Source organism: Streptomyces natalensis ATCC 27448, from assembly GCF_000935125.1.
GTDB lineage: Bacteria > Actinomycetota > Actinomycetes > Streptomycetales > Streptomycetaceae > Streptomyces > Streptomyces natalensis.
On record NZ_JRKI01000015.1, the window covers coordinates 1 to 56,128 of the forward strand.

The window sequence follows — 56,128 nt, forward strand, 5'->3', positions numbered from 1 at the left end:
AAGAGGCCGGTGGGGGCGGGCGTCGGGTGTCTCGTTCCCGTGACGCGCACTGGACAGCGCACGTTCGCCCCCACCGTCTTTTTCCCACCCCCTACGGGGAGGTGCCGGGCCGTAGCGGCGGAGCCGTGTAGGGCCGGTACCGCTGCCGGACAGCCCCGCGCCAGCGGCAACGCCCGCCGCAGGCGCTACGGAGGGAAAGCCAGAACGTCGGCTCAGGTAAAGCGCAGCGAACGGGCCCGCCGCAGGCGCAACGGCGAACAACACCCACGGCGGGAAAGCCGACAACGTGGGGCCCAGGCAAAGCGCAGCGGACAGGCGAAAATCACCTAATAGGGTGAACTGATCTCGCGTGGCTGCCCGTTCACCCTCCGTGCGTCCACGATGTGCGGGTCGAGGTCGTCGGCCCGCGCGATGTCCCCCATTGGCGCGGCCGGCGGCTCCATTTCTCTTGTGGGGGTTCCACTCACGTGTCCACCAGTTCCACCGGCTTCTTCGGCAGGCCCCGACGGCTCGCCGCGACCTTCGTCGCCGCCGCCCTCACGGCCGGCCCCGCCGTCCTCATGGGCGCCGTCCCGGCGCAGGCCACCGGCCGCACCCACGGCTCCTCCGGCGCCGTCGTGCTCCGCACCGACCTGAACGTCGGGCTGCTCGCCAGGGCGCTCCAGGTGCCGCTGCGCGCCACCCTCGACGAGGTGCACGCGCCCGGCTCCGCCGACAAGACGGCGCTCTCCGTCCGGCTCGACGGTATCGACCAGGGCCGGCCGTTCGGCGTGCTGCGCGCGGATGTCGCCACCGCGCGGGCCACCGCCGACCGCCACAAGGCCGAGGGCTACGCCAACCTCGTGCATGCCAAGGTGCACGTCCCCGGGCTCGGGCGGCTGTCCCTGATCGAGGTCCGGCAGGTGACGTCGCGGGCGGTGTGCGCGGCGGGCGAGCGGCCGCGTGCCACGTCGAATGTGCTGGGCAGCGTGCTGGTCCTGGGCAAGAAGGTCACGCTGAAGGCGGGCGGGACGACGGACGTCAAGGTGCCCGGCGTCGGTGACGTCCGGCTCGATCTGTCGAAGCGGAGCGTGACGGGCCGCAGCGCGGCGGCGACCGCGCTGCAACTGAACGTCGGTGTCAACCCGTTGAAGCTGAATGTGGCCGAGGTCCGGGGGCGGGTCACGCTCGCCGAGGCGACCTGCGAGACGCCGCACGGCGGCTCGGGCGGGACGACGGGCGGGCAGACGGGAGGCCAGTCCGGGGGCGCCTCGGGCGGCCAGACCGGGGGCCAGTCCGGCGGTCAGTCGGGCGGTCAGTCGGGCGGCGCCTCAGGAGGTCAGACGGGCGGTCAGTCGGGCGGCCAGTCGACCGGTGGCCACTCCGGCGGCTCGTCCTCCGGCGGTACCCACGTGAACACCCCGTCCGGCTCCCACCCCGCTACGGGCGACCTCGCCGAGACCGGCAGCAGTTCGGCCACCCCGTACCTCGCCGGGGGCTCCGCCCTGCTGCTCGCCGCGGGCGCCGGGACGTTCGGCCTCATCCGCCGGCGCCGCACCGCCGCGCCGGACGGCCGCGGCTGACAACCCCGTGCCCGTGCCGGTGCTGTGGGGGCGCCGGTGCGGGGACGGCCGGGGCACGCTCCGCACGGCGTGCCCCACCCCTCGCCGGGATCTCGTACGGGCGTGGTGCCTACGAGGTCCCGGCGAGACCCCCGGCGAGGACGGCGCGCCGGGCCCCGGCTGCGCGCGCCGGGCCCCGCTCAGGACGCCGCCGCGCCCAGCACCTCCGCCAGCGCCGTCACGAGGCGGTCGGTGGTCGCCCGGTCCCGGACGGCGAGCCGCAGCCAGTCCGGGCCCAGGCCGGGGAAGGTGTCCCCGCGCCGTACCGCGAAGCCGCGCGCCCGCAGCCCGGCCCGTACCGTCATGGCGTCCGGCAGCCGGATCAGCACGAACGGCGCCTCGGCCGGGCCGACCGCCCGCAGCGTCGGGAACTCGCCCAGCCGGGCCAGCAGATGGGCCCGGTCGGCGGCGATCTCCTCGGCCGCCGCGGCCGCCTCCGCCAGCGCCGCGGGCGTGGTGCAGGCCCGCGCCGCGGCCAGCGCGGGGCTGGAGACCGGCCACAGCGGCTGCGCCCCGGCCAGATCGGCGATCAGGTCGGGCGCGGCCAGGACGTAGCCGATCCGCAGGCCCGCGAGCCCCCAGGTCTTGGTGAGGCTGCGCAGCACGACCAGCCCCGGCAGATCCGTCCGCCCGGCCAGCGCGGCCCGTTCCCCGGGCACCGCGTCCATGAACGCCTCGTCCACCACCAGCGTCCGGCCGGGCCGGGCCAGAGAAGCCAGGGTTTCGGCGGGATGCAGGACGGAGGTGGGGTTGGTGGGGTTGCCGACGACGACCAGATCGGCATCCGACGGGATCGCGTCCGCATCCAGCCGGAACCCGTCCCGTTCGGTCAGCAGCACCCGCTCCACCGTGTGCCCGGCGTCCCGCAGCGCCGCCTCGGGCTCGGTGAACTGCGGATGCACCACGACCGGCCGCTTCGCCCGGACGGCGCGGGCGAGCAGCACGAACGCCTCCGCGGCGCCCGACGTCAGCAGCACCCGCTCCACCGGCAGAGCGTGCCGCGCGGCCACCGCCCGGCGCGCCGCCCGGCCGTCCGGATACGCGGCGAGACCGTCCAGCGAGGCGGCGATCTCGGCCTTGAGCCAGGCCGGGGGAGTACCGGCCCGGACGTTGACCGCCAGATCGGTCAGAGGGGTCGGATCGGTCGGGCCGGTCGGGCGGTTCGGATCGGCCGGGGCCGTCGGGTCCGACCCGTTTGCCCCCTCCGCCCCGTCCGCCGCCCGTACCTCGGCGTCGCCGTGGTGGCGCAGATCCGGTTCGTGGCCGGCCGCGGTCCCGGTCCCGGTGTCAGCGATTGCCCGCATGCGCATCCCGTTCCTGTGCGCCCCGGACGTCCCCGCCCCGCCCGTCCGCGTCGCCCGCCTCCGGCCCGTCCCCGTCGCCCGGCTCCTGCGCCGCACCGTCCGCGTCCCGGGCGTCCTCCGCCGCCGCCCGGTGCTCGTCCGGCACGCCGCCCGCCACCGTCTCGCGGTAGCGCTCCATGACCACCTCGGCCACCTCGGGCGGAGTGCCCAGCACTCCGGCGCCCAGCACCTCGGTGTGCGGGTGCACCGCCGCCCACCCCTCGGTCTGCATCCGCAGCCGCTCCAGCAGGCCGCCGGGGAAGAAGAAGTACGGCAGGACCACGATCCGGCCCGGACCGCCCGCCGCCGGGGCCGCGGCGGCCAGCGCCCGGCACCGGTCGAGACCGGCCGGCACATCGGGCGCCGCCTGCGTCAGGAACGCGGTCTCCACACCGGCGAAGCCGCGGCCCTCCCACAGCAGCCGCGCGGCCCGTACCACCTCGGCATTGGCATAGGGATCGCTCGCCCCGTGCCCCACCAGCAGCACCGTCGTCCGGGCCCGGTCCTCGGGCCGCCGCACCCCGCCGCCCAGCGCCTCGTCCAGCCGCCGCTCCAGCACCTCCAGCAGCCGGGGGTGCGGGCCCAGTTCGGCGCCGCAGGCGTGGTCGAGCCCGGGGTGGCGCCCGGCGGCCCGCGCCAGCGCGGCGTCCAGGGTCTCCCCGGCCCGACCGGTGGGGGCCAGCAGCAGCGGTACGGCGACGAGACGGGTGACGCCCCGTCCGGCCAGTTCGTCGACGGCGTCGCCCAGCGGCAGCGGTGAGTCGGCCGCGCCGAAGAACCCGCCGGCGACCGGCACGTCCGGATGGCGGGCGGCGAGCACCCGCACCAGCGTGCGCAGGGCCTCGGCCCCGCCTTCGTCACGGGTGCCGTGACCGGCGATGAGCAATGCGGGAGGGGTGGTCACTGGGTCTCCTTGGTACCGGGGTTTCACTGTCGGGTGCCTTGTCGCCGATGACCGTCGTCCGCCGATCCGGGTCACGGCGGAGCGGGTTGGGAGAGGTCATGACGATATCGGCAGCGGGGCAGGCGGTGGCGGGCACTCCCCTCCTACCAGCGGTAAGGACGGGGTTATCCGTTACTGCCCGGTACGGCGAGCGCGCAGGTGGCCCGCGCCGGGCGCCCCCGGGGCGCCGATTTCCGCTTGCCCGCGAGCAGTTGCCCGCCCGGCCCGGCGGCCAGCAGCGCGGCCGCCTCGGCGACGCTCGGCGTCCCGACGGCGGCCGCCACGGCCCCGGACGGCGCCGGAACCCCGACGGCGGCAAGCGCCCCGGCCGGATACGACCACAGCGGCACCCCCAGCCGCCGCGCCGCCCCGACCAGCCCCGGCTCGTCGGCCTTGGCCGCCACCGTCGCCAGCGCCGCCAGCGGGCGGTGCGCACATCCGGCCGCCGCGCGGGCGGCCGCGATCAGCTCCAGGACCTCGGACACCGGGACCCCGCGCCCGGCACCGACCCCGACGACCACCGGGGCGCCGCTCACCGGAAGCCGGCCGCCGCGCTCGCCACCAGCCGCCGCGCCAGCGCCGGCTCGGCCGCCCAGTGCACATGCAGATACGAGGCATGCACCCCGCCGCTGACGAAACCCTCCACCCGCCGCTCGGGATGCGTCATCCCCCACGCGGGGGCGGCGCCCGCGCCCGGCTCCAGGGCCGTGCGGTGGAACTCGTGGCCGCGCACCCGCGTCCCGGCCGCCGCCATGGCGTTGTCGCTCAGCGCCACCGCCTCCCGGTAGCCCAGCGTGAGCCGTTCGGTCATCCGGGCGTCGGCGGGCAGCACCCCGCACATCGGCCGGCCGTCTATCGAGCGGGACAGATACAGCAGCCCGGCGCACTCCGCGGACACCGGTGCCCCGCCCGCGGCCAGGGCGGCCACCGCCGCCCGCAGCGGCGCGTTCGCCGACAGCTCCGGTGCGTACACCTCGGGGAAGCCGCCGCCGATCACCAACCCCCGGGTGCCGGACGGGAGTTGCTCGTCGCGCAGCGGATCGAAGGGCACCACCTCGGCGCCCGCCGCGGTCAGCAGCTCGGCATGCTCGGCATACGAGAAGGTGAACGCGGCGCCGCCCGCGACGGCGATCCGCGGCCGGTCGCCGCCGGTCCTGGGACCGGCCTCCGCGGCCGGGTCCCAGGGCACGTCCGGCAGCGCCGGCACCCCGCGCGCCAGCGCCAGCAGCGCCTCCAGATCGCAGCCCTCGCGCACCCGCGCGGCCAGCTCCCGTACCGACTCCACCGCCTCGGCGCGGCGTTCGGCGACCGGCACCAGGCCCAGATGCCGCGAGGGCGTACGGGCCTGCCGGGTACGCCGCAGCGCGCCCAGCACCGGCACCCCCGACGAGTCCATCGCCTCGCGCAGCAGCGCCTCATGACGCTCCGAGCCGATCTTGTTGAGGATCACCCCGGCCAGCCGCACCTCCGGATCCCAGGACGCGAAGCCGTGCACCAGCGCGGCCACCGACCGGGACTGCGAGGAGGCGTCCACCACCAGCACCACCGGCGCCCGCAGCAGCTTCGCCACCTGCGCCGTCGACGACAGTTCGCCCCTACCGGACGCGCCGTCGAACAGCCCCATCACGCCCTCCACGACCGCCAGGTCCGCGCCCGCCGCGCCGTGCAGGAACAGCGGGGCGATCCGCTCCGGGCCGCACAGATACGCGTCCAGATTGCGGCCGGGGCGGCCGGTGGCCAGGGAGTGGTAGCCCGGGTCGATGTAGTCCGGCCCGACCTTGTGCGGCGAGACCGTCAGACCGGCCTCGGCGAAGGCCGCCATCAGGCCGGTGGCGACGGTCGTCTTGCCCGCGCCGGAGGAGGGCGCGGCGATGACGAGACGGGGGATCGCGGTCCCGGTCATGCCCAGCTCACCATTCGATACCCCGCTGGCCCTTCTGGCCGGCGTCCATGGGGTGCTTGACCTTCGTCATGTCCGTCACGAGATCGGCGAAGTCCAGCAGCGGCTCGGGGGCGCCCCGCCCGGTGATCACGACGTGCTGGGTGCCGGGGCGGTCGCGCAGCACCGACACCACCTCGTCGGTGTCGATCCAGCCCCACTTCAGCGGGTAGGCGAACTCGTCCAGGACGTACAGCTTGTAGGTCTCCGCGGCGAGGTCGCGCCTGACCTGCGCCCAGCCCTCGCGCGCCGCCTCCTCGTTGCTGAACTGGGAGTCGCGCTGCACCCACGACCAGCCCTCGCCCATCTTGTGCCAGGCGACCGTCCCGCCCTCGCCGGAGTCGCCGAGCACCTTCAGCGCCCGCTCCTCGCCGACCTTCCACTTCGCCGACTTCACGAACTGGAACACCCCGATCGGCCAGCCCTGGTTCCACGCCCGCAGCGCCAGACCGAAGGCCGCCGTGGACTTTCCCTTGCCGGTCCCGGTGTGCACGAACACCAGCGGCCGGTTGCGGCGCTGACGCGTGGTGAGCCCGTCGTCCGGTACGACGGTCGGTTGTCCCTGAGGCATTACGCGGCCCTCCGATGGTCTTGAACGGTCCGTACGAGCGCGGAGACGCTCTCCGCGCGCAGTTCGTCGAGGGTGACGGCGGTGCCGTGCAGCTCCCGGGCCAGCTCGGCCGCCAGGCCCAGCCGTACGGGGCCGGTCTCGCAGTCCACCACGACAGAGGCGGTGCCCTCGGCGGCCAGCAGCCGCCCCGCACGGGCGGCCCGCAGCCGCGGCTCCGGCCCGCCCGTCGCCCGCCCGTCCGTCACGACCACCAGCAGGGGCCGCCGCGAGGGATCCCGCAGCCGCTCCACCCGCAGCACCTCATGGGCCCGCAGCAGCCCCTCCGACAGCGGCGTACGGCCCCCCGTCGGCAGCTGCGCCAGCCGCGCCGCGCCCGCCTCGACCGAGGACGTCGGCGGCAGCGCCAGCTCGGCGCCCTTCCCCCGGAAAGTGATCATGCCGATCTTGTCGCGCCGCTGGTAGGCGTCGAGCAGCAGCGAGAGCACCGCGCCCTTGACCGCGCCCATCCGCTTGCGCGCCGCCATCGACCCGGACGCATCCACGACGAACAGGACCAGATTGCCCTCCCGCCCCTCGCGCACCGCCTCGCGCAGATCGTCCCGGCGCACCACCAGCCCCGGGCCGCGGCGGCCGCGCGCATGCTGATGCGGCGCGGCGGCCCGTACGGTCGCCGACAGGTGCAGCGCGCCGAGGGCACCCTTGGGCCGCCGGGCCCCGGTGGTACGGCCATGGGCGGTACGGGCCCGCGAGCGGCGGCCGTCGGCGCCCTCGCCCAGCCCCGGAACGTCCAGCCGCCGCGTACGGAACGGCTCGGCGGCACCCACGGCTGCCTGTTCGCCGCCCTGTGCGGACGGCGCGGGCTGCCCGGCCGGCTCCTCCGGCGGCGCCCCGGGGGCATCCGCGTCCGGCCCGGTGGGCGGGGTCTGCTGCGCGGGGCCCTCCTGGCCGTCGCCCTGCGGGGGCACGCCGCCGGGCCCGCCGCCGTCCGGGCCGCCGTCGGGACCGTCGTCCGGTCCGCCGTCCGGGCCCTCGGGCTCCGGATCCGGGTCGTCGTCCCCGTCCGCGCCGCCGAACTCCTCCAGCACCTCGTCCAGTTTGTCCTCGTCCAGGCCGGGCGCATCGAACGGATTGCGCCGCCTGCGGTGCGGCAGCGCCAGCAGCGCAGCCTGCCGGACGTCCTCCGAGCGGACCTCGGTCCGGCCCGCCCATGCGGCCAGCGCCGTCGCCGTCCGGGCCATCACGATGTCCGCGCGCATCCCGTCCACCTCGAACGCGGCGCAGGCCGCGGCGATCTGGTGCAGCGCCTTCTCGCCCAGGGCCACGTCCGGCAGCAGCGCCCGCGCCGCCGCGATCCGCTCCCGCAGCGCTGCCTCCTCGCCGGCCCAGCGCCCCGCGAAACCGGCCGGATCGTCCTCGTACGCCAGCCGCCGCCGGACGACCTCCACCCGCTGCGCCGGCTCCCGGGACGCCGCCACCTCGACGGTCAGCCCGAAGCGGTCCAGCAACTGCGGCCGCAGCTCGCCCTCTTCGGGGTTCATGGTCCCGACGAGCAGGAAACGGGAGGCATGGCGCACGGAGACGCCCTCGCGCTCCACATAGGAGGCGCCCATGGCGGCGGCGTCCAGCAGGAGGTCGATCAGGTGGTCGTGCAGCAGGTTGACCTCGTCGACGTACAGGATCCCGCGGTGCGCGTCGGCGAGCAGCCCCGGTTCGAACGCCTTCACCCCCTCGGACAGCGCCCGCTCGATGTCCAGCGCGCCGACCAGGCGGTCCTCGGAGGCACCGACCGGCAGTTCGACCATGCGCGTCAGACGGTCCTCGGACGCGTCCGCCTCGTGTGGGCCGTCGGGGCAACCGGGGTCGGGGTCGGCGGGGGCGCAGGCGAAGCGGCAGCCGGTGATGACCTCGACGCTCGGCATCAGCGCTGCGAGACCGCGCACCGTCGTCGACTTGGCGGTGCCCTTCTCCCCGCGGACGAGGACGCCGCCGATGGCCGGCGAAATGGCGTTCAACAGCAGGCCCAGGCGCATGTCGTCCATTCCGGCGACCGCAGTGAACGGGTAAGGCACCGATGCCATTACGGGGCACCCCTTTCGAGGGAATTGCTGTGGTCGGACGCATCATCGGTCTTGTGCTGTGCGACGGTTGCGTCATTCTCCCCGCAGCCGCGGGGGTGTGCCGGGCACGGCGAACAGCGCTGCGGTTCGCGCTCCGTCAGCTCCGCGTGAGCGGAGGTCGCAGGTGAGAGGCGGGGCGCCCCCGGCGGCACGAACGGCAGCCCCGTCGGCACCCCCTTCTCGATCAGCCGCAGCAGCGCGTCGGTGTCCGCGTGCTCCTCGATCAGATCGCCGAGCCGGTCCAGCTGCTCCTCGCGCAGCGCGCCGAAGCGGGTGTCGGGGGCCGGCACGAAGGCCCGGCCCGCGTCCGCCGCCACCCGCCGCAGGAACGCCCGGCGAAAACCGTCGCTCTCCAGGGAGCCGTGCCAGTGCGTGCCCCACACCGAGCCGGCCCGGCAGCCGTCCAGGCTGCGCCCTCGGTCATCGGAGAGGAACGCTTCACCCCCGGACACCTCGGCCACGCCATGGTGGATCTCGTACCCCTCCACCGGCTCGCCCAGCGCCGTGCCGACGGGGCGTGCGAGGGTTTTGTCCGGCGCGAAGCGTACGCGCACCGGCAGCAGCCCCAGCCCCGCGACCGTGCCCGCCTTCGACTCGACCTCGTCCTCGATGCGCTCGCCCAGCATCTGGAAGCCGCCGCAGATGCCCAGCACCGGGCGCCCCTCCGCGGCCCGCCGGGCGACGGCGTCCGCCAGCCCCCGCTCGCGCAGCCAGGCCAGCGCGCGGACCGTCCCGCGCGTCCCGGGCAGCACCACCAGATCCGCATCCGCCAGCTCCTCGGCGCGGTCCACGAAGCGCACCACCACGCCCGGTTCGGCAGCCAGCGCGTCCACATCGGTGAAGTTGGACATCAGCGGAACGGCACACACCGCGACCCGCAGCACATCCGCACCCACCGGCGGGGCCACCACGCTCTCGCGCACCGCTCCCCGCAGCGAGACCCTCAGTCCGTCCTCCTCGTCGATGCCCAGCCCGTGCGCGTACGGCAGCACGCCCAGCGTCGGCCGCCCGGTCAGCTGCTTGAGCATCTCCAGTCCGGGCTCCAGCAGCGTCACGTCACCGCGGAACTTGTTGACGAGGTATCCGGCGACCAGCGCCTGGTCCTCCCGCGACAGCAGCGCCGTGGTCCCGAAGAAGGAGGCGAAGACGCCACCGCGGTCGATGTCGCCGACCACCACCACCGGGAGGCGGGCCGCCCGCGCGATGCCCATGTTGACGATGTCGCTGCGCCGCAGGTTGATCTCGGCGGGGCTGCCGGCGCCCTCGCAGATCACCGCGTCGTGGGTACGGCGGAGTTCGGCGAGGCAGTCGGTGACCGTACCGAACAGCTCCTCCTGCCGCCCCGCGTGGTAGCCGCGGGCGCTCAGCTCACCCACCGGTTTGCCCAGCAGCACCACCTGGCTGCTGCGCTCGCCGCCCGGCTTGAGCAGGACCGGGTTCATCAGCGCGGTCGGCTCCACCCGCGCCGCGGCCGCCTGCATCGCCTGCGCCCGCCCGATCTCCGCCCCCTCGCGGGTGACGAAGGAGTTGAGGGACATGTTCTGCGCCTTGAACGGGGCCACCTTGACGCCCTGCCGGACCAGCCAGCGGCAGATGCCCGCCGTCACCACGCTCTTGCCCGCGTCCGACGTCGTACCGGCCACCAGCAGACCGCCGCCCGGATTCCCGGATTGCCCGAACCGCCCGTTCACCGGGTCCTCCTCCTGTGTCGTAGCGCGCCCGCCGCCAGCCGTCCCGCGACCGTTGCCGCCAGCGCCAGGACGCCGACCCGGCGCGAGAGCCGTACCGCCCGCTCGATATCGGGCACGGCGGGCGGCGGCGCCGCCCCGTTGAGCACCGGGCGGTGCTCGGTCCGCCCGCCGTACGCCAGGGTGCCGCCCAGCCGTACGCCGAGCGCGCCCGCGAACGACGCCTCCACCGGGCCCGCATTGGGGCTCGGATGCGCCCCGCCGTCGGCCCGCCACGCCCGCAGCGCACCGCGCCGGTCGGGGCCCGCGAGCACGGTCAGCGCGGCGGTCAGCCGGGAGCCGGGCCAGCCGGCCACATCGTCGAGGCGGGCCGCCGCCCAGCCGAACCGGCGGTACCTCGGCGATTTATGACCGACCATCGCATCCAGGGTGTTCACCGCCCGGAACGCCACCAGACCGGGCACACCGCCCAACGCGCCCCACACCAGGGCACCCACCACCGCGTCCGAGGTGTTCTCGGCGACCGACTCCACCACCGCGCGGGCCATCTGCGGCCCGTCCAGCGCCTGCGGATCGCGGCCGCACAGATGCGGCAGCCGCGCCCGCGCCGCCGTCAGATCGCCCGCCGTCAGCGCCTCGCCGACCGCCCGCGCCTCCCGGCCGAGCGAGGTGCCGCCGAGCACCGCCCAGACGGTGACCGCGGTCAGCGCGGCCCGCGCCGCCGGCGTGCGCACGGTGCGCTGCACCAGCGCCGCGGCGGCCGTCGCGCCGCCCGCGCACACCACGGTGTGCACCGCCCCGTATCCGCGATGGTCGCGCCACAGCCGGCGTTCGGCCGCGGCCGCGGCCCGGCCGAAGGCGGCCACCGGATGGCCGCGCCGGGGGTCCGCCGCGATCAGGTCGCCGAGAAAGCCCAGGGCCGCGCCGCACGCATATCCCGCGTGTTCGCCGCGCATCGGATCAGACCGCCGCCGGGCCTCGGCGAGGCAGTGCCTCAAAGGGGCGGGGGCGTCTGGAACTGCTGCGGCCGGGCATGGCGATGGTGTCCTCACTCAGGGTCCGCGCCCTGGCTCGACGTGACGGCGACAAGAGTCTCCTGGCTCCCGGATCGGCGTCGCCCCCGGCCTTCCCGCCCGTAAGGAACACGGGCCGTGGCCGTCGCTCGGAGGAACGCTCCCCGGTGACAGTGGCGGGACCGCGCCGGATTCGCACCGGACTTCCTCTGCTGTCGCCGATTGGCCCGGGCAGTCCACCACGCCCCGCGAATGCCCGTCAACTCACACTTGACCTGCGGCGCAGCCCTGTGTCAGGGGGTGTGGTGCGGACCACAGGGTGGTCGGTGGGTCACCGGGAGTTGCCCCTGGGACTGATCCCGCGTCACTATCTGGTGCGCGGTGGGCGATGCGGCCCGCCGGAAGGGGGTCGGGGGATGCCGAACAGCGCCGAGCGTCAGGAGATCCGGATCAGGATCTCGGGGACGCACAATCCCGAGCAGGACGCCGCGGATCTGCGCGCCTGGCTGGAGCGCGAGCCCTGGCTGACGCAGCGGCCGCACGAGTGGGCGCAGCGCCCGCGGCCGGCCGGTGAGGACGACGGCGCCGGGGCGGCGGGCCCGGCCGACATGGCCCTCGGCGTGGACGATGTGATCCTCGCCGTCATCGGTGCGGTCGCCGCGGAGGTCACCAAGAGCCTGACCATCGCCCTCCAGGAGTGGCTGCGCCGCCGCCGGGAGGAGCGCAGCCAGGGCGAGGAACCCGCCGTCGCGGTCGGTGAGGGCGACGGGCCGCTGCGCGAGCTCGGCGGCGCCGGGGGCGGCAGCACCGCCGGGGACTGAGCGGATGTCCGAATACGACGCACGGGGCAAGGTCAACCGGGCGCTGCTGATCTGTGTCAGCGACTACCGGCATCTGCGCCCGCTGCCCGCCGTGAAGGACAACGCCGAGGAGCTGGAACGGGTCCTGGTCGATCCGGCCACCGACCTGTTCACCAAGGGCGAGGTCCGTATCTGCCGTCCGCAGGAGCCCTGGGAGGTGGAGCAGGCGCTGGACGCGGTCACCGCCGAGGCGCGCGGACTGCTGCTGGTGCACTTCTCCGGGCACGGCCGGGTCGGCTCGGACGGCGGCGACCTCCAGCTGATGGTCGGGGCCTCCGAAGCGCGCCACAAGACCGTCTCCTGGCAGGACCTGGTGCTGCGCTATCTGGACAACGCACGCGCCGACCGGATCGTGATCATCCTGGAGTGCTGCTACTCCGGCAACGCCGGCGAGGCATTCCACTCCTCCCGCAAACCCCTGTCGCTGCTGATGGCCGCGCAGCCCAACCGCCGCATCTTCAGCGGCGACGAACCGGCCGGCGGCAGCGTCTTCACCCGCGCCGTGGTGCGCATCCTCGGCCGCGGCATCCCGGGCCGGTGCTGTGTCACCTTCGAGGACCTGGTCGGTGCGCTGCGCGCCGAGCTGGCCGACGAGCGCACCCCGATGGGCGAGGTGTGGGAGCCCCGCTCCGCGCAGCAGAACACCACCGACGACGTCGTCCTCTCCTTCGCGACCTCCGAGCCCAGGCCCCGGACCCCGCTGCGGATCCGCTTACGCCGCTGGCTCAACCCCTTCCTGCGGCACTGGGTCCGGCTGCTGCTCATCCTGGCGATCGTCTTCGTACCGGCCACCGGCGGCATCGTCCTGCTGAACCTCCCCGGCGAGCCCCCGGCCTGCCGCCCCGCCCTCGAACTGCGGCTGCTGACCGCCCCCGAGGACGAACCCGCCCTGCGCCAGGCGGCCTTCGCCTACGAGATGTCCGCCGCCAACACCCGCCCCCTCGCCGGCGAGGGCGACTACGCCGACGGCTGCCGGCGCGCCCAGATCACCGTCTACTCCGCCGCCAAGGACCAGATCGACCAGGGCTTCGCCGCCGCCGCCCGCTGGCAGGGCGAGGCCCAGGGCACCGGCGACGGCGATGCGGCCGACGACAAGGGCACCGACCCCCTCTACCGGCCCGGCCCGCAACCCGATCTGTGGATCCCCGAATCGAGCGCCGACTACGACCAGGCCCGCCGGGCCGTGCCCGCCACCGGATCCCCGGCGGCCCTGCACAACACCGGCCCCGTCGCCTACACCCCGCTGGTCGTCGGCATCCCGGCCAACAAGCGGCTGGACGACGTCGAACAGGGCGCCGCCACCTGGCGGGACCTGCTCACCGGCACCGACGCCGACCACCGCAACCTCAAACTGCTGCGCCCCAGCCCCGTCCTGTCCGGCACCGGCCTGCTGCACACCATCGGCCTCTACCTCGCCCACGACGGCGCCGCCCTCGGCTCCGCGGGCACCGCCCCCGACCCCGCCGTCGCCGACGACGCCGAGAGCCGGCTCTCGGCCCCCGGCAGCCAGTACGCCGGCAGCACCGAGCTGCTGTGCTCGCTGCGCCCCGACGCGGGCGCGGCCGCCGGCGCCACGGCCGGCTCCGGGGCCGCCGCGCGGTCCGCACCGCTGGTCTCCGAGAAATCCCTCGCCGACTTCAACCTCGGCCGCGCCACCGGGAGTTGCCCGGCCCGCTCCGGACCGCTCCCGCTGCGCGACCGCTACGCCGCCTACTACCCCAAGAACGTCCCCGCCCTCGACCACCCGCTGATCCGCGTCGCCTGGCGCGGCGCCGCCGACGCCACCGCCCGCCGGGCCGCCGTCGACCGCTTCGCCCAGTGGCTGCGCGATCCGGACGGCGGGCAGCGCATCCTCGTCGCGCAGGGCTACCGCGGGGTGCCCGGCAAGGACGGCGCCATGCCGCAGCCGGCGAAGGGCTCGCCGCTGCTCGACAGCCGCACCGAAACCGACCCGCAGGTCCCCGTCGTCCCCTTCACCGCGGACCCGGACCAGGTCGCCGAGGTGCTGGACGGCTACGACAAGGCCCAGAAGTCCAGCCAGTTGCTGATCCTGATGGACACCTCCACCTCCATGGCCGACGGCGGCAAACTGCCCGTCGCCGCCGCGGCGGCCGGCCGCGCGCTGGAGATGGTCGGTGCCCACCACACGTACGGGCTGTGGACCTTCCCCGACCGCGCCCGGCCCGACGACCCCGATGCGGTGCACAGGGCGGTCCGGCTCGGCACCGCCGATCCGGCCCCCGGCCGGGCCGCGCTGGCGCGGATCGCGGGCGGCGAACTGGTCGACCACGGCGCGGCGATGGAGGAGGCGCTGACCGCCGCCGTCCGCACGATGAAGCAGGCCAAGGGCACCAGCAACGCCATCGTGCTGATCCTCGACCAGGACGACGGCGGATCCCGGCGCGCCGCGGGCGTCGAGAAGGCGCTCGCCGGGCTGCTGAAGGACGGCCCCGACGTGCCGGTGCTGACGCTGTCGTTGGGCCGCTCCGGCTGCGACACCTTCGCGCTCCAATGGCTGGCCGGTGCCTCCAAGGGCCGCTGTGTGACGGGGAGTCCCGGGGCGCCCGATCAGCTCGCCGGTTTCATCGCCTCGATCGGCACCGCAGCAAAGGGGGACCGGTGACGCTCTCGCGCACCCTGACGCGTACCGCGCTGGCCTGCCTGATCCTGGCCGCGGCGAGCGGCTGTACGTCGGGCCCCGGGCCGCTCCCCGAGAAGGGCCCGATCGTGCTGGCCACCGGCAGCGACCTCAGCAGCTCCGGCGTCCGCCAGGACCTCATCCGCGCCTTCGAACGGCGCAGCGGCCGCACCGTACGCATCGTCACCCTCCCCGACACCGCCGACGGCCAGCGCAGCCAGCTGCTGGCGGCCGGTCAGTCCGGCAACGGCGGCTATGACGTCCTGAACATCGATGTCGCCTGGACCGCGGAGTTCGCCGAGGCGGGCGTGATCCAGCCCTGGGGCACGAGCCTGGACGGCGACTTCCTCGACTCGGTCGTCAAGACGGCCGAGTACGACGGCAAGGTCTGGGGCGTCCCCTTCAACACCGACGCCGGGCTGCTCTATTACCGCAAGGACATCCTCAAGAAGTACGGCCATGACGAACCGCCCGCCGACTGGGAGGACCTGACCACCATGGCCGAACAGGTCGCGGCGGACCGCAACCGCGACGCCGCCCGGACGCCGAAGGGGAAGAAGCAGCCGCCCCGGATGTACGGCATGGTCGCCCAGCTGCGGCCGTACGAAGGGCTGACCGTCAACACCCTGGAGGCCGCCTGGGACGCGGGCGGCGACCCGGACGCCACCAGCTTCACCAAGGGCGCGCAGGTCGGCTCGCTCCAGCAGGGCGTCGGCGACCTCAAGCTCCGGCTCGATGCGATCATGCCGCACGAGGCCACGACGATGGACGAGACCGAGAGCCGCCGCTGGTTCGCCGACGGCCGGGCGCTGTTCATGCGCAACTGGCCCGTCGAGTACGCCTCGGTTGCAGAGAAGCTCACCCCCGGCGTCCAGTTCGACGTCGCCCAGCTGCCGGCCCGCCCCTCCGACGGCAAACGGATGTCCGTCCTGGGCGGGCAGAACCTCGCCGTCTCCGCGCACACCACCCGGCCCGAGGGCGCCCGCGCGCTGATCGAGGCGCTCACCGGCCGGGGCAGCGAGCGCTGCCTGCTGGAACGGGGCTTCGCGGCGACCCGCGACTCGGCCTACCTGGAGGGGGCGGGTGCCCCTTCGTGCCCGCTGCCGCCCGGGGACGCCCAGCGCGGCGAGCGGGGCGCCGCCTCGCCGCCGGCGCCGCGGCCGGGGCAGGTGCCGTCGTACACCCGGACGCTGTACGCCGCGCTGCGGGCGGCCCAGCCGCGCCCGCGCAGCGCCCACTACCAGACGTTCAGCAAGGTCGTGCAGATCCGGGTCTCGGAATTCCTCGGCAGCCGGGGCCGCACGGCCATCGCCGACGAACTGGCCAAGGAAGCAGACGAGGCGCTCAGCGGCCGGGGGGATCCCCGCGGCCGCTGAGCGCCTCTGCGGTGCTCTGGTGCTCAGGCGCCGTCGCTCAGGCGGCGACGATCAGATAGATGCCGTATGCCACGGCCGCCGCGCACAGGGCGAAGGCGGCCACCGCAGTGGTCCGTGCACCCGTACCGGGGGCGGTGGCCGCGGCCGCATCGCCCTCGACGGCCGGCCGGCGCGACGTCCCGACGATGCCGACGGTGAACAGGCCCACGATCCCGACCGTCACCGCGAGGGTGACGCCGAAGACCTGGCCGAGAGCTGCCCAGTCGATGCTCATGTGTTCCGTGTTCCTTATGGGAGGAGGACCTGCGGGTCGGTCTGCGCGGCGGCTAGCGGGTGGTGGCCGTCGCGGCCTTCGTACGGGCGGCGGGGGCGGACGCTTCGGCGGCGTCCGCCGCGGTGGCCTGCGCGGTCACCGAACCCGCCGGGGGAGGGGAGACGGTCTTCAGCGCGGCGGTCACCACGCCCACCGGCTCCGCGGCCGGACCGTCATTGACATTGCTGTGGTCGATGGGCTTGCGCCGGGAGGCGGCCCAGATCGCACCGCACACCCCGAGGCCGAGGATGGCGACCGCCGCCACGCCCCAGGAGCCCTGCTTGGTCAGGAACGCGGCGCCCGCCGCGACCGCACCGGCCGCCGGCAGCGTCAGCCCCCAGGCCAGCACCATCCGCCCGGCCGTCGACCAGCGCACCACACCGCCCTTGCGGCCCAGGCCCGAGCCCATGACGGAGCCGGAGCAGACCTGGGTGGTGGAGAGCGCGAAGCCGAGGTGGGAGGAGGCCAGGATGGTGGCTGCGGCGCTGGTCTGGGCGGCGAAGCCCTGCGGCGGCTGGATGTCGGTGATGCCCTTGCCCATGGTGCGGATGATCCGCCAGCCGCCCAGGTACGTGCCCAGGGCGATGGCCAGACCGGCCGAGGCGATGACCCACAGCGGCGGGTCGGCGTGCGGGGCGACGACCCCGCCGGTGATCAGCGCGAGCGTGATCACACCCATCGTCTTCTGTGCGTCGTTGGTGCCGTGGGCGAGCGACACCAGGGCGGCCGAGGCGATCTGCCCGGCGCGGTAGCCCTTGGCGGTGTCCGCCTCGTCGCGGCCCCGGGTGAGCCGGTAGGTGAGCCGGGTCGCGGCCATCGCCGCCAGGCCGGCGACGAAGGGCGCGGCCACCGCGGGGATGAGGACCTTCATCACCACGGCGTCGCCGTGCACCCCGCCGGTGCCCACCGACACCACCGTGGCGCCGATCAGACCGCCGAAAAGGGCGTGGGACGAACTGGAGGGCAGGCCCGCCAGCCAGGTCACCAGGTTCCAGACGATCGCGCCGACCAGGCCGGCGAAGATCACTTCTGGTCTGATGCCTGCGCTCTCATCGATGATCCCGCCGGAGATGGTCTTGGCCACCTCCACGGACAGAAACGCACCTACGAGGTTGAGCACTGCCGACATCGCCACCGCGGTCTTGGGTCGCAATGCCCCGGTGGAGATGGTGGTGGCCATTGCATTGGCCGTGTCGTGGAAGCCGTTCGTAAAGTCGAACACCAAGGCCGTGACGATCACGATCCCGATGAGAAGCGTGATGTGTTCCATTCACCCAGGCAATCAGTTCGAAGGTCAGTGTCGCTCGGACCGTAGGGAGGGTGGGTGAACGGAAGGTGAACGAAGAGGGGCTCGCCAGTGACACCACCGCATGATTCACGCGAAAGTACCTCAGAAGTCACTTCCATCACACCCGTTGGCAAACTTTCTGCGCTGCACATCGAGCAGTTGGGGCCGCCCGGAGCTGCTCGGGTGCCGCATCCCTGCACGTCTGCCCGAAGGTAGCGGCCGCCCGACCCGGGACGGTCGATCCTCGGCCATTCGCCATGAAGCGCGCGGTAATCCTCATATGGGGGATACCGGACAACGTGCCCCTGTCGTACCGTGCCCCCGCCTGCCCGTACGGTGGCGCGCACCGCATCCGCCCGTCCGCACGCTGCCGCCACCGCACCGGAGGACACCATGCACGACCACCCCGACCGCATCGCCGAGTCCTGGGCCGAACTGGTCGACACCGCCCGCCGCACCGTCGCCGACGGCCTGGTCGTCGGCACCTCCGGCAATGTCTCCTGCCGGATCAAGGACCTGATCCTGGTCACCCCCACCGGCGTCCCCTACGACCGGCTCGGGTCCGGCGACATCACCGCCGTCGACCTCGAAGGCCGCCAGATCATCGGCTCCCTGCGCCCCACCAGCGAACTCCCGATGCATCTGGCGGTCTACCGCGACACCTCCGCCACCGCCGTCGTGCACACCCACGCCCCCTGCGCCACCGCCGTCTCCACCCTCGTCACCGAACTCCCGCCCGTCCACTACATGACCGGCGCCCTCGGCGGCCCGGTCCGCGTCGCCCGCTACGCCCTCTACGGCACCGACGAACTCGCGAGCCATATGCGCGAGGCGCTGCGCGACCGCACCGCCTGTCTGCTCCAGAACCACGGCACGATCGCCTACGGAGACGGCCTCGGCCAGGCCCTGGACCGCACCGCCCAGCTGGAGTGGATGTGCCGGGTATGGCTGGCCGCGAGCTCCCTGCCGGGGCACACCCCCAGCCTGCTGTCGCCCGCCCAGCTGGACGAGGCCCGCGCCAAACTCGACGGCTACGGCCGCCACGACTGACCCCGTCACCCGCCCGCGCCCGTCCCGCTGGCCGCCCCCGGCCCTCCTTTGCACACTGGAAGGGTGCGCCGGGGTACCGCGGCGGCCGTGGCCGCCACGACCGTGATCGGAGCCGGGGTGGCCGCCGTGGCGATCGGCCGGTACGCCGGCGATATTGCCCTGAAACCGCCCCCCAACCGCCCCCTGCCCGGCGACACCCGTCTCACCGTGCACTCCTTCACCGACGATCTGGTCACGCTGACCCGTGGTTTCGCGTCCTTGCGCCCCGGTGTCTACGGCCTGACCGGCGCCGGCTGCCACGCCGTGATCGGTCCCGTCGTCCACGGCTCCCCGCATGCCCCCGACACCGTCGTCCGCCGGCTGACCCGCGTTACCCACGGCACCCTGCGGCCCGGCGCCCGGATGCGGCTGACCCCGCAGGTGCACATCGGCAACCCCCGCGACGCCCTCGGCATCGAATGCGCCGATGTCGACGTCCCCGGAGAACTGGGACCGCTGCCCGCGTGGTTCCTCCCCGGCGTCCGCGACACCTGGGTGATCACCGCGCACGGTCTGGGCACCACCCGCGAGCACCCCATGGTCGTCATGCCCTTCCTGCGCCACCACCGCCTTCCGGTTCTCGACGTCGCCTACCGCAACGACCTGGGTGCCCCCGCCACCGCCGACGGCATCAACCACCTCGGCGACGCCGAATGGCGCGACCTGGACGCCGCCATCCGCTATGCGGTCCGCTACGGCGCCCGCGACGTCGTCCTCTACGGCTGGTCCACCGGCGCCACCATGGCGCTGCGCGCCGCCACCCACTCCGCGCTGCGCGACCGCATCAGCGGCCTGATCCTGGACTCCCCGGTCCTCGACCGGCACGCCACCGTCCGCGCGCTGGCCACCGCCCGGGGGGTCCCGCGCGCCCTGCTGCCCCTGGTGGTGCGCGCCGCCGAGGGCATCACCGGACTGCCCGTCCACCGCCCCGCCGACGCGGTCGACCCGGCCACCCTGACCGTCCCCACGCTCCTCATCCACGGCCCCGGCGACACCCTCGCCCCCTGGGACGTCTCCCGCTCCTTCGCCGCCCGCCGCCCGGACCTGATCACCCTTCAGAGCGTCCCGCGCGCTCCGCACGCGGCCATGTGGAACGCCGACCCCACCCGGTACGAAGAGGCCCTGCGCCGCTTCCTCACTCCCCTGATGTGAACCCGCCCCCAGCCCCGCCCCCAGCCCCGCTCCCGGCCCTGCTCCCGGCCCCGCCCCGGGCCCTGCCCCCAGCCCCGCTCCCGGCCCCGCCGCGCCGGTGACCGGCGGGCATACGGGGGGACAACTCCCCACATCAGGGATGGGTCGGCGGGATGACGCGGCCGGGGAAGACCCCACGCCTCGTTCCGATTGGGCTTTCGGGCCGTCAGCGGCAAGACTGCTCCTGTGACGTCCCGTACTCCGCGCGACTCCCGGCTCCGACTCGTCTCCGGTCAACCGATTGCGGCCGCCCGCCGGGCGGTGAGCACCCGGGCCGCCCGCCCGGCGCCCCGCCCGCCCGCGGGCACGCCCGCCCCGGCGGAACTGGCCCGCCAGGCCCGCGCCGCCCTGGCCGGCGCGGCCCGCCTCGCCCGCTGGGCCGACGGCCCGGGCGCCACCGGCGCGGGCCTGCGGGCCGGCCCCGACGGGGCGCTGCCCGACGACGCCGTGGAACGCGCCGCCGCGGACCTGGACCTGACACCGCACCAGGTCCGCACCGACTGGGACCGCGCCCGGCTCGCCGGCCTGATCGAATTGCACGGCGGCGTCGCCCGCCCCGGCTGGCGGCTGCGCGCCTGGGACCGCGACGACGCCGCCGCGCTGCGCGGCTGGGTCGCGCTGTTCGACGCCTGGTCGCTGGCCCGTCCCGCACCGGTCGGCGCCGGCCCCGCGATCGTCGCCGAAGTGGTCGAGGCCGTACCGCAGTTGCTGTCCCTGCTGCATCTGTCCGCCGGGCCCGTACGGCTGACCGCGCTGCTCGACATGCTCGAACAGCGCGTCGCCGAGCTGCGCACCGAACGCTGCGAGGTCCCCTACGGCCGGGATGCGGCCGACGCCGACGGCGCCGAGGGGAGCGCGAACGAGGCCGCGGGGGCCCCGCTCGCCGCACTGCTGGACTGGGCGCTGGGCGCGCTGACGACGGTGGGCGCGATGGTCCCGCCGCGCGGCCCGCACGCGGCGGCCCGCACCGGCGCCCACCAGCAGCCCCAGGGCCGCGACGGCTACGACGGCGGCTCCTACGACGGCGGTCCCTACAGCAGCGACGAGGCGCAGCTGACGCCGCTGGGCCACTGGTCGGTGTGGGTCAAGCTGGAGCGGATCTGTGTCGCCGCGCAGAGCCCGGCGGGTCATATCGAGCAGTCCGCGGAGGCGATGCTGCGCGGCTGCGCCCGGCTCACCCCGGGCCCGGCCCGCACCGAATACCGCGCCTGGCTCGCCGCCCGCGCGGCCGGCGCCGCCGTCGAGGAACTGCTGACCGTCGCCCGCGGCGAGGACGCCCTGCTGCGCGGGCTGGCCTTCGAGGCGCTGCGTGCCGTCGGCGCCCCTGCCGAACCCGCCGTCCGCACCGCGGCCGACGAGCCCGCGCTGCGCCCGTACGCCCTGCTGTGGCTGGCCGAGCACGAGGGCGGCGACCCGGAGACCGCGCCCGAGGTGCTCACGCGGGAGGAGGCGACCTGGCTGTGGGTGGACACCGCGGCGGCCGTCGCGGACCACGGTGAGACCCAACTCCTGATCCGCCACCTCGACTCGGCGGTCCAGGGCTCCGTGCCGCGCCTCCTGGAAGAGGTACGCGCCGTCGGGCACCCGCGCACCGTCCAGGTGCTCGTCGCCCTCGCCGCGGCGCATCCGGACCCGGCGCTCGCCAAGGCCGTCCGCCGCGCCGCGTTCCAGGTGCACACCGGCGGCGCATAAGGCGCACGAACGGGGCGGCCCGTGCGCCCCCGCCGCCCCGCTCGTCGTCCTCGCCGTCACCGTCGCCGTCACCGCTTCCATCCCCGTCCCCCTCCGGTCGTATCCGCCGCCCCGCAACCCCCGCCGCACCCCCGCGCCGCGGCCGTCGTGAGACCTGCATCACAGTCTGGCAGCGGGGTCTGACAATGCCTCGGAAGCCGGCCCTGACCTGCGGATACCGCGCAGGGGGAAAAGCGGTTGCCCAACCCCGTTAGACTGCCTGTATGGCAGTTCTCCTTTGGGTTCATTAGACGGCGCTGACCGCTCCGGATTGTCCGTCCAACCCGCCGTCTTCCTGCCCTGGAGTTTTTTCCGTGATCACCGCCTCCGGCCTTGAGCTGCGCGCCGGCGCCCGAATCCTCATCGAGTCCGCTTCCTTCCGTATCGCCAAGGGCGACCGCATCGGCCTGGTCGGCCGCAACGGCGCCGGCAAGACCACGCTCACCAAGGTGCTGGCAGGCGAGGGCATCCCCGCCGCCGGTACGGTCACCCGCTCCGGCGACGTCGGCTATCTGCCGCAGGACCCGCGCACCGGCGACCTGGACGTCCTCGCCCGCGACCGCATCCTCTCCGCCCGCGATCTGGACACCGTGCTGCGCAAGATGCGCGAGAACGAGGACCGGATGGCCAACGGCAAGGGCGCCACCCGCGAGAAGGCGATGAAGAAGTACGAGCGCCTGGAGACGGAGTTCCTGACCAAGGGCGGATACGCCGCCGAGGCGGAGGCCGCGACCATCGCCGCCAGCCTGGGCCTGCCCGACCGCATCCTCGGCCAGCCCCTCCACACCCTCTCCGGCGGTCAGCGCCGCCGCGTCGAGCTGGCCCGGATCCTCTTCTCGGACTCCGACACCCTGCTCCTGGACGAGCCCACCAACCACCTCGACGCCGACTCCATCGTCTGGCTGCGCGACTACCTCAAGACCTACCGCGGCGGCTTCATCGTCATCTCGCACGACGTCGACCTGGTGGAGACCGTCGTCAACAAGGTCTTCTATCTGGACGCCAACCGCTCCCAGATCGACGTCTACAACATGGGCTGGAAGCTCTACCAGCAGCAGCGCGAGGCCGACGAGAAGCGCCGCAAGCGCGAGCGCGCGAACGCCGAGAAGAAGGCCGCCGCGCTCAACTCCCAGGCCGACAAGATGCGGGCCAAGGCCACCAAGACCGTCGCCGCGCAGAACATGGCCAAGCGTGCCGACAAGCTGCTGGCCGGCCTGGAGGCGGTGCGCGCCTCCGACAAGGTCGCCAAGCTCCGCTTCCCGGACCCGGCGCCGTGCGGCAAGACCCCGCTCACCGCCGAGGGCCTGTCGAAGTCCTACGGCTCCCTGGAGATCTTCACCGACGTCGACCTGGCCATCGACAAGGGTTCCCGGGTCGTCATCCTGGGCCTCAACGGCGCGGGCAAGACCACCCTGCTGCGGCTGCTGGCGGGCGTCGAGACGCCGGACACCGGCGAGGTCGTCCCCGGTCACGGCCTGAAGCTGGGCTACTACGCCCAGGAGCACGAGACCCTGGACCCCGACCGTACGGTCCTGGAGAACATGCGCTCCGCCGCTCCGGACATGGACCTGGTCGCCGTCCGCAAGGTGCTGGGCTCCTTCCTCTTCTCCGGCGACGACGTCGACAAGCCCGCCGGCGTCCTCTCCGGCGGCGAGAAGACCCGTCTGGCCCTCGCGACCCTGGTGGTCTCGTCCGCCAACGTCCTGCTGCTCGACGAGCCCACCAACAACCTCGACCCCGCCAGCCGCGAGGAGATCCTCGGCGCGCTGCGCACCTTCACCGGCGCGGTGGTTCTGGTGACGCACGACGAGGGCGCGGTGGATGCGCTCCAGCCGGAGCGGATCATCCTGCTGCCCGACGGTGTCGAGGACCTGTGGGGCCAGGACTACGCGGATCTGGTCGCGCTGGCCTGACCGTCCGCAGAGGGCGGAACGGCCGTCTGGATCATGCTGTCTGGATCATTCGGCCTATGCGTGATCCGTCATCTGTGTGAGAACGGCTCATACACCGGCGAGTCTGCGGGAGAGGACCGGACCCCAACGGGCCCGGTCATCACCTTTTCGTCCGTATGGTCCTGGACACTCCCCTGACCTGGCGCTTCTCGGGCGATCCACGGGACGGGTCCCGTGCCCCACGGGCGGAAGTGATCATTCCGCGCGGGTCGGCGGGGCATCCCGTGGCAATTCCCGCCGTATATCCCTTGCGGAATGGGTGGCCAGGAAGCCGGAGAGGGGTGATCATGAGAGTCCAGAGCGCACTTCCCATGAGGAGGCACGGGTGGCCGAGACTCTGAAGAAGGGCAGCCGGGTAACCGGCGCTGCGCGCGAGAAGCTCGCGGCAGACCTGAAGAAGAAGTACGACGGCGGGGCAAGTATCCGGGCGCTGGCCGAGGAAACCGGCCGCTCCTATGGATTCGTGCACCGGATGCTCAGCGAATCCGGTGTGGTCCTGCGCGGTCGAGGAGGAGCCACCAGGGGTAAGAAGGCCGCTACGGCCTGAGCCCCGCGACTCCGGGCAGCAGGCGGTTCTCCCCCGGTCGATCGAGTAGTCGACCGGGAGGTTACCGTTCAGTCACTTACGCACGCAGGTGCGGTCGGCTGACTCGGAGGCGCTCGATGACTCTGCTCGACAAAGACGGTGTGCGGCTCACCGTGGACGACACGATTGCCACGGTGACCCTCGCCAACGCGGCCAAGCGCAATGCGCAGTCGCCGGCCATGTGGCGGGCGCTGGCCGAGGCGGGTTCGCTGCTGCCGGGAAACGTCCGGATCGTGGTACTGCGCGGTGAGGGCAAGTCCTTCTCCGCCGGGCTCGACCGGCAGGCGTTCACGCCCGAGGGGTTCGACGGCGAGCCGTCGTTCCTGGATCTGGCGCGCGGTGCGGACAGCGAACTGGACGCCACGATTGCCGAGTACCAGGAGGCGTTCACCTGGTGGCGGCGGACCGACCTGGTGTCGATCGCCGCCGTCCAGGGCCATGCGATCGGAGCGGGTTTCCAGCTCGCCCTCGCCTGCGATCTGCGGGTCGTGGCCGAGGACGTGCAGTTCGCCATGCGCGAGACCAGCCTGGGCCTGGTGCCGGACCTGACCGGCACCCACCCCTTGGTCGGCCTCGTGGGCTACGCCCGGGCGCTGGAGATCTGCGCCACCGGGCGCTTCGTGCACGCCGCGGAGGCCGAGCGGACCGGCCTGGCCAACCTCGTGGTGCCCGGCGGCGAACTCGACGGCGCGGTGGCCGATCTGGCGGCCGCGCTCCTGGCCGCGCCGCGCGACGCCGTCATCGAGACCAAGGCCCTGCTGGCCGGCGCCGCGGGCCGTACGTACGAGGAACAGCGCACCGCGGAGCGGGCCGCCCAGGCGCGTCGGCTGCGCGATCTGGCGGGTCTGGGGGAGTAGTCCCGGCGCCCGGCCGGCGGACTGTGCGCCCGTCCGCCGGCCGGGCGCTCAGCCGTACGGCCCGACGGCCGTGACGAGGACGGCGACCGTCTCCGGGGCGTACGGTGCGCCCGCCGCCGCGGCGCGGACGGCCCGGGCGACGTCCAGGGCGCGATGACCCGGCGCGGTCGCCAACTGGACGAGGGCATGGCCGCCGGTGAGCCGTACGGGGCGGGAGTGGCCGCCGAGGGCGGGGGCGAGGCGGGCCACGCCCGGGACGGCCCGGACGACGACGGCGAGCCCCGCCGGGCCCTCTTCGGTGGCTCCGGTGCGGCCGTTCGGCGCGGCGTCGCCCACGGGGGACGGGGGCGGTGCGGAGGGCGCCGGTGCCGGGGGCCCGCCCGCCGTCAGCAGCTCCGTGACCCGGAGGTCCACCGGGCCCACCACCAGGCCCAGCAGCCGGTCCGACGCCGTCAGGAGGGCCGCGCGCAGCGCATCGGCGAGGTCCGGCAGCGGCGGGCCGACGGGGGCGGCGAAGTCGGCGGTCAGCCGCAGCGGTCCCGGTGGCAGGGCGCTCGGTGGCGGGGGTACGGCCGGGGCGGGGGCGGCGCCGGGGTCCGCGACGGTGAGCCGCAGGGAGCCCAGGTGCAGTCCGGCCGGTGCGCCGACGGCGGCGCGCAGCGCCCCGGCGGCCGCGCGCTCGGTGATCCATGAGCCGTCCGCCGGTCCGCCCAGCGGCAGCACCCGGCCGATGCCGAGCTGCCGGCGCACGGCCGGCGCCAACGGGTTCGCGGTCACCAGCCTCACCCCTTCTCCGATGGTGCCTCCAGCCTGCCGCAGCCCGCCCCGTATGGCAGGGCGGTGCCGCGCGGGAGGCCGGATGGAGCACCCCCTTGCCGCATAACGGGGCATGCCGGGAATACCGGTCATAGGGTGGGAGGCGTCCCCCGATCCCCTCCGAAAGGGATGCACGGTGATGACGGAAAGTCAGCAGATGCCGGACAGCGGGAGGTCGCCGCTCAGGCGGGGCGGCGGCGAACCCGGGTCCCGTGGGCGTACCACCATCGCCGACGGCGTCGTGGAGAAGATCGCCGGACTGGCCGCCCGCGACGTCGTGGGGGTGCACGCCATGGGCAGCGGCCTGGCGCGGACCCTGGGGGCCGTACGGGAGCGGGTACCGGGCGGCGGCCGGGCGGCGGTGACGCGCGGGGTGAAGGCCGAGGTGGGGGAGGTGCAGACGGCACTGGACCTGGAGATCGTCGTGGACTACGGAGTCTCCATCGCCGAGGTGGCGCGGGCCGTCCGGGAGAACGTCATCGCCGCCGTGGAGCGGATGACGAGCCTGGAGGTCGTCGAGGTCAATATCGCGGTCAGCGACGTCAAGCTGCCCGACGAGGAGGACGAGGAGGAGCACGCGGAGCCGCGCATCCACTGACCGCCTTCCACGACCGCATCCAGCGGCCGCATTCCCTGACCGCTTTCAGAGACCGCATTCAGAGACCGCATTCAGAGACTGCATTCCGGGCCCCAGTGGCAGCGAAGGAGCGCACGATGAGCATGGCCGGGGTCGGCCTTCTGGCCGGCATGGCGCTGGGCATTGCCGGATACTTCGGCGGGTTCGGGGCGTTCGTCCTGGTGGCGGCCCTGGGTGCCATCGGGTTCGTGGCCGGCAGATTCCTGGACGGGGATCTGGAAGTCGGCGACTTCTTCCGTCCCCGGACCCGCGACCGCGACAGCCGGCGGCGGTGAGGCCGGGTGGCGACGGTGTCCCCCGCCGCCGCTGCCCCTGCCGTACCGGCGGGGGAGCGCGGCGCGACCACGATCGCGGACCGGGTGGTGGCCAAGATCGCCGCCCAGGCGGCGCGCGAGGCGCTGCGCGCGGCGGCCCCCGCCGGCCCCACCGACGCCCATGCGACGGTCACCGTCCGGCGGCGCGCGACCCGGCGCACCTTCGGCGAGGCCCGGGTACGGGTCGCCGTCGAGCTGGGCTACCCCTGTGACATCGGTGCGCACTGCGGCGCGGTGCGTCGCCAAGTCACCGAGCGGGTAGGGGCGTTGGCGGGCATGGAGGTGCCGGAGGTCGCGGTGGAGGTGGAGCGTCTGCACTCGCCGCTGCTGGAGGGCGCGAAGCCGGGGAGGGTGCAATGAGCGACGACGAGGCGCGGGCCGCCGACACCGCACGGCTCCCGACGCTCGAAAAGACGCCGGGCGGCGGGGACGGCCTGGAGCAGTCCGGCTCTGCGGCGGATTATGCGCCCACGGGCGACGACGACCACTCCGGGCGGCGCCCGTGGTCCGCGCGGCGGGTACCGGCCGCGCTGGTCGCCGTGGTGCTGCTCGGCGCGCTGGGGCTGCTGCTGTACGACGTGGCCGCGGTCCGCGCCGGACGCCCCGCGATGGCCTGGCGTACCTGGCTCGCCCACCAGCTGGCCACCCGCCACCTGGACAGCACCTGGGTCCTGGCCGCCGCCGCGTTCGCCGTGCTGCTCGGCGTCTGGCTGCTCGTGCTGGCCCTCACCCCGGGCCTGCGCGAGCTGCTGCCGATGCGCCGCACCGCCCCTGGGGTGCGGGCCCGTCTGGACCGGTCGGCCGCCGCCCTGGTGCTGCGCGACCGTGCCATGGAGGTCGCCGGGGTGCAGTCCGTACGGATGACCGTCGGCCGCCGCAAGGCCAGGGCGCGGGCGTTTGCGCACTTCCGCGAGCTGGACGAGGTCCGCGGCGACCTCGACCGGGCGCTCGGTGACGGCCTCGCCCAGCTGGGGCTGGCCCACGGGCTGCATCTGACCGTCGAAGTCCGGCGCCCGAAGAAGGGGTGAGCGCGCGATGCGCACGGTACGCAGAGGAACGAACCGGGTGCTGCTGGGCCTGATCGGCGCGGTGCTGCTGGGGACCGGGGGAGCGGTCCTGGTGGCCGGGCTGGACCTGCCCGCCCGTTGGCACTTCCGGCTGCCCGACGGCTGGCCGTGGACGCGCCCCGGCCAGGTGCTGCTGTCCGAACAGAACCGCACCCGGTGGACGGACCACGGCTGGTGGTGGCCCGCCGTCATCGCCGTCCTGGCCGTGCTGGTGCTGCTGGCGCTGTGGTGGCTGGTGACCCAGCTCCGCCGGCGCCGGCTCGGCGAGATCCTCGTCGACAGCGGAGACGGCGAGGGCGCCGTGCTGCGCGGCCGGGCGCTGGAAGCGGTGCTGACGGCCGAGACGGAGGCGCTGGACGGCGTGGACGCGGCCGGGGCGCGGCTGACCGGCCGCCGCCGCACCCAGCCGCGCGTCATCGCCGTCCTGGCGCTCGCCCCGCACGCCGATCCCGCCACGGTCGTGCGGCGCTTCGCGCACGAGGCGGTGACCCATGCCCGCGTCTCGGCGGGCCTGGACGACCTGCCGGCGGAGGTCCGGCTGCGGGGCGTACGGCACCGGGCGGAGCGGGTCGGCTGACCGGGGCTCAGAACCCCCGCCGCGCCCCGCCGTCCACCGGGACCATCACCCCGGTGACGTAGGACGCCGCCGGGGAGAGCAGGAACGCCGCGGTGCGGCCGAACTCCTGGGGGGTGCCGTAGCGGCCCAGGGGGATGGCGGCGGTGTTGCGGGCGCGGGTGCCCTCGGGGTCGCCGGAGAGGGCGTCGAGCTGGGTCATGCGGTCGGTGGCGATCCGGCCGGGCAGGATGCCCAGGACGCGGATGCCGCGCGGGCCCAGCTCGTTGGCCAGCGACTTGGCGAAACCGGCCAGCCCGGGGCGCAGTCCGTTGGAGAGGGTCAGCCCGCCGATGGGCTCGTAGACGGAGCCGGACAGGACGAAGCCGATGACGCCGCCCTCGTCGAGTGCGGCGGCGGCCGCGCGGGCCAGGCGTACCGCGCCGAGGAAGACCGCTTCGAAGGCGGCGAGCCACTGCTCGTCGGTGTTGTCGGCGGCGGTGCCGGGGGCCGGGCCGCCGACGCTGATCATGACGCCGTCCAGCCGGCCGAAGCGCTCGCGGGCGGCGGCCACCAGGCGCGCGGCGGCTTCGGGGTCGGCGTTGTCGGCCGCGACGCCGAGCGCCCGCTCGCCCAGGGTGGCGGCGGCCGCGAGCGCGCTGTCCTCGGTGCGGCCGCTGATGACCACCCGGGCGCCCTCGGCGACGAGCTCACGGGCGGTGGCCAGGCCGAGGCCGCGGGTGGCTCCGGTGACGATGTACGTCCGGTCGGTGAGTCCAAGGTCCATGGCCCTTAGTCTGCCCCGGCGCACCCGTGGAGCCCGAAGGCGGTCCCCACCAGGCCGAGATGGCTGAACGCCTGCGGGAAGTTGCCGAGCTGACGCCCGGCCACCGGGTCGTACTCCTCGGAGAGCAGGCCGACGTCGTTGCACAGTGCCAGCAGCCGCTCGAACAGGGCGCGTGCCTCCGCGCCGCGGCCGGTCAGCGCGAGCGCGTCGGCGAGCCAGAACGAGCAGACCAGGAAGGTGCCCTCGCCGCCGGGCAGCCCGTCGATGTTGGTGCCGTCGTCGGTGCTGTAACGCTGTACCAGACCGTCGTGCGAGAGCTCCCGGCGGACCGCGTCGACGGTGCCGATGACCCGGGGGTCGTCACCGGGCAGGAAGCCCACGCGGGGGATGAGCAGGGTGGCGGCGTCCAGCGCGGCCGAGCCGTAGTACTGGGTGAAGGTGCCGCGCTCGGCGTCGTAGCCCCGCTCGCACACCTCGCGGTGGACGTCGTCGCGCATCGCCCGCCAGCGGTCGAGGTCCCCGCCGAGCTTGGGATCGGCCTCCAGCGCCCGTACGGCGCGGTCCGCGGCGACCCAGGCCATGACCTTGGAGTGGACGAAGTGCCGGCGCGGTCCGCGGATCTCCCACAGTCCTTCGTCGGGGTCGCGCCAGGTGGACTCCAGGTAGTCCACCAGGGCGCGCTGGATGCTCCAGGCATGCGCCTCGGACTCTATTCCGGCCTGCCGCCCGATGTGGAAGCAGTCCAGGACCTCGCCGTAGACATCGAGCTGGCGCTGCTGGACGGCGGCATTGCCGATCCGCACGGGGACGGAGCCGGCATATCCGGTCAGCCACGGCAGCTCGGACTCCGGGAGCCGCCGTTCGCCCGCCAGGCCGTACATGATCTGGAGGTCCTCGGGGGCGCCGGCGACCGCCCGCAGCAGCCAATCCCGCCAGGAGCCGGCCTCGTCCAGATAGCCGGCCGAGATCAGGGAGTCCAGGGTCAGGCTGGCGTCGCGCAGCCAGCAGTAGCGGTAGTCCCAGTTGCGGACGCCGCCGAGCGCCTCGGGCAGCGAGGTGGTGGGGGCCGCGACGATACCTCCGGTGGGCCCGTAGGTGAGGGCCTTGAGGGTGATCAGCGAACGGATCACGGCGCCGCGGTGCGGGCCGTTGTAGCGGCAGCGCGCGGACCAGGCGTACCAGTCCTCCAGGGTGGTCTCCAGCGCCTCGAAGGGGTCGATCTGGAACGGGCGGGGCTCCTCGGAGGGATGCCAGGTCAGGACGAAGGCGGCGCGTTCGCCCGCGGCGACGGTGAAGTCCGAGCGGGTGCTGAAGTCCTTGCCGTAGGTGCGGGAGCGCTCCGGCGTGCGCAGCCACACCGAATCCGGTCCGGCGATCGCCACCCGGCTGCCCTCGGCGGCCCGCACCCACGGGATCACCCAGCCGTAGTCGAACCGCAGCCGCAGCACCCCGCGCATGGCGACGCTGCCGTGCAGGCCCTCGACGATGCGTACGACGTCGGGGGCGCGGTCGCGGTGCGGCATGAAGTCGGTGACCCGTACGGCGCCGTCGGGGGTGTGCCAGTCGGTGTCCAGGACGAGGGAGTCGCCGCGGTAGGAACGCTCGGCGCGGGCATCGGGAGAGGTGGGGGCCAGGCCCCAATGGCCGTTGTCCTTGCCGCCGAGGAGGGCGGCGAAGCAGGCGCCGGAGTCGAAGCGGGGCAGGCACAGCCAGTCGATGGAACCGTCGCGGCCGACGAGGGCGGCGGTCTGGAGATCGCCGATGAGCGCATAGTCCTCGATACGTGGGTGCACTCAGGGCGCCTTCCCGCCCGGTGCGGCCGTTAGTCGGCGGTGGCGGCTGTCCGGGCTACGGGCTCCCCGGCCTCCTGCGGCGCTCCGGCCGCCTCGGCCTCTCCGGGCGCTTCAGCCTCTTCAGCACCGTCAGCCTCTCCGGCTTCCTCGGGCGCTCCGGCCGCTCCGGCCGCCTCGGCCTCCTCGGCCGCCGCCTCCGCCCGGTCGCGGCGCTCACGGCGGGCGAGGATGACCCAGCCGACCGGGACCGCCGCCGCGAACAGCCACCACTGGACGGCGTAGGCCATATGCGGGCCGATGCTGTCGTGGTCCGGCTCGGGCACCAGCTCGGGCTTGCCGCCGGGCGGTTGCGGGCCGGTCTGCTCGATGTAGCCGCCGAGCACCGGCTGCGCCAGCCGCCCGGCCATCTGCTTGCTGTTGATCAGCATGACCTGGCGGGCCGGCAGGCCCTTGGTGTTCTTGATGCCGCTGGCCGCGGTGGTCTCGTCGGCCATGATCCGGCCGGTGACGGTCACCTCGCCCTTGGGGGCCGGGGGCACGTCGGGGAACTTCGTCAGATCGTTGCCCGCCGAGATCCAGCCGCGGTTGACCAGGACGTCCTTGCCGCCGGTGAGCCGGAGCGGGGTCAGGACGTAGTAGCCGATGCTCTGCTCGTCGGCCGCGGTGCGCTGGCGGACCACGACCTCGTGCGCGGTGTCGTAGGTGCCGGTGGCGGTGACCCGGCGCCACATGTCGTCGTGCGGGACGGTGTGCCCGGGGGCGGTGAGCTCGGTGACCGGGACGGGCCGGGCGGCCAGGTTGCCGGCGATCAGCGCGTTCTGCGCCACCTTGTGCTCATGGCGGTGCAGCTGCCAGAAGCCCAGCTTGATCATGGCGGGGATCAGCGCGAGGCCCACGAGGGTGAGGATCACCCACTGCCGGGACAACAGGAAGCGGTACACGGCATCGACCGTACCTGGCGTGCGAAGGCCCCCGGGCAGGGGGTCCTGCCGGGGGCCGGAAGCCGTCGGGTGGTGGTGGCGGCCGGGGTCACGGGGCGGTCTCAGACTCTGTCGACGATGCCCACCTTCCCCTCCGAGCGGGCGCAGTGCGCCCCGCAGAAGAACTTGCCGTCGACCTCGGCTCCCTGGCCGATGATCTGGCACCGGCAGTGCTCACAGATCGGCGCCATGCGGTGGATGGCGCAGGCGAAACAGTCGAAGACGTGCACCGCGCCCTGCGCGTGCACCTCGAACGCCATGCCGTATTCGTTTCCGCAGACCTCACAACGTTTTGGTTTCACGTCCATGCGCCACAGCGTGCGTGCGGGGCCGCCGCGGAACGCGCTGCGAACGGGTGTGTTGGCCGGGCTTCACCCGGACGCAGGCCCTGCATCCGAGGGAGCCGACGGGCCCGCTCCCGGCGCCGGCCGGACGTCCTGGAGCAGCTGCATGAAGGCCGCCTCGTCGACGACGACTGTGCCGAACTGGGCGGCCTTTGCGGTTTTCGACGTGCGGGAGTCGGGGTCGTTGGTGACCAGCAGGCTGGTCAGCCGGGACAGGCTGGTGGCGACGTGCAGCCCGGCCTCGGCCGCCCGGTCCTCCAGCAGCTCGCGGTCCACGGAGGTGTCCCCGGAGAAGGCGACCCGCATGCCCTGGACGAGCCGGCCGCCCGCCACATAGCGCCCCGGGTTGGGATACGGGCACGCGGGCCGCTTGCGGGCCGGCCGCCAGGAGGTGGGGCGGTACGCCGCGGGGGACTGCGGACGGGCGGCGGGGGAGTCCGACCACTCCGTCAGCGGCTGGCAGGTCAGCAGCGGCAGCCGCAGTTTCTCCCGGGCGGCCCGGCGCAGGCTGGGGCGGAATGCCTCGGCCAGCACCCGGGCGTCGTCCAGGGCGTGGTGGGCGCGTTCCTGGACGACGCCGTAATGGGCCGCCAGGGACTCCAGCTTGTGGTTGGGCAGCGGCAGCCGCAGCTCCTTGGACAGCGCGATGGTGCACAGCCGCTGGCGCACCGGGGCGGTCGCGCGGGCGCGGGCGTACTCGCGGGCGAGCATCGACCAGTCGAACATGGCGTTGTGCGCGACCAGCACCCGGTCCGCCAGGCGCCGCGAGAGCTCGGGGACGACGTCCGGGAAGAGCGGCGCCCCGGCCAGCACCTCGCTCGTCAGACCGTGGATCCACACCGGGCCCGGGTCCCGCTGCGGATTGACCAGGGTGTACCAGTGGTCCTGGACCTCGCCGCGGGCGTCGAGTTGATACACCGCGGCGGAGATGATCCGGTCGTCGCGGGCCAGGCCGGTGGTCTCCACGTCGACCACCGCATACCCCTGGGGATATCCCTCGGGCCAGGCATCCGGCGGCGTCTGCGGGCCCGGCTGCGGCCCGATCGCGGGCGTGATCGAGGGCGCTGCTGCCATGCGGTCTTCGAGCATGGTCACTGAGGATACGGGCCGCCACTGACAGCCACCGAACCGCCGTCGTCCGGATCCGGCCGCCATGGGGCTTTCGCCGCATCGTCGCCCGGTGCCAGCAGACACCCCACCAGCGCATCGAGCGAGACCTGAAAGAGCCGTTCGGTGTCTGCCGGAGCGGCCAGTGCGCGGGCCAGCGCCGGATCGTCCCCGGCGCCGGGCGCGTCCCACAGCTCGCCCTCGCTGGGGTGCTGCTGCGGTGACCGCTCCCGGTTGCGCTCGGTCAGGACGTAGCCGACCACCTGGAACTGCACCGCCCGTACCGCCTCGGCCGCGAGCTCGCCGCGCAGCCCCGCGGCGTGCGCCTCGTGGACCAGCGCCTGCTGCGCGGGCCAGAACATCCGCTCCGTCAGGCCGCGTTCGTGCACCATCGCGATCAGATGCGGCCGCTCGCGCAGCGCGGTGCGCAGGGCGCGGGCCACCGAGACGATCCGGGCGTGCGGCGTCGCGCCCACCGGGCGGATCGCGCCCATCTCCTGGACGGTGCGGGCCACCAGGGCGTCCAGCAGCGACTCGCGGTTGCCGACGTGCCAGTAGATGGAGGTGACGGCGGTGCCCAGCTCCGTGGCGAGCCGGCGCATGGTCAGCGCCCCGGGTCCGTGCGCCCGCACCAGCCGTGCGGCCGCCGTCAGCACCTCTTCGCCGGTCAGCGCGGTACGTGTCATGGTCTCCCTCTACCCCGGCAACTCCCTTGCGCACAAGGCCCTTTACCCTTCGCGCGCCTCGGTGTAACAGTGTTACAGAGCCTGGCACGACCCCCGCGAGTCCCCACGACGAAGGGCGGTACGACATGGCACGCATCCGCTACGCCGCGCGCACCGAGGCGGAGATCGCCGCCGCGCGCACCGCGAGCGCCAAGCTCCCCGACATCTGGTCCACCGGCGTGGTGGCCGTCTGGGAGACCGATCCGGACGCGGTCGCGGCCGTCCTGCCGCCGCCGCTCGAACCCACCGCCCGCCCCCTGGTCCGGGTGACCGTCTCCACCGTCGCCCTGCCCGGCTACCCGCTCGGCGCCGGCTCGTTCGCCGTCGCGGCCGCGCACCGGGGCACCGAGGGCTGGTATCCGCTGGTCATGCCGATGACCCACGAACGGGCCCTGACCGGCGGCCGGGAGGTCTTCGGCGAGCCCAAGAAGCTCGGCGAGGTCACCGTCGAACGCGACGGCCCCGCCGTCCGCGCCGCCCTCGCCCGCCACGGCATCGCCTTCGTCGAGATCCGCGGCGCGGTCGGCGACCCGCTGCCGCTCCCGGAGCCCGCGCAGAAGACCGACTTCTACTTCAAGTTCCTGCCCGCCGTGGACGGTTCGGGCTTCGACCTCGGCCCCGTCCTGGTGCACTGCACCCGCACCGAGCGGATCCGCAGGCTGGAACGGGTCACCGGGGAGGTCGTCCTGCGCGAGTCGAGGTACGACCCCGTCGCCGACCTCCCCGTCCGCTCCCTGATCGAGATCACCCTCGGCGAGAAGACCACCGACCAGAAGGGCCGGGTCGCCGAGCGCGTCAGCCCCCGGGACCTGCTGCCGTATCTCCACCAGCGCTACGACGACCCGCAGCAGGCCCTCGACGGGCCGCCCGAGGGGAGCGCGTGATGCGGCTGCGGGCGGGACAGGTCGCGGTGGTCACCGGCGCGGCCGGGGGCACCTCCCACGCCGTTCAGGCAGTGGGGGAGGTGTCGGCCTGGCCATGGCGCGCCGGTCCGCCGCCGACGGGCTCCGGGTCGTCCTCGGCGACGTGGAGGAGGAGCCGCTGCGCGCCGCCGCCGACGCGCTGCGGGCGGACGGGGCCGAGGTGCTGGCGCGCACCGTGGACGTCGGCGTACGCGAGGAGGTCGCCGCCTTCGCCGACGCCGCGTTCGTGGCCTTCGGCGCGGTGCATGTGCTGTGCGAGGTGGCGTTCACCCCCGTCGAGCAGGTCGCCGACTGCGTGGCCGAGGGCATCGCCGCCGGCCGTTTCTGGCTGCTGCCCGCAAGCGAGCACACCGACCGGCAGATCCGGGCCCGCGCGCAGTCGATGCTTGAGCGCGCGGACCCGGCCCACCTGGAGCGCTTCATCCTGGACACGGACGACTGAGGAGCCGTCATGACGGATCCGGACGACCGGGGCCCCGACGCCCCCTACCTGATCATCTCCTCCGACTGCCACGCCGGTCTGCCCACCGAGGAGTACCGGCCCTACCTCGACACCCGCTTCCACCGCGCCTTCGACGACTTCCTGGGCCGGCGCGACGCCCGCCGGGCGGAGGCCACCCGCCTCGGCGTCCGTAACGAGGACTTCGCCGCGAGGTGGTTCCAAGACCACGAGGAGGGCCTGCGCGGCGGCTGGGACCCCGCCCAGCGGATCAAGGAACTCGACGGGGACGGGGTGGCCGCCGAGGTCGTCTTCCCGGACGCCGACGCCGTCGACAGCACAACCGCCGCCCCCTTCGGCGTGGGCCTGGGCCTGTCCGGCGACCAGGACCCCGACCTGGGCATGGCGGGCGCCCGCGCGCACAACCGCTGGCTCGCCGACTTCGTCTCCGCCCACCCCGAACGGCACTGCGGCGTCGCCCTGCTGCCCGTCACGGCCGAACCCGGCAAGGTCGTCGCCGAGATCCACCGCGCCAAGGAGTCCGGCCTGGGCGCCCTGATGATCCCCTCCATGTGGGTCGACAAGGAGCCCTACCACGACCGCCGTTACGACCCCGTATGGGCGGCGGCCGCCGCCTGCGCGATGCCGGTCCTCACCCACTCCGGAGCGTCGCCCCGCCACGAATACGGCGACCATCTGGGCATCTTTGTCTCCGAGGTGACCTGGTGGCCGGCCCGCCCGCTGTGGTTCCTGCTGTGGTCCGGGGTCTTCGAACGCCACCCGGGCCTCAAGTTCGGGGTCGCGGAGTCCGGCTGCTGGTGGCTGCCGAATCTGCTGTGGTTCATGGACCGCCTCTACCTGGGCGCGCACGGCGGCAAGAAGCTCTCCCCGTTCGCCGGGCTCAAGCGGCCCCCGCACGAGTACCTCGACCGCCAGATCTTCGTCTGCGCCACCAACACCAAACGCCGCGAGCTCGCCCAGCGCTACGAGATCGGCGTCGACAACATCCTGTGGGGCAGCGACTTCCCGCACCCCGAGGGCACCTGGCCCGACACCCGCGCCTGGCTGAGGAAGACCTTCCACGACATCCCGGTGGCCGAGACCCGCCGGATGCTCGGCGAGTCGGCGGCCGGGGTCTTCGGCTTCGACACCGCAGCACTGGCCCCGCTGGCCCGCCGGATCGGCCCCACCCCCGCCGAACTCGGCCAGAGCGCCGACCAGTCGGCCGTCGAGGCCGCCTGGGCGCGCTCGCGCGAGGTGGGCCGGCACTGGCTGACCGACCACGACTTCCCGACGCTAGGGGTGACCTCATGACCGACCGCTACACCGTCATCTCCGCCGACTGCCACGCCGGCGCCGACCTCCTCGACTACAAGCCGTACCTGGAGTCCCGCCACCACGACGCCTTCGACGCCTGGGCCGCCACCTACGTCAATCCGCACGAGGACCTCCTCGCCGACACCGCCGACCGCAACTGGAACTCGCAGCGCCGGCTCGCCGAGCAGGAGGCCGACGGCATCGTCGCCGAGGTCGTCTTCCCCAACACCATCCCGCCGTTCTTCCCCAGCGCCTCCCTGATGGCCCCGGCCCCCGCCACCCGCGAGGAGTCCGAACGGCGCTGGGCGGGCCTGCGCGCCCACAACCGCTGGCTGGCCGACTTCTGCGGCCAGGCCCCGGGCCGCCGGGCGGGCGTCGCGCAGATCCTGCTCAACGACGTGGACGAGGCCGTACGGGAGGTGCGCCGCACGAAGGAAGCGGGCCTGACCGGCGGCATCCTGCTGCCCGGCACCCCGCCCGGCTCGGGCCTGCCCGAACTCCACAGCGAGGTCTACGACCCCCTCTGGGCGGTCTGCGCCGACCTGGACGTCCCGGTCAACCACCACGGCGGTTCGGCCTCCCCGCCGCTGGGCGAGGAACCCGCCGCCCGCGCCGTCTTCATGGTCGAGACGACCTGGTTCTCCCACCGCGCACTGTGGCATCTGGTCTTCGGCGGCGCCTTCCGCCGCCATCCCGGCCTCCGGCTCGTCCTCACCGAACAGGGCTCCGGCTGGATCCCGGGCGTTCTGGACATGCTGGACTACTACCACGACCGCCTGGTGGCGTCCGCGACCCGCGCGGCCACCGCCGAGGCCAGGTTCGGCGCCGGGCTGGCCGCGACCATGGGCGAGCGTCCGGCCGACATCTGGCGCGACCACTGCTACGTCGGCGCCAGCTTCATGCGTCCGCACGAGGTCCCGCTGCGCCACCGCATCGGCCTCGACAAGATCATGTGGGGCAGCGACTACCCCCACGACGAGGGCACCGCCCCCTACTCCCGCGAGGCGCTGCGGCTGGCCTACGCCGACCTGCCCGCCGAGGAGGTCGCCGCCCTGCTCGGCGGCAACGCGGCCCGCGTCTACGGCTTCGACCTCGACCGCCTGGCCCCGATCGCGGCCCGTGTCGGCCCGACGGCCGCCGAGATCGCCGAGCCGCTGGAGAAGATCCCCGCGGACGCGACGAGCCCGGCGTTCGCACCGGGCGGGTCGGTACGGGTGTGGTGAGCCCGGCCGACGGCTACCGACGGTAATCCCGTGGGGGACGGGCCCGCGCAGCTGACGGTCCGTCTTACATACTTCTCGGTAACAACCTCTAGCGGCGGCCCCGCCACCGGCTTTATGGTGCGGGGCATGCCGCACCTGCCCGATGTCGTGTTGTGGTCCGTACCGGCCTTCGTCCTGCTCACCGTCGTGGAGATGGTGAGCTGTCGCCTGCATCCCGACGAGGACGCGGAGGGCTACGAGGCCAGGGACGCGGCCACCAGCGTCGGTATGGGCCTGGGCAGCCTCGTCTTCGATGCGCTGTGGAAGATACCCATCGTCGCGATCTACGCCGCGGTCTACGAACTGACCCCGCTGCGCATCCCGGTGGTGTGGTGGACGCTGCCGCTGCTGCTGCTCGCCCAGGACTTCTTCTACTACTGGTCGCACCGCGGCCACCACGTCATCCGCATCCTGTGGGCCTGCCACGTGGTGCACCACTCCAGCAAGAAGTTCAACCTCACCACCGCGCTGCGCCAGCCCTGGACGACCTGGACCGTCTGGCCGTTCTACGTCCCCCTGGTCGCCGCCGGCGTGCATCCGGCCGCCATCGCCTTCACCTCCGGCGCCAACCTCGTCTACCAGTTCTGGGTGCACACCGAACGGATCGACAAACTGCCCCGCCCGATCGAGTTCGTGTTCAACACGCCCTCGCACCACCGGGTGCACCACGCCTCGCAGGGCGGCTATCTGGACCGTAACTTCGGCGGGATCCTGATCGTCTGGGACCGGCTCTTCGGCTCGTTCGTCGCGGAGACCGAGCGGCCCGTCTACGGCCTCACCAAGAACATCAACACCTTCAACCCGCTGCGGGTGGCCACCCACGAGTACGCCGCCATCGCCCGCGACATCCGGGCCGCGCACAGCTGGCGCGAGCGGGCCGGGCGGCTCTTCCGTGGGCCGGGCTGGCAGCCCGCCGACCGGACCGCGGCCCAGGAGACCGCCGCCGCCCCGGTGGGGGAGAGCGTCGCGTGACGGCCCGGTGGCCCCGGGCGGCGGGCCCGCTGCTCGGGGCCTTCGCCGCGCTCGCCGTCGTCCATCTCACCGCCCTGCTCACCGGCGCCGCCACCCTCGCCCAGCTCACCAAACCCGCGCTGATGCCGGTGCTCGCGGCCGCCGTCCTGGCCCGCGGGGGACCGCCGCTGCTCGCCGGTGCGCTGCTCTTCGGCTGCGGCGGCGACACCTTCCTCCAGATCGGCGGGGGCACCGTCTTCCTGGTCGGCATGGGTTCGTTCGCCGCGGGCCACCTGTGCTACCTGGTCCTGTGCGCCCGGCACGGGACCCCGCCGGGCGGACGGGCCCGTACGGGGGTGCTCGGCGGCGGCTACGCGGTGGTCCTGGCCGCCACCGTCGCCCTCCTGTGGCCGGACCTCCCGGCCGCCCTGCGTGTCCCGGTGGCCGGTTACAGCCTGCTGTTGACCGCGATGGCCTTCGGGGCGCTGCGGGCGGGGCCCTGGGCGGCGGCCGGCGGGCTGCTCTTCCTGCTCTCCGACACCCTGATCGCCGGCGGGATCGCCCACTGGCCGCAGCCGCCGCTCCCGCAGTTCTGGATCATGCTCACCTACGCGGCGGCGCAGGCCGCGCTGGCCGAGGGCGTACTCCGCGCGGCCGCGCGAGGCGGAAAGCCGCAGGGGACCGGGCGGCCAACCGACCGGCCCCCCACGGCAGTTACCGCCTGACCTGCTGCCGTTACCGGCCGGCCTACTTCTTCACGGCGGTCAGCGCATCGACGATGCCATAGCCGAAGTGGCTGTTGAGGTGCTTGGTGCCGGTGCAGGTGGCGTCACCCGCGGGGCAACCGGGGTTGTCCGCCTGCTCCTTGAGCAGCCACTGGATCTCCTGCGGGCTCGACGTGGGGTGCGTGCTCTTCAGCAGCGCCGCCACACCGGCGACATGCGGGGTGGCCATGGACGTACCCGCCAGATAGGCCCAGTCGCCGCCCGGCACGGTGGAGAGGATGTTGCCGTTCTTGGCGGGCAGTTCGGGCACCTGCTTCGCGTCGCCGCCGGGAGCCGCCACATCGATCTGGCCCAGGCCGTAGTTCGAGTAGTACGACTTGGCCTGGTGCACCCCGGTCGCCGCGACGGTCACCGTGCCCGGCAGCTGGGTGGGCACGTCCCAGCAGGTCTTGGGGCTGACGGTGCGGGTGACGGGGGTGGAGTCGTCGGGGCTGGTGGCGTCGGGGAGCTTGTCGGCCGCGAGGTCCAGGTTGGAGTTGCCCGCCGCGGCCACATTGAGGACGCCCTTGCCCTGGGCGTACTTCGCGGCCCGGCCGACCGCGTCAATGATCGCGGCCTGATCGGCGTCATCCTTGCAGTTGAACATCCACGGGTCGACGTAATAGCTGTTGTTGGTGACCGCGATGCCGTGGTCGGCCGCGAAGACGAAGGCGCACACCACGCTCTCGGCGTAGAACATGGCCGTCTTGGGCTCGCTGACCTTGATGGCGGAGATCTTCACGCCCGGCGCGACCCCGGCCACGCCCACGCCGTTGCGGGCCGCGGCGATCGTGCCCGCGACATGGGTGCCGTGGTAGTCCTCGTCCGGGTCCCAGGGGCGCCATGAGCCCGGGGACGTATCGGCCACGCCGCCCACGCAGTTGGCGGACTGCTTGGCGGAGAAGTTGGCCTTCAGATCCGGGTGGGTGTCGTCCACACCGGTGTCGATGATGCCGACGGTGACCTTGCGGCTGCCGGGGTTCACCTTCGCGGCCTGGTCCGCCTTGATGGCGGGCAGATCCCACTGGAGCGGTTCGAGCGGCTCCCGGCCGTTCGCCTTCGCCGCCGCCGTCACGGCCCTGAGCTGGGACTTCGACAGTCGTTCGATCTTCTGCGGCTTGCCGATGTCGGTGGTGCCGGTCGCCTTGAGCGGTGCGGTACGGGTCGCACCCGCCGAGTGGACGCCCGGCACGGTGCGCATCGTTTCGGCGAAGCGGGGGTTGGCCGAGTGGACGACGATCACGCCGATGCGCTCATGGGCGATGATCACCTTCCCGCCGGCCTTGGTTATCGCCTTCTCCACGCCGCCGAGCACGGCGTGGACCGGGGTGGCGTTCACGACGTACGACAGCAGCGGGCCGTCGGCCGGGGCCGCGGCGGCGGTGTCCTGCGGTGCGGCGGTGGCCGCGCCCGGAAGGAAGCCGAGGGACGCCGTCAGGGCGAGTCCGAGCGGCAGGGCCAGGAGCCGCGCGCGTCTGGAACGGGGATGAGCCATGGGTACTCCACATCATCCGTGAGACCGCCCGTGCACGGGGTTGCGCACGGGCGGAAGCAATGCGACGTGAAGTTATCGGCGATCAGCGACGTACAGCAATGGAAACCGGGAAAAACCCGTCAGGGACGGAAAATTGATGTCACGTCAGGGTCGTGCCGGGGTCGTTTCGGGGGTGCGTCGGGGGCGCGGTCGGGGCCGCGCACCACGGCGGCGTCAGAGGTCGCGCCGAAGGGCGTCGATGCTCAGCGGCGGCAGCGCGACGCGGGGGCCGTACCAGCGGCGCATCCGCAGCCCGCACGGCCGCTGCGCCACCGGGGCGGCGGCGAGAGGGGCGGGCAGCCGGACGCTGCCGTAGGGGTGCCGGCGGGGGTCGGACGGCTTCGGGGTCTGCGTGGGCGGCACGGTCACGCCCGGCCCAACGAAGCGCCGCCGCGCCGGTCGCGGCCCCGCCCGTATTCCTCCGATTTTCTTCGCGGATTCCCGTAACCGCCCCCTGTCGGATCGTGACCCGCGGCCCTACGATGCGTGATCCACGTCACTTATCCGGGCCTTATTCTCGGGCGTAACACCCACCCCCCTACGCGTCAGGAGACCCGTGAGCGCCGTACCCACCACCGACACCGGGACGCATGAACCGCCCGACTACCGCCAGGTGCAGTCGAGCGCGGAATTCACCGAACTGCGCCGCGCCCACCGCTCGTTCGCCTTCCCGATCACCCTCGGCTTCCTCCTCTGGTACCTGGTGTACGTCCTGCTGTCGAGCTACGCCGGCGGCTTCATGGCCACCCCGGTCCTCGGCCACCTCAACGTCGCCTTCGTCCTCGGCATCGCCCAGTTCGCCACCACCTTCCTGATCGCCTGGTGGTACTCCCGGCACGCCGCCGCCGCGCTCGACCCCAAGGCCGAGGCCCTCAAGTCCCGCCTGGAGGCCGGCGCATGACCCTCACCCAGCAGCTCGCGGCCGGCCCGGCGGGCGCGCACCGACCCCTGATCATCAGCCTCTTCGCGGTCTTCGTCGCCGCCACCCTCGCCATCACGGTCTGGGCGGGCCGCCAGACCCGTGGCGCGGAGGACTTCTACGCCGGCGGCCGCCGGTTCAGCGGCTTCCAGAACGGCCTGGCCATCTCCGGCGACTACATGTCCGCCGCGTCCTTCCTCGGCATCGCCGGCGCCATCGCCCTCTTCGGCTACGACGGCTTCCTCTACTCCATCGGCTTCCTCGTCGCCTGGCTCGTCGCTCTGCTCCTGGTGGCCGAACCCCTGCGCAACTCCGGCCGGTTCACCATGGGCGACGTCCTGGCCTACCGCATGCGCCGGCGTCCGGTCCGTACGGCCGCCGGCACCTCCACCATCGTCGTGTCGATCTTCTACCTGCTCGCCCAGATGGCCGGCGCCGGCGCCCTGGTCACCCTGCTCCTGGGCATCACCAGCGAGACGGGCAAGATCCTGGTCGTCGTCCTCGTCGGCATCGTGATGATCCTCTACGTCACCATCGGCGGGATGAAGGGCACCACCTGGGTCCAGATGGTCAAGGCGGTCCTGCTGATCGCCGGCACCCTGCTGATCACCTTCCTGGTGGCCCTCAAATTCGACTTCAACCTCTCCGCACTGCTGGGCAAGGCGGCCGAGAACAGCGGCAAGGGCGCCGCCTTCCTCCAGCCGGGCCTCAAATACGGCGCCACCGCCACCTCGAAGATCGACTTCATCTCGCTGGGCCTCGCCCTCGTCCTGGGCACCGCGGGCCTGCCGCACATCCTGATCCGCTTCTACACCGTCCCCACCGCCAAGGCCGCCCGGAAGTCGGTGAACTGGGCGATCGGCATCATCGGCGTCTTCTACCTGATGACCATCGCGCTCGGCTTCGGCGCCGCTGCCCTGATCAAGCCCGAGGCGCTCACCGCCGCCAACAAGGCGGGCAACACCGCGGCCCCGCAGCTGGCCGAGGTCATCGGCGGCGGCGCCGGCTCCACCGGGGGCGCGGTCCTGCTCGCCGTCATCTCCGCGGTCGCCTTCGCCACCATCCTCGCGGTGGTCGCCGGCCTCACCCTCGCCTCGTCCTCGTCCTTCGCCCACGACATCTACGTCAATGTGCTGCGCAAGGGCGAGGCGACGGAGAAGGAAGAGATCGCCGCGGCCCGCTGGGCGACCGTCGGCATCGGCGCCGTCGCCATCGTGCTCGGCGTCTTCGCCCGCGGCCTGAACGTCGCCGGCCTGGTGGCGCTCGCCTTCGCGGTCGCCGCCTCCGCCAACCTCCCCACCCTCCTCTACAGCCTGTTCTGGAAGCGCTTCACCACCCAGGGCGCCCTGTGGTCCATCTACGGCGGCCTCGCCTCGTCCGTCCTGCTGGTCCTCTTCTCCCCGGTCGTCTCCGGCAAGGAGACCTCGATGTTCCCCGCCGCCGGCTTCGACGTCTTCCCCCTGGAGAACCCCGGCCTGATCTCCATCCCGCTGGGCTTCCTCCTGGGCTGGCTGGGCTCCCTGCTCTCCAAGGAGGAGCCGGACGCCCGCAAGTACGCCGAGCTGGAGGTGCGCGCGCTGACCGGAACCGGTGCCCATTAGCCGGATGACCGCGAGGTGAGTCATCCCTACAGTGCGTGGGCGGGGCGGCATCGTAGAGAACTACGACGCCACCCCGCCCACCTCGTGCTTCCGCGCCCTGCTCACTGTCACACCCATCGCGTAGGCTCAAAGACGTACCGATCCACCGCCGCACGCAACTGATCAACCCCAGTCGGGGAGGGGGCCCTGTGCTCATCGACACTTACGGTCGCGTGGCCACCGACCTGCGCGTTTCACTCACGGACCGCTGCAATCTGCGGTGTACGTACTGCATGCCCGAAGAAGGGCTGCAATGGCTCGCCAAGCCGGATCTGCTCACCGATGACGAGATAGTCCGGCTGATCACCATCGCCGTCCGCGACCTCGGCATCGAAGAGGTCCGCTTCACCGGCGGCGAGCCCCTGCTGCGCCCCGGCCTGGTCGGCATTGTCGAGCGCGTCGCCCGGCTCACGCCCCGCCCCCAGATGTCCCTCACCACCAACGGCATCGGCCTGGAGCGCACCGCCGCCGCCCTGCGCGACGCCGGCCTCGACCGCGTCAACGTCTCCCTCGACACTCTGCGCCCCGATGTCTTCCAGGCCCTGACCCGCCGCAAGCGGCATGCGGACGTCCTGCGCGGCCTGGAGGCGGCCCGCGCCGCCCGCTTGACCCCGGTCAAGGTCAACACCGTCCTGATGCCGGGCCTCAACGACGACGAGGCCCCCGACCTCCTCGCCTGGGCCGTCGAGCACGACTACGAACTCCGCTTCATCGAGCAGATGCCGCTGGACGCCCAGCACGGCTGGAAGCGCGACGGCATGATCACCGCCGGCGACATCCTCGCCTCGCTGCGCACCCGCTTCACCCTCACCCCCGAGGGCCGGGACGAGCGCGGCTCCGCCCCCGCCGAACGCTGGATCGTCGACGGCGGCCCGCACCGCGTAGGCGTGATCGCCTCCGTCACCCGCCCGTTCTGCCGCGCCTGCGACCGTACGCGCCTGACGGCCGACGGACAGATCCGCACCTGTCTGTTCGCCACCGAGGAGACGGATCTGCGCGCCGCCCTGCGCTCCGATGCCCCCGACGCCGAGATCGCCCGGATATGGAAGCTGGCGATGTGGGGCAAGAAGGCGGGCTCCGGACTGGACGACCCGTCCTTCCTTCAGCCCGAGCGCCCGATGTCAGCCATCGGCGGCTGACGACCGCCGCTCCCACTCCGCCAGCGTCACCACATCCTTCAAGAACCCCCGCACGCCCAGGAACTGCGACAGATGCTCGCGGTGTTCCTCGCACGCCAGCCAGGTCTTGCGGCGGTCCGGGGTGTGCAGCTTCGGGTTGTTCCAGGCGAGCACCCACACCGCATCGGCGCGACAGCCCTTGGCTGAGCAGACGGTGACGTTCTCGGTGCTGCTGGGGGTGGTGTTCGGGGAGTTCACGGCCTCAACCCTACGTCCCGCCCCACCGGCGCCGGTTGGCGGCGGACATGGCGACGCCGGGCAGCCACGGGGGGAGCCGCCCGGCGTCGGTCCGTCGCTCCGACGGGGGATGCGGAGCGCGTACGCAGTATGTCACGGGGAATGGTGCGCAGTGCACCGGATCCGCATGATTGATCTGAGCTTTTCTTGAGCTTTGCAGACGCGTGCACTCAGTCCTGCTCGCGGCGAGCCCCCGGAACGTCATCCTCCGGCGACTCCGGAACGGATTCCGCCGACCCCTGTGCCGCGTCCTTGCCCTCGCTTCCGGGCCCCAGCATGGGCCGGGGCGGTACGGCGACGAACGTCCTCGGCAGCGAAGGGGCGTTCTCCCGGCCCGCGTTGGCGATGACCACCGCGACATACGGCAGCCCCATGCCCAGCACCAGCGTCGCAATGGCAAAAGGCCGCTCGATGTTCCACAGCACGACGGTGAGCACCACCGCCAGGCTCCGGACAACCATCGAGATCACATAGCGGCGCTGCCGCCCCTTGACGTCCTCGGACAGCCCTTGCCGCGCTCCCGTGATCCGGAAGGTCTGGGCTCCGCTCTGCTTCCGCATCACATTCCACCACCTGCTCGCCTGTGCCGGATTCTCCCCGCTTCCGGGCAGATTCCACGGTACGCCGCGGCTGCGACGGCTTCGAGACCGGGGCATGGCCTGCACAGACAGGGTCTGCCGGGCCCATCGACGTACCCCCCCGCTCCGGCATGCGGCGTAGCAGATGCGGAGCGACACTGGCGGGGCAACGGCTCCCGGCGCGGCGGCCCGCACCGTGCCGTGGCGCGAGCCGCGGAGGAGGCGACATGAATTGGTTGTGGGCCATCATCGTCGGCCTGATTCTGGGCCTGATCGCCAAGGCCGTCATCCCCGGCAAGCAGCAGATCCCGCTCTGGCTGACGGTGATCTTCGGCATGCTCGGCAGCGTCCTGGGCAACTGGGCGGCCACCGGACTCGGCATCAACGAGACCCGGGGCATCGACTGGACCCGGCATCTGCTCCAGCTGGTCGGCGCGATCCTCATCGTCGCCGTCGGCGACCGCCTGTGGGTCGCGGTCCGCGGCCGTAAGGGAGGGGAGACCTGATCTCCCGGCGACACGGCGAGGCGGCCGGTGCGCGAGACGCTCGCGCACCGGCCGCCCGTCCGCCCGCGGGGCTCAGCGGCCCTCGAGCTGCGCCAGCTTGCGCCCCGCCTTGAGGTACGCGGTGCCCGGCGCACCGGCCACCTTCTCGGCCAGCACCTCGGCCAGCGGCCGCACCGACTCGGCCTCGGCCAGGACCACGGTCTGCTGGCCGTCCTCGCCCTCGACCACCAGCCGCAGCGCGTTCTGCTTCGCCAGCCGCCGCGCCGCCGAGGCGCTCGGCGTGAACTGGAGCACCTTGGTCAGCACCGCCGCGACGGTCTCGCCGCCGTGCTCGGCGACATCGACGACCGGCAGCGACTCCACATCGGCGAAGGACTTCTTGGAGAACTGTGCGATGAACCCGGCCCGCGCCGCCATCGCCGCCTCCAGCCCGTACAGCGCCGCCACGACCTCACCCGCCAGGACCTTCTTCAGATCCATCGGGTGCAGCGACCGGTCCGCAACCCGGCCCAGCGCCAGCGCGACCTCGTCGTCCGTCCACTCCGTCCAGGCCTTCAGGTACGGCTCCATCAGCCGGTCCGGCACCGACATGATCTTGCCGAAGACATCGTCGGCGGGCGCGCTCAGCCCGACGTAATTGCCCTTGGACTTGGACATCTTGGCGCCGGTGCCGTCCGTGCCCTCGATCAGCGGCATGGTCACCACCAGCTGCGGCGTCTGCCCGCGCAGCTCCATCAGCTTGCGCGCCATCTGGAGATTCAGCAGCTGGTCCGAGCCGCCCAGCTCCACATCGCAGTTCAGCGCCACCGAGTCCAGACCCTGCGCGATCGGGTACAGCAGCTCGGTCATGGTCAGACCCGAGCCGGCCGCCAGCCGGTTGCGGAAGTCCTCGCGCTGGAGCAGCTGCGAGGCCGGGACATGGGCGAGCAGCCCGAGCAGCTCGGGGAAGGTGTACGGCGCCAGCCACTCGCTGTTCTGCCGGAAGCTGACCTTCTCGAAGTCGAAGAACGGGCGCACCTGTTCGCGGTAGGTGGCCAGGTTGTTCGCGATGTCCTCGTCGGTCAGCGGCGGACGCTCGGCCGTACGGCCGGACGGGTCACCGATCTTGGCCGTGAAGTCGCCGATGATCAGCGTGACGTCATGGCCCAGCCGCTGGAACCGGCTCAGGATGATCAGCGGGACCGCATGCCCCAGGTGCACATCGGTCGCCGTCGGGTCGATGCCCAGCTTGATGTGCAGACCCCGGCCGGCCGCCCGGCGCTCCTCGATCCGCTCGGCCAGCTTGTCCACGCCCGGCAGGACCTCGACCGTCCGGGACGCGATCAGCTCGGCCTGCTCCTTCGCGGACAGGTCCGACAGATCCAGATAGCGCCGGGCGCCCGTCTCCTTGAGCAGCTCCTGGACGGTGCCGTCCGAGGAGAGGTCGGCGGAGAGCAGTGTGCTGGCGCGGGCGACGGATTCGCCGAGGCGTGTCATGGCGTCCCTGATCGATCGTGGTTCCCCATGGGAGGACCCCAAGGGGGAGGCAAGGGGCCAGTCTATTCGGTGCGGGCACCCCGGCCCCCGCCTCCCCGGCCCGCTCACACCCCGCGGCTGACCGAGCTCATGTGGAAGTCCGGGATCCGCAGGGCGGGCATCGCCGCCCGGGTGAAGTCATCGCTCCACTCACGCGGCAGCGTCCGCTCCGTACGGCCCGCCTCCACCGCCCGCGCCAGCAGGCCCACCGGCGACTCGTTGAACCGGAAGTTGTTGACCTCGCCGACGACCTCGCCGTTCTCGACCAGATACACCCCGTCCCTGGTCAGCCCGGTCAGCAGCAGCGTCGCCGGATCCACCTCGCGGATGTACCACAGACACGTCAGCAGCAGCACCGGACCGTCGTGCCCGGAGGCCGCCACCATCTCCTCCAGGGAGCGCGAACCGCCGCCCTCCAGAAGGAGGTTGTCGATCCCCGGCGCCACCGGCAGCCCGGTCAGCCCGGCGCTGTGGCGGGTGGACACCAGCCGGTTGAGCACCCCCTCGCGCACCCACTCCGTCGGCGCCAGCGGCAGCCCGTTGTCGAAGACCGACGCCTCGTCCCCGGAGGAGTGCGCCAGCACGAACGGCGCGCACTGGAGCCCCTCCGCCGACGGGTCGCTGCGCAGCGTCAGCGGCAGCTCGGACAGCCGCTCGCCCAGCCGGGTGCGCGCCGCCCCGCCCTCGCCGGCGGCCGCCCGGGAGAAGACCGTACGGCCCTCCACGGCGTCCCGGGCCGAGGACGACCACAGCTGGTAGATCAGCAGATCGGCCACCGCGGTCGGCGGCAGCAGCGTCTCGTAGCGCCCGGCCGGCAGCTCGATGCGGCGCCCGGCCCACCCCAGCCGCCGCGCCAGCTCAGCGTCCATCTCGCGCGGATCGACATCGGCGAAGTCACGGGTCGCCCGCCCCGCCCAGGCCGACCGCGTACGGTCCGGCGACTTGGCGTTCAGCTCCAGCGTCCCGGTGGGCTGGTCGTGGCGCAGCCGCAGCCCGGCCGAGGTGCCCAGATAGGACGAGACCACCCCGTGGTGGGCGAACCCGTACAGCTCCCGGCCGCCGGAGCGGGCCTGCCGGAAGGATTCGCCGAGGGCCGGCGCGAAGTCCGCGAACACCTCCGAGGTGGTCTCGTCCGGCGCCTCGGTGAAGTCCGCCGACGCCTTCTGCCCGGCCACCAGCGGCTGCGCGTCCTCCGCCGGCCCCGCCGCCCGCGCGGCCGCCTCCGCGGCCCGCACCAGCTCCTCCAGCTCCGCCCCGGTGACCGCCGACCGCGACACCACCCCGGACGCGGTGCCCTGCCCGCCGTCGACCGTGGCGACGACGGTCAGCGTCCGCCCGCGGGTGACCCCGTTGGTGGTGAGCGCATTGCCCGCCCAGCGCAGATTGGCGCTGGAGTGCTCGTCGGCGATGACCACACAGCCGTCCGCACGGGAGAGCTCCAGGGCGCGTTCGACGATCTCGTGGGGGTTGCTGCTGCGGCTCGTGCGGCCGGTGCGGTTCGTGTGGTTCGTACGGGGACTCATCGACCCGCCTCCTGCGTCGTGTCAAGACTGTGCTCGCCGGGGGAGCAACCCCCGGCCCCCCGGCCGATTCCGTGGTGCGCGCTCATCGACCCGCCTCCTGCGTCGTGTTAAGGATGTTCACGCCCTCGAACAGCGCCGACGGGCAGCCGTGCGACACCGCCGCGATCTGCCCCGGCTGCGCCTTGCCGCAGTTGAAGGCGCCGCCCAGCACATACGTCTGCGGGCCGCCCACCGCGGTCATCGAGCCCCAGAAGTCGGTGGTGCTCGCCTGATACGCGACATCGCGCAGCTGCCCGGCCAGCCGCCCGTTCCGGATCGCGTATGCCCTCTGCTCTGTGAACTGGAAGTTCACCGGGGGAGCGGAGGGCATCCCCCTATTTTGGGCGTCTGTGCAGGTCAGGCTGCTTTTCACGGTCTGCGCTCAATCCCTGTTCATACCGGTTCAAACCGGACTGTGCGGGGTCTGGTGATGACTTGGTGTCGACCTGGGAGCAGAGCCTATCGAGAGGCATCTGTGCTGAATGGAGGCTTATAACGACCCTCCCGCACGTACCGTAGCGAAGTTAATGCAAACCGTTTCCGCCTGACTGGTGGGGGCTTCTCTCCTCCGTGTGACCGACCGAACTGGGGCCGATCGATCCAGGGTGGTCGTGCCTGCTTCTCGGCGGCCCCTGGATGCGACGGAGCCCCCGCCACGGGGCAGGGGCTTTCGTGTGTTCTGCGGGCCGTCACGTGGGGCGTAGCGCTTCGACTGCCCCGACGTCCCGCGTGGGCGGGGGCCGCACAGGGCCGCCAGAGCGTGAGCTTGCTGCGGGGCCTTGGTCGGGGGCGGATCAGATGGCGCCGAACTCGCCGGCCTTGGCGGCTGACACGAACGAAGACCAGGCGGACGGCTCGAAGGTAAGCGCCGGGCCGTTTGGGTCCTTGCTGTCACGGACGGGGACGACGCCAGGGATATTGGATGCAACCTCGATGCACTGGCCGCCGTTGCCACTGTAGGAACTCTTGAACCAGCGGGGGGACTGCGTCTTCACGAGATGCCCTTTCGTACTTGCTCGATCATGGCCACAGATGCCGCCTGTGACAGCGCTTCGGCCTGTAGCTGATGGTAGGCCGTCAGTATGGGCAGGACGAATGTACTTTCACGTTCGAGATGGCCCCGGTGGGCAGACTCGGCGTAGGACATCAGCGAGCGGTCCGGCATCGTTAGCACGGTGACGGGCAGGCTAAACGGCCTGCGTGCTCCCATGGAGAACGGTGCGACTTGCAACACGGTGTTCGGCCGCTCTGCGAACTCAAGCAAGCGCGCGAGCTGAGCGTCCATGACACTGCGGTTCCCCATCGGCCGACGGATGCACCCTTCATCAAGTACCGCGAGGATCAGTGGCGACGGCGACCGGACGAGGGTGGTTTGCCGATTCGCCACCAGCTCAACACGTTCGTCGGCTTGCTCGGGGGTGATCGCTTCCCGCCGTACTGCGTCCGCTTCTAGCGTCGCTGCGTACTCCGGCGTCTGGAGTAGGCCAGGGATAACACCTACTTCGTACAGCCTGATCTCTGCGGCTCGCGCTTCATGTGCGACGTACTCCGGGAATCCTTCAATGAGCGCTGTGTGACGCGCAGCTCGGCTCTGACGTGCGAGTCTGTCACCAGTACCGAACACTCGATCAGCGCTCGCCGCAAAATGAGGAGTTGGGGAGCGGCGGCCAGTTTCGACGGCAGAAATATGCGTTCCGGAGCACCCCATGCGCTCGGCTAGCTCGTCCTGTGTCCAGCCGCGCTCATCCCGCAGCGTGCGTAGGCGCTGACCAAACCGCGCACTGGGCGACTTTTCGGGGTCCAATTCCTTGCGGTTCACCATCCGGGTAACCAACTCTCCATTCAAATGGCACAAGTTGAGGACATGCCGACTGTAGGCCACGCTGAAGCCCCCCGGTAGTGGAAGCACTACGGAGAGGAGTAGTCGTGACACGCCTGACCCCACGCGCACAGCTCGGCATCCCCAACTCTCAGCCGGCTGCGGCCGAGTGCGACATCTGTAAAGCCTTGGTGCACCAGCGGCAGACCGCGGAGGCGCGGGGCGACTGGTCGAAAGTCGCCGACATCAACATCGAACTCCGCAACCACCCGCACAAGGGGCGCCAATGACAGCCAAAGCGCGTTCAGGTGTGCAGGTCCTTCAGGAACTTCAACTCGCCCTCAGTGACGCCCAGGTGCGGTTGCCTGAGTTGCTGATCACCGACACGGACACCGGAGAACTTCGGATCAACCTTGGCCGAGTCGGTATCGGCACAGCGGCGAAGCTTGCGGGCGCTCTTCGGAAGGGAAAATGACCATGCGATGCCCCGTCATGTCCATGCACGACATGAAGCGGCTCTCCAAGTGGACATATTCCTGCGCGTTGCACGGCGTAACGGTGGTCTTCCACGCTCCCGGACCGCCCAGCGACCCACCGCCCCGTTCCCGGTCAGTCGAACGAGGTTCCCCTCGTCGTGAGGTGGGCCCCGATGGCCCGGTCTACGTCGCCAAAGGCAGCTATCACGCTGCGCCAAGCTGCTCCACCCTCGGCAAGTGCCCCGTGCCGGTCATCACCGTCACATCCCGCACCCAAGCAACGCGCGACGGGCTCTCCCCGTGCGGCCACTGCATCAAGAAGGTGGCGTGATGACTGCGCGGAGGAAAGGGCAGCGCGTACGGATCACCCCTGATGGCTGGTTCATCGGCGGCATCCTCGCCCTGACCGTCTGGGGCACGGTCGTGCTCTTCGTCGTCCTGTCCGCTACGGGCAAGCTCTCATGAACTCCCGCTCCCTGGGACTGAGGGGCCAGGGAGCGGGTTACAACCCCCGGCTTGTGCTGGCCGGGGGTGTTCCTCACGAAGCGGCTTCCCTGTGCCGAGCGGGCGGGGCGGCTGCCATAAGCCCCCGACTCCCAACGCCTGCCCGAGGGAGGGGGTCGGGTCACTCACCACCACCACCTCTACAACGACAGGAAGCATGGCTGTGACTGCACTGCAAGAACTCCGCCTACAAGATCCGACGAATGCACGAGATCTCCTCAGCGAGGACGCCTTCCGCGCCATTACCGCAACCGTGCAAAGGGACAACCCGGAGATGGGCCATGACAGTGCGTCCCGCATCGTTGCGGAGGCACTGAAATTCGTAGCCACAGCTGCCAAGTTCCCCGACTGTGACATGCGCCCTTCGAAGCTCGTAGACAAGGGGTGGCATGCACTCATCCTGAATACGCGCGTGTACGAAACGCTGTGCTCCGATCTCGGGGGGTTCATTCACCACACGCCAGATGAGCCGGCATCGACTCCTGCCCGCACCGTCGCGTTGGACATGACACAGGACCTGATGGCTGAGGCTGGCTATGGGCCTGATCTGACGCTGTGGCTTCATCCGTCAGGAGCTGCCGAATGTGAGGGCGGTCCGGCCATGTGCTGCAAGGGCTGCGGCCCAAAGAACGCAGGCGACTAGCTCTAGAGCCCCCGTCTCGACGGAAGCTTCCACCGATCAACAGTTCGGTGGGTGTCTATCTCGACGCAGGAGAGGAGGAGTTGGGAGGCTCGGAAGACGAGTGAAGGGGAGACCCGTGATTCCAACGATGGCAGAGCACGGATGTTCGTCTGAGTACCACACAACCAACATCAAGACGGACGGGACCCACGTCCAAAAATGCATCTCGTGCGGCTACAAGATCACGCACGAGCGGCCGGGAGGAGACAAAAATGCCTTGCCTAGCGCCACCCCGGTTAGACAGCAACCAGATAGCACCTACTCAGGTCGACCCGCTCTCTGAGGTTGACCCGCTCCTGACCCCAACGGCTGGCGGCACGTGTCCGGTGTGCGGGTCAAGTAACACCCACAACGAAGAGGATGCGAACGGGTGGTGGGTGGTCTGCCACGACTGCCACTCCCGGTCCCAATGACGCGGAGTAGCTGCTGAGCATCCCGTAGGTGCCCCGTTCGCCTGCTTCCCCCGAGGTATGCGAACGGGGCATTCATGGTTGGTGGGCTCAGCCAGCGGGGCTCACCAGCAAGAGTGCCCCGCCGCTGCATCCGTGGGGAACTTATTAAGATAAGTGGTTGCCTCTCGTTTGCGCATCCTTCATGCTTGTTACTTGTTCGGATGAGTGCCCAGCTGGGACCTCGTGGCGCTCGTCAATCAGCGTGCAAGGAGTTCACATGAAGGTATCTACGCGTGTGCGGTCGCTCATGGTTGTCGGTGCGGTGACGGTGGCGGGTCTGGGTGCGGGTGCGGCCAGCGCTTCAGCGGCGACTGCCCCTGAGTCGGCCGCGTCGCAGTCGGCATCTGGTGTGCAGGCAGGGGAGATGTCCACCGTGGCAGTGGACGGGTTACGTCTGCGGTCGGCCCCGAGTTTCGGGGGCACGACCGAGGGTCTGCTGTATAGCGGGGACCGAGTGTTTGTCCGTATCACATTCGATCCGTCGTATAACTCCGATTGGGTGGGGGTGATGCTGACGGGTCGGAGTGCTGGCGGTTTGCCGTATCAGACGCGCGGATACGTCTGGAAGCAGTATCTCCAGTAGGAGTTAGCCGGTGATGCGCGTTGGCCCCTTCTCGTCTGACGGGAGGGGGCCGTCTTCGTCTTCCGAAAATCCTTCTGGCAGGAACGTTTTTTCCGTTGGGCGGGGTCTTCGGTCGCGTCGCTTGCATGCACCTGACACGGGCTGCTTGTCTGGTCTGTTCGTCGGGCGATATGCCAGCGGCAACTAGTAGTTGAGCTAGTAGCGGGGGTGCTGTGAAGTGGGTTCGGAACCGTGGGCCGATGATGACGATGAAGGTCTTTGGGTCCGGGGGGCGGATTACCTGGCGGGTTGGCATGATGCGGAGGAAGCGGCGCGTGACTTCAACGCGGCTGTACTCACGGCGGGTTGCAATGCCGAGTTGCTTAGGGCTTCGCCGCACACGGGGCCGTTGGGTGAGGGGGTGGTCTGGCTGACTCCGACTGCGGTACGGGTGATGGCTCGGCTTCTCGCCAATGCGCAATGCGTGTGCAAGTGGTCCGCATAGGAGAGGGGTTGGTGGCGAATTCCGTGCCCGCTGGTGACTGCCTTCACCACATGCGGCCTCGTTGGCGGACGGCGCGCCCTCGACTGCCCGCGCTGAGCGGAGCGCCCCCACGGCGCCCGGCCACATCGCGGCAGCAGGAAGCTCCCCCTTAGCCCGTGACGGGGTGCAAGGTCCGCTTACGCGCCTGCGGTGCTGACGGTGGCGGTACGGCGGCCGGCCCATCACCGGTGCAGCGGACGGCGACCGGGCCCCCACGACCCCACTTCCCTCCCGTAGCCAGCGGTCTTGGCGGGACAACAGAGTCGCTGGAGTCGGCAGCGTCTGTGTCCGTAAGCCAGGAGATGCCGCGAACGCAACGGCCAACATGACGAAGGCTCCCAAGGGGGCCGTGATTGGGGAATCAGATGGGATTAGGACGAACTCTCAAGACCCAGTCAGGCAGTGAGGTACACATCGAGGAAGACGGCCGGGGCGTGAAATGGGTGGTTTGCGCGGGCTGCCGCAAGCGGACGATGGTCCGCGGGTTCGGCGTTCCTCGACTCAGCGCCGAGCGTCACGCACGCACTTGCCGCCGCTGAACTGAGGGGCTGCGCCCTGCGCTGGCCCGGTCGTCTACCCGGTCACCGTTGACAGCAAGACAAGGCCCCCGCTGGTTGCTGACCGGCGGGGGTTTCGCACGCCTGGGAGCGCTTCGGCGAATGGGGCGGCTGGCGGCCGGGCGGGACCGGCCGAAGGCCGCACGCCCGGCCGGACCGTCCGGCCGCCCGGCGCGCCCTGGCGCGCCCTTGAGTAAGTGAAGAAACTTTACGCAGGTTCGCTCTGGGCCTTGCGGGGGCGCTTGGCTGGCGCCTTCTCGGGGGTGACCCGAAAGACAAGCCGGGACTTGGCGGCGGCGGTGTGCAGCTCCTCGCAGAGAAGCGGACGGTGATCGGTGCCGTAGGTGACGCGATAGGTGATGAGAATCGGGCTGGCGTCGGACAATCCAAGGGCCTGTCGCTCGTCGGGCAGGGGCGTCCGCGCGTCGACGTACTCCAGCCAGTACAAGTCGTGGCCGGCTGCGACTAGATGTGCGTACAGATCGGTTACCGGGGCGTCGGGAGTCTCCCCCAACGCCGGGGCTTCGGCTGCTACGTCAAGAGGAATGATCAAACGCTGTGTACTGCGAGCGCCGGTCGCTGGATCGGTCAGCAGGCGATCGACACTGAAGGCATCGGTGGCGTCCTCTTCCCGGCGACCCAGAAGTTCAGCGAGTGTGCCGATGATGTGAGTGCGAGTGATGCTCGGCTCTTCCGCCTCATGCATCTCTGGCACAGAGAAGCGCTTGCCCGATTTCGTGATCGTCCGCGGGATGGCAGACGTAGGGCTGACCATGCGGACGAAGGAACCTTGCCCTTGCCGACTTTCAACTAGACCCATGGTCCGCAGTTCGGCGACTGCGAGTCGCACGGTCATGCGGCTGAGTTTGTACCGCTCAATGAGTTCGGTCTCGCTTGGTAGCTTGCTCCCAGGTTCGTACTCGCCTGACTTGATCGCCTGTGCCAGGTTGTCGGCGACTTGCCTGTACATGGGGGTAGGACGGGTGAT

General features: G+C 72.4%; 54 protein-coding genes, 2 pseudogenes and 1 riboswitch (1 of these 57 cut by a window edge). Of the genes and pseudogenes, 29 read left to right on the forward strand and 27 right to left on the reverse strand.

Going from position 1 to position 56,128, the window contains the following annotated elements; all coding sequences use genetic code 11:
* Positions 1-467: 467 nt before the first annotated feature.
* A complete protein-coding gene (locus SNA_RS10560) occupies positions 468-1,562 on the forward strand; it encodes an SCO1860 family LAETG-anchored protein (RefSeq protein ID WP_044364493.1) in 1,095 nt (364 codons plus the stop codon).
* Between the two features lie 179 nt (positions 1,563-1,741).
* On the opposite strand, the gene cobC is transcribed toward SNA_RS10560, so the two are convergent.
* The 8 genes from cobC to SNA_RS10600 all read right to left on the reverse strand — a co-directional run bounded on the left by cobC (position 1,742) and on the right by SNA_RS10600 (position 11,158).
* The gene (cobC, locus tag SNA_RS10565) at positions 1,742-2,905 is read right to left on the reverse strand and encodes an Rv2231c family histidinol phosphate aminotransferase CobC (RefSeq protein ID WP_104531953.1); all 1,164 of its coding nucleotides are present in this window, start codon (positions 2,903-2,905) and stop codon (positions 1,742-1,744) included.
* Positions 2,889-3,848: a sirohydrochlorin chelatase gene (locus tag SNA_RS10570; RefSeq protein WP_078969818.1), complete on the reverse strand. Its 960-nt coding sequence runs from the start codon at positions 3,846-3,848 to the stop codon at positions 2,889-2,891. Before SNA_RS10570 ends, cobC begins: the two co-directional genes overlap by 17 nt.
* A 164-nt stretch (positions 3,849-4,012) precedes the next feature.
* Positions 4,013-4,372, reverse strand: a complete 360-nt coding sequence (locus SNA_RS10575) for a cobalamin biosynthesis protein (protein ID WP_420823467.1) — start codon at positions 4,370-4,372, stop codon at positions 4,013-4,015.
* A 47-nt stretch (positions 4,373-4,419) separates the two neighbouring features.
* Complete coding sequence (locus tag SNA_RS10580) at positions 4,420-5,790, reverse strand: cobyrinic acid a,c-diamide synthase CobB (RefSeq protein ID WP_044364496.1); 1,371 nt, start codon at positions 5,788-5,790, stop codon at positions 4,420-4,422.
* A 7-nt stretch (positions 5,791-5,797) separates the two neighbouring features.
* Entirely contained in the window at positions 5,798-6,397 is a 600-nt protein-coding gene (gene cobO, locus SNA_RS10585; RefSeq protein ID WP_030068481.1) for a cob(I)yrinic acid a,c-diamide adenosyltransferase, read from the reverse strand.
* Complete coding sequence (locus SNA_RS10590) at positions 6,397-8,475, reverse strand: putative cobaltochelatase (RefSeq protein ID WP_044364499.1); 2,079 nt, start codon at positions 8,473-8,475, stop codon at positions 6,397-6,399. Before SNA_RS10590 ends, cobO begins: the two co-directional genes overlap by 1 nt.
* Positions 8,475-10,205 (reverse strand): cobyric acid synthase, encoded by a 1,731-nt coding sequence (locus SNA_RS10595; RefSeq protein WP_241779600.1) that lies wholly within the window; start codon positions 10,203-10,205, stop codon positions 8,475-8,477. The genes SNA_RS10590 and SNA_RS10595 overlap by 1 nt, the downstream gene beginning before the upstream one ends.
* Positions 10,202-11,158, reverse strand: a complete 957-nt coding sequence (locus SNA_RS10600; protein WP_044364501.1) for a cobalamin biosynthesis protein — start codon at positions 11,156-11,158, stop codon at positions 10,202-10,204. The genes SNA_RS10595 and SNA_RS10600 overlap by 4 nt, the downstream gene beginning before the upstream one ends.
* A 134-nt stretch (positions 11,159-11,292) precedes the next feature.
* Positions 11,293-11,424, reverse strand: a riboswitch (cobalamin riboswitch).
* Positions 11,425-11,631: 207 nt separating this feature from the next.
* Between SNA_RS10600 and SNA_RS10605 the strand changes: the two genes are divergently transcribed.
* From SNA_RS10605 to SNA_RS10615, 3 genes are read left to right on the forward strand one after another with little or no spacing between them, the layout of a single operon-like run.
* Positions 11,632-12,036 carry a hypothetical protein gene (locus SNA_RS10605; RefSeq protein ID WP_044364504.1) on the forward strand — a complete coding sequence of 135 codons (405 nt, stop codon included), beginning with the start codon at positions 11,632-11,634 and terminating at the stop codon, positions 12,034-12,036.
* Positions 12,037-12,040: 4 nt separating this feature from the next.
* Positions 12,041-14,698 carry a caspase family protein gene (locus SNA_RS10610; RefSeq protein WP_044364507.1) on the forward strand — a complete coding sequence of 886 codons (2,658 nt, stop codon included), beginning with the start codon at positions 12,041-12,043 and terminating at the stop codon, positions 14,696-14,698.
* Positions 14,695-16,089, forward strand: coding sequence for an extracellular solute-binding protein (locus tag SNA_RS10615; protein WP_030068490.1), 1,395 nt, complete (start codon positions 14,695-14,697; stop codon positions 16,087-16,089). The genes SNA_RS10610 and SNA_RS10615 overlap by 4 nt, the downstream gene beginning before the upstream one ends.
* Before the next feature lie 37 nt (positions 16,090-16,126).
* Here the strand turns inward: SNA_RS10615 and SNA_RS10620 are convergent, their stop codons facing one another.
* Both SNA_RS10620 and SNA_RS10625 read right to left on the reverse strand, forming a co-directional pair.
* Complete coding sequence (locus tag SNA_RS10620) at positions 16,127-16,363, reverse strand: hypothetical protein (protein ID WP_030068491.1); 237 nt, start codon at positions 16,361-16,363, stop codon at positions 16,127-16,129.
* 52 nt (positions 16,364-16,415) lie between these two features.
* Positions 16,416-17,672, reverse strand: coding sequence for an inorganic phosphate transporter (locus SNA_RS10625; RefSeq protein ID WP_044364509.1), 1,257 nt, complete (start codon positions 17,670-17,672; stop codon positions 16,416-16,418).
* A gap of 411 nt (positions 17,673-18,083) precedes the next feature.
* Here SNA_RS10625 and SNA_RS10630 point away from each other — a divergent pair, with 411 nt between their 5' ends.
* The 6 genes from SNA_RS10630 to SNA_RS10655 all read left to right on the forward strand — a co-directional run bounded on the left by SNA_RS10630 (position 18,084) and on the right by SNA_RS10655 (position 25,096).
* A complete protein-coding gene (locus tag SNA_RS10630; protein WP_030068493.1) occupies positions 18,084-18,740 on the forward strand; it encodes a class II aldolase/adducin family protein in 657 nt (218 codons plus the stop codon).
* Between the two features lie 63 nt (positions 18,741-18,803).
* The gene (locus tag SNA_RS10635) at positions 18,804-19,931 is read left to right on the forward strand and encodes an alpha/beta hydrolase (RefSeq protein ID WP_030068494.1); all 1,128 of its coding nucleotides are present in this window, start codon (positions 18,804-18,806) and stop codon (positions 19,929-19,931) included.
* 225 nt (positions 19,932-20,156) lie between these two features.
* Positions 20,157-21,662, forward strand: coding sequence for a hypothetical protein (locus SNA_RS10640; protein WP_078969819.1), 1,506 nt, complete (start codon positions 20,157-20,159; stop codon positions 21,660-21,662).
* Positions 21,663-22,015: 353 nt separating this feature from the next.
* Positions 22,016-23,614: a ribosomal protection-like ABC-F family protein gene (gene abc-f, locus SNA_RS10645; protein WP_030064408.1), complete on the forward strand. Its 1,599-nt coding sequence runs from the start codon at positions 22,016-22,018 to the stop codon at positions 23,612-23,614.
* 364 nt (positions 23,615-23,978) lie between these two features.
* Positions 23,979-24,200 carry a helix-turn-helix domain-containing protein gene (locus tag SNA_RS10650; RefSeq protein ID WP_030064407.1) on the forward strand — a complete coding sequence of 74 codons (222 nt, stop codon included), beginning with the start codon at positions 23,979-23,981 and terminating at the stop codon, positions 24,198-24,200.
* A 116-nt stretch (positions 24,201-24,316) separates the two neighbouring features.
* Positions 24,317-25,096 carry an enoyl-CoA hydratase/isomerase family protein gene (locus SNA_RS10655; RefSeq protein ID WP_030064406.1) on the forward strand — a complete coding sequence of 260 codons (780 nt, stop codon included), beginning with the start codon at positions 24,317-24,319 and terminating at the stop codon, positions 25,094-25,096.
* 48 nt (positions 25,097-25,144) lie between these two features.
* On the opposite strand, the gene SNA_RS10660 is transcribed toward SNA_RS10655, so the two are convergent.
* A complete protein-coding gene (locus SNA_RS10660; RefSeq protein ID WP_044364568.1) occupies positions 25,145-25,873 on the reverse strand; it encodes a hypothetical protein in 729 nt (242 codons plus the stop codon).
* A 178-nt stretch (positions 25,874-26,051) separates the two neighbouring features.
* Between SNA_RS10660 and SNA_RS10665 the strand changes: the two genes are divergently transcribed.
* The 5 genes from SNA_RS10665 to amaP all read left to right on the forward strand — a co-directional run bounded on the left by SNA_RS10665 (position 26,052) and on the right by amaP (position 28,507).
* Complete coding sequence (locus tag SNA_RS10665; RefSeq protein ID WP_030064403.1) at positions 26,052-26,510, forward strand: Asp23/Gls24 family envelope stress response protein; 459 nt, start codon at positions 26,052-26,054, stop codon at positions 26,508-26,510.
* A 116-nt stretch (positions 26,511-26,626) separates the two neighbouring features.
* Positions 26,627-26,824, forward strand: coding sequence for a hypothetical protein (locus SNA_RS10670; protein ID WP_030064402.1), 198 nt, complete (start codon positions 26,627-26,629; stop codon positions 26,822-26,824).
* A 6-nt stretch (positions 26,825-26,830) separates the two neighbouring features.
* Positions 26,831-27,223, forward strand: coding sequence for an Asp23/Gls24 family envelope stress response protein (locus tag SNA_RS10675; protein WP_044364513.1), 393 nt, complete (start codon positions 26,831-26,833; stop codon positions 27,221-27,223).
* Positions 27,220-27,891 carry a DUF6286 domain-containing protein gene (locus SNA_RS10680; protein ID WP_030064400.1) on the forward strand — a complete coding sequence of 224 codons (672 nt, stop codon included), beginning with the start codon at positions 27,220-27,222 and terminating at the stop codon, positions 27,889-27,891. Before SNA_RS10675 ends, SNA_RS10680 begins: the two co-directional genes overlap by 4 nt.
* Positions 27,892-27,898: 7 nt before the next feature.
* Positions 27,899-28,507, forward strand: coding sequence for an alkaline shock response membrane anchor protein AmaP (amaP, locus tag SNA_RS10685; protein WP_030064399.1), 609 nt, complete (start codon positions 27,899-27,901; stop codon positions 28,505-28,507).
* Between the two features lie 7 nt (positions 28,508-28,514).
* Here amaP and SNA_RS10690 read toward each other — a convergent pair whose 3' ends face one another.
* From SNA_RS10690 to SNA_RS10715, 6 genes are all read right to left on the reverse strand, one after another.
* Positions 28,515-29,270, reverse strand: a complete 756-nt coding sequence (locus tag SNA_RS10690) for an SDR family oxidoreductase (protein ID WP_044364515.1) — start codon at positions 29,268-29,270, stop codon at positions 28,515-28,517.
* 5 nt (positions 29,271-29,275) lie between these two features.
* On the reverse strand, positions 29,276-31,063 hold the full coding sequence (locus tag SNA_RS10695; protein ID WP_030064398.1) for a glycoside hydrolase family 15 protein: 1,788 nt from the start codon (positions 31,061-31,063) through the stop codon (positions 29,276-29,278).
* 29 nt (positions 31,064-31,092) lie between these two features.
* Positions 31,093-32,004, reverse strand: coding sequence for an SURF1 family cytochrome oxidase biogenesis protein (locus SNA_RS10700; RefSeq protein WP_044364517.1), 912 nt, complete (start codon positions 32,002-32,004; stop codon positions 31,093-31,095).
* A 101-nt stretch (positions 32,005-32,105) separates the two neighbouring features.
* Positions 32,106-32,351, reverse strand: coding sequence for a hypothetical protein (locus SNA_RS10705; RefSeq protein ID WP_078969820.1), 246 nt, complete (start codon positions 32,349-32,351; stop codon positions 32,106-32,108).
* 63 nt (positions 32,352-32,414) lie between these two features.
* On the reverse strand, positions 32,415-33,476 hold the full coding sequence (locus SNA_RS10710) for a DEDDh family exonuclease (RefSeq protein WP_044364520.1): 1,062 nt from the start codon (positions 33,474-33,476) through the stop codon (positions 32,415-32,417).
* A gap of 2 nt (positions 33,477-33,478) precedes the next feature.
* Positions 33,479-34,180 (reverse strand): TetR/AcrR family transcriptional regulator, encoded by a 702-nt coding sequence (locus tag SNA_RS10715; protein WP_037788856.1) that lies wholly within the window; start codon positions 34,178-34,180, stop codon positions 33,479-33,481.
* A gap of 125 nt (positions 34,181-34,305) precedes the next feature.
* Here SNA_RS10715 and SNA_RS10720 point away from each other — a divergent pair, with 125 nt between their 5' ends.
* The 6 genes and pseudogenes from SNA_RS10720 (at position 34,306) to SNA_RS10745 (ending at position 39,836) form a co-directional block, all read left to right on the forward strand.
* On the forward strand, positions 34,306-35,103 hold the full coding sequence (locus SNA_RS10720; protein ID WP_030064391.1) for an acetoacetate decarboxylase family protein: 798 nt from the start codon (positions 34,306-34,308) through the stop codon (positions 35,101-35,103).
* A pseudogene (locus SNA_RS10725) lies at positions 35,103-35,584 on the forward strand (SDR family NAD(P)-dependent oxidoreductase). The gene SNA_RS10720 and the pseudogene SNA_RS10725 overlap by 1 nt, the downstream one beginning before the upstream one ends.
* A 9-nt stretch (positions 35,585-35,593) precedes the next feature.
* Positions 35,594-36,895, forward strand: a complete 1,302-nt coding sequence (locus SNA_RS10730; RefSeq protein WP_030064389.1) for an amidohydrolase family protein — start codon at positions 35,594-35,596, stop codon at positions 36,893-36,895.
* Positions 36,892-38,121 (forward strand): amidohydrolase family protein, encoded by a 1,230-nt coding sequence (locus SNA_RS10735; protein ID WP_030064388.1) that lies wholly within the window; start codon positions 36,892-36,894, stop codon positions 38,119-38,121. Before SNA_RS10730 ends, SNA_RS10735 begins: the two co-directional genes overlap by 4 nt.
* 126 nt (positions 38,122-38,247) lie before the next feature.
* Positions 38,248-39,132, forward strand: a complete 885-nt coding sequence (locus tag SNA_RS10740) for a sterol desaturase family protein (protein ID WP_030064387.1) — start codon at positions 38,248-38,250, stop codon at positions 39,130-39,132.
* Positions 39,129-39,836 carry a lysoplasmalogenase gene (locus SNA_RS10745; protein WP_044364530.1) on the forward strand — a complete coding sequence of 236 codons (708 nt, stop codon included), beginning with the start codon at positions 39,129-39,131 and terminating at the stop codon, positions 39,834-39,836. The genes SNA_RS10740 and SNA_RS10745 overlap by 4 nt, the downstream gene beginning before the upstream one ends.
* Before the next feature lie 22 nt (positions 39,837-39,858).
* On the opposite strand, the gene SNA_RS10750 is transcribed toward SNA_RS10745, so the two are convergent.
* Both SNA_RS10750 and SNA_RS10755 read right to left on the reverse strand, forming a co-directional pair.
* Positions 39,859-41,370: a S8 family serine peptidase gene (locus SNA_RS10750; RefSeq protein ID WP_030064385.1), complete on the reverse strand. Its 1,512-nt coding sequence runs from the start codon at positions 41,368-41,370 to the stop codon at positions 39,859-39,861.
* Between the two features lie 213 nt (positions 41,371-41,583).
* The gene (locus tag SNA_RS10755) at positions 41,584-41,778 is read right to left on the reverse strand and encodes a hypothetical protein (RefSeq protein WP_030064384.1); all 195 of its coding nucleotides are present in this window, start codon (positions 41,776-41,778) and stop codon (positions 41,584-41,586) included.
* A gap of 187 nt (positions 41,779-41,965) precedes the next feature.
* Between SNA_RS10755 and SNA_RS10760 the strand changes: the two genes are divergently transcribed.
* The 3 genes from SNA_RS10760 (at position 41,966) to moaA (ending at position 45,107) form a co-directional block, all read left to right on the forward strand.
* Entirely contained in the window at positions 41,966-42,310 is a 345-nt protein-coding gene (locus tag SNA_RS10760) for a DUF485 domain-containing protein (protein ID WP_030064383.1), read from the forward strand.
* Positions 42,307-43,929, forward strand: a complete 1,623-nt coding sequence (locus SNA_RS10765) for a solute symporter family protein (RefSeq protein WP_044364533.1) — start codon at positions 42,307-42,309, stop codon at positions 43,927-43,929. The genes SNA_RS10760 and SNA_RS10765 overlap by 4 nt, the downstream gene beginning before the upstream one ends.
* A 188-nt stretch (positions 43,930-44,117) precedes the next feature.
* Entirely contained in the window at positions 44,118-45,107 is a 990-nt protein-coding gene (gene moaA / locus SNA_RS10770; protein ID WP_044364535.1) for a GTP 3',8-cyclase MoaA, read from the forward strand.
* On the opposite strand, the gene SNA_RS10775 is transcribed toward moaA, so the two are convergent.
* The gene (locus tag SNA_RS10775) at positions 45,090-45,344 is read right to left on the reverse strand and encodes a hypothetical protein (RefSeq protein WP_044364537.1); all 255 of its coding nucleotides are present in this window, start codon (positions 45,342-45,344) and stop codon (positions 45,090-45,092) included. The two genes, moaA and SNA_RS10775, sit on opposite strands and share 18 nt — an antisense overlap.
* Positions 45,345-45,553: 209 nt before the next feature.
* On the reverse strand, positions 45,554-45,943 hold the full coding sequence (locus SNA_RS10780) for a DUF3099 domain-containing protein (protein WP_037788855.1): 390 nt from the start codon (positions 45,941-45,943) through the stop codon (positions 45,554-45,556).
* 245 nt (positions 45,944-46,188) lie between these two features.
* Here SNA_RS10780 and SNA_RS10785 point away from each other — a divergent pair, with 245 nt between their 5' ends.
* Positions 46,189-46,467 carry a GlsB/YeaQ/YmgE family stress response membrane protein gene (locus tag SNA_RS10785; protein ID WP_030064380.1) on the forward strand — a complete coding sequence of 93 codons (279 nt, stop codon included), beginning with the start codon at positions 46,189-46,191 and terminating at the stop codon, positions 46,465-46,467.
* 72 nt (positions 46,468-46,539) lie between these two features.
* On the opposite strand, the gene tyrS is transcribed toward SNA_RS10785, so the two are convergent.
* The 5 genes and pseudogenes from tyrS to SNA_RS10810 all read right to left on the reverse strand — a co-directional run bounded on the left by tyrS (position 46,540) and on the right by SNA_RS10810 (position 51,366).
* Positions 46,540-47,943 (reverse strand): tyrosine--tRNA ligase, encoded by a 1,404-nt coding sequence (gene tyrS, locus SNA_RS10790; protein WP_030064379.1) that lies wholly within the window; start codon positions 47,941-47,943, stop codon positions 46,540-46,542.
* Between the two features lie 104 nt (positions 47,944-48,047).
* Positions 48,048-49,505, reverse strand: a complete 1,458-nt coding sequence (locus SNA_RS10795; protein ID WP_044364540.1) for a metallopeptidase TldD-related protein — start codon at positions 49,503-49,505, stop codon at positions 48,048-48,050.
* A gap of 82 nt (positions 49,506-49,587) precedes the next feature.
* A pseudogene (locus SNA_RS10800) lies at positions 49,588-49,854 on the reverse strand (TldD/PmbA family protein); the annotation flags it as partial.
* A 484-nt stretch (positions 49,855-50,338) separates the two neighbouring features.
* Complete coding sequence (locus SNA_RS10805; protein ID WP_030064375.1) at positions 50,339-50,539, reverse strand: DUF397 domain-containing protein; 201 nt, start codon at positions 50,537-50,539, stop codon at positions 50,339-50,341.
* Positions 50,536-51,366, reverse strand: a complete 831-nt coding sequence (locus SNA_RS10810) for a helix-turn-helix domain-containing protein (protein ID WP_030064374.1) — start codon at positions 51,364-51,366, stop codon at positions 50,536-50,538. Before SNA_RS10810 ends, SNA_RS10805 begins: the two co-directional genes overlap by 4 nt.
* Before the next feature lie 104 nt (positions 51,367-51,470).
* Here SNA_RS10810 and SNA_RS10815 point away from each other — a divergent pair, with 104 nt between their 5' ends.
* The 4 genes from SNA_RS10815 to SNA_RS42185 all read left to right on the forward strand — a co-directional run bounded on the left by SNA_RS10815 (position 51,471) and on the right by SNA_RS42185 (position 52,986).
* Positions 51,471-51,653, forward strand: coding sequence for a hypothetical protein (locus tag SNA_RS10815; RefSeq protein ID WP_030064373.1), 183 nt, complete (start codon positions 51,471-51,473; stop codon positions 51,651-51,653).
* Positions 51,650-51,838, forward strand: coding sequence for a hypothetical protein (locus SNA_RS42180; protein ID WP_157879884.1), 189 nt, complete (start codon positions 51,650-51,652; stop codon positions 51,836-51,838). The genes SNA_RS10815 and SNA_RS42180 overlap by 4 nt, the downstream gene beginning before the upstream one ends.
* Positions 51,839-52,169: 331 nt before the next feature.
* Entirely contained in the window at positions 52,170-52,304 is a 135-nt protein-coding gene (locus SNA_RS44685; RefSeq protein WP_275041995.1) for a hypothetical protein, read from the forward strand.
* 202 nt (positions 52,305-52,506) lie between these two features.
* Positions 52,507-52,986, forward strand: coding sequence for a glycine-rich domain-containing protein (locus tag SNA_RS42185; protein ID WP_157879885.1), 480 nt, complete (start codon positions 52,507-52,509; stop codon positions 52,984-52,986).
* Between the two features lie 2,362 nt (positions 52,987-55,348).
* On the opposite strand, the gene SNA_RS10825 is transcribed toward SNA_RS42185, so the two are convergent.
* Positions 55,349-56,128 carry the 3' portion of a GntR family transcriptional regulator gene (locus SNA_RS10825; RefSeq protein ID WP_030064371.1) on the reverse strand. Its footprint extends 12 nt past the window's final position, so 780 of the gene's 792 nt are visible here — the last part of the coding sequence; its start codon lies off the right edge, out of view — the gene reads right to left on this strand; it ends in the stop codon at positions 55,349-55,351.

Excerpts from the sequence above, each read along its gene's own strand:
- SNA_RS10750 (WP_030064385.1), bottom strand. The coding sequence starts at position 41,370 with ATGGCTCATCCCCGTTCCAGACGCGCGCGGCTCCTGGCCCTGCCGCTC.
- SNA_RS10610 (WP_044364507.1), top strand. The coding sequence starts at position 12,041 with ATGTCCGAATACGACGCACGGGGCAAGGTCAACCGGGCGCTGCTGATC.
- amaP (WP_030064399.1), top strand. The coding sequence starts at position 27,899 with ATGCGCACGGTACGCAGAGGAACGAACCGGGTGCTGCTGGGCCTGATC.
- SNA_RS10710 (WP_044364520.1), bottom strand. The coding sequence starts at position 33,476 with ATGCTCGAAGACCGCATGGCAGCAGCGCCCTCGATCACGCCCGCGATC.
- SNA_RS10730 (WP_030064389.1), top strand. The coding sequence starts at position 35,594 with ATGACGGATCCGGACGACCGGGGCCCCGACGCCCCCTACCTGATCATC.
- SNA_RS10600 (WP_044364501.1), bottom strand. The coding sequence starts at position 11,158 with ATGCGCGGCGAACACGCGGGATATGCGTGCGGCGCGGCCCTGGGCTTT.
- SNA_RS10705 (WP_078969820.1), bottom strand. The coding sequence starts at position 32,351 with ATGGACGTGAAACCAAAACGTTGTGAGGTCTGCGGAAACGAATACGGC.
- SNA_RS10715 (WP_037788856.1), bottom strand. The coding sequence starts at position 34,180 with ATGACACGTACCGCGCTGACCGGCGAAGAGGTGCTGACGGCGGCCGCA.
- SNA_RS44685 (WP_275041995.1), top strand. The coding sequence starts at position 52,170 with ATGACTGCGCGGAGGAAAGGGCAGCGCGTACGGATCACCCCTGATGGC.
- SNA_RS10590 (WP_044364499.1), bottom strand. The coding sequence starts at position 8,475 with ATGGCATCGGTGCCTTACCCGTTCACTGCGGTCGCCGGAATGGACGAC.
- SNA_RS10625 (WP_044364509.1), bottom strand. The coding sequence starts at position 17,672 with ATGGAACACATCACGCTTCTCATCGGGATCGTGATCGTCACGGCCTTG.
- SNA_RS10670 (WP_030064402.1), top strand. The coding sequence starts at position 26,627 with ATGAGCATGGCCGGGGTCGGCCTTCTGGCCGGCATGGCGCTGGGCATT.
- SNA_RS10620 (WP_030068491.1), bottom strand. The coding sequence starts at position 16,363 with ATGAGCATCGACTGGGCAGCTCTCGGCCAGGTCTTCGGCGTCACCCTC.
- SNA_RS10785 (WP_030064380.1), top strand. The coding sequence starts at position 46,189 with ATGAATTGGTTGTGGGCCATCATCGTCGGCCTGATTCTGGGCCTGATC.
- SNA_RS10655 (WP_030064406.1), top strand. The coding sequence starts at position 24,317 with ATGACTCTGCTCGACAAAGACGGTGTGCGGCTCACCGTGGACGACACG.
- cobO (WP_030068481.1), bottom strand. The coding sequence starts at position 6,397 with ATGCCTCAGGGACAACCGACCGTCGTACCGGACGACGGGCTCACCACG.
- SNA_RS10795 (WP_044364540.1), bottom strand. The coding sequence starts at position 49,505 with ATGAGTCCCCGTACGAACCACACGAACCGCACCGGCCGCACGAGCCGC.
- tyrS (WP_030064379.1), bottom strand. The coding sequence starts at position 47,943 with ATGACACGCCTCGGCGAATCCGTCGCCCGCGCCAGCACACTGCTCTCC.
- SNA_RS10810 (WP_030064374.1), bottom strand. The coding sequence starts at position 51,366 with ATGGTGAACCGCAAGGAATTGGACCCCGAAAAGTCGCCCAGTGCGCGG.
- cobC (WP_104531953.1), bottom strand. The coding sequence starts at position 2,905 with ATGCGGGCAATCGCTGACACCGGGACCGGGACCGCGGCCGGCCACGAA.
- SNA_RS10735 (WP_030064388.1), top strand. The coding sequence starts at position 36,892 with ATGACCGACCGCTACACCGTCATCTCCGCCGACTGCCACGCCGGCGCC.
- SNA_RS10580 (WP_044364496.1), bottom strand. The coding sequence starts at position 5,790 with ATGACCGGGACCGCGATCCCCCGTCTCGTCATCGCCGCGCCCTCCTCC.
- SNA_RS42180 (WP_157879884.1), top strand. The coding sequence starts at position 51,650 with ATGACAGCCAAAGCGCGTTCAGGTGTGCAGGTCCTTCAGGAACTTCAA.
- SNA_RS10665 (WP_030064403.1), top strand. The coding sequence starts at position 26,052 with ATGACGGAAAGTCAGCAGATGCCGGACAGCGGGAGGTCGCCGCTCAGG.
- SNA_RS10690 (WP_044364515.1), bottom strand. The coding sequence starts at position 29,270 with ATGGACCTTGGACTCACCGACCGGACGTACATCGTCACCGGAGCCACC.
- SNA_RS10765 (WP_044364533.1), top strand. The coding sequence starts at position 42,307 with ATGACCCTCACCCAGCAGCTCGCGGCCGGCCCGGCGGGCGCGCACCGA.
- SNA_RS10680 (WP_030064400.1), top strand. The coding sequence starts at position 27,220 with ATGAGCGACGACGAGGCGCGGGCCGCCGACACCGCACGGCTCCCGACG.
- SNA_RS10605 (WP_044364504.1), top strand. The coding sequence starts at position 11,632 with ATGCCGAACAGCGCCGAGCGTCAGGAGATCCGGATCAGGATCTCGGGG.
- SNA_RS10740 (WP_030064387.1), top strand. The coding sequence starts at position 38,248 with ATGCCGCACCTGCCCGATGTCGTGTTGTGGTCCGTACCGGCCTTCGTC.
- SNA_RS10780 (WP_037788855.1), bottom strand. The coding sequence starts at position 45,943 with ATGCGGAAGCAGAGCGGAGCCCAGACCTTCCGGATCACGGGAGCGCGG.
- SNA_RS10720 (WP_030064391.1), top strand. The coding sequence starts at position 34,306 with ATGGCACGCATCCGCTACGCCGCGCGCACCGAGGCGGAGATCGCCGCC.
- SNA_RS10630 (WP_030068493.1), top strand. The coding sequence starts at position 18,084 with ATGCACGACCACCCCGACCGCATCGCCGAGTCCTGGGCCGAACTGGTC.